The organism is Streptomyces sp. NPDC005648 (genome assembly GCF_040605395.1).
GTDB lineage: Bacteria > Actinomycetota > Actinomycetes > Streptomycetales > Streptomycetaceae > Streptomyces.
Genome location: NZ_JBEXCS010000059.1, coordinates 1 through 56236, shown reverse-complemented (window position 1 = coordinate 56236; position 56236 = coordinate 1). Strand labels below are relative to the sequence as shown.

48 protein-coding genes and 2 pseudogenes (1 of these 50 cut by a window edge) are annotated in these 56236 nt (G+C 71.6%); 24 read left to right on the top strand and 26 right to left on the bottom strand.

The features are described 5' to 3' along the window. Both ABZT17_RS29240 and ABZT17_RS29235 read right to left on the bottom strand, forming a co-directional pair. Nucleotides 1–2016, bottom strand: partial view of a M4 family metallopeptidase gene (locus tag ABZT17_RS29240; RefSeq protein WP_356352985.1) — the 5' portion only. 381 nt of this gene lie to the left of the window's left edge; the window shows 2016 of its 2397 coding nt (coding positions 1–2016); it begins with the start codon at nt 2014–2016; its stop codon lies beyond the left edge, outside the window. Between the two features lie 939 nt (nt 2017–2955). Further along, nucleotides 2956–4257 carry a hypothetical protein gene (locus ABZT17_RS29235; protein ID WP_356352983.1) on the bottom strand — a complete coding sequence of 434 codons (1302 nt, stop codon included), beginning with the start codon at nt 4255–4257 and terminating at the stop codon, nt 2956–2958. Nucleotides 4258–4599: 342 nt separating this feature from the next. Here ABZT17_RS29235 and ABZT17_RS29230 point away from each other — a divergent pair, with 342 nt between their 5' ends. Both ABZT17_RS29230 and ABZT17_RS29225 read left to right on the top strand, forming a co-directional pair. Further along, nucleotides 4600–5898 carry a cation:proton antiporter gene (locus ABZT17_RS29230; protein WP_356352981.1) on the top strand — a complete coding sequence of 433 codons (1299 nt, stop codon included), beginning with the start codon at nt 4600–4602 and terminating at the stop codon, nt 5896–5898. Nucleotides 5899–5923: 25 nt separating this feature from the next. Then, nucleotides 5924–7246: a diacylglycerol kinase family protein gene (locus ABZT17_RS29225; protein ID WP_356352979.1), complete on the top strand. Its 1323-nt coding sequence runs from the start codon at nt 5924–5926 to the stop codon at nt 7244–7246. 1 nt (nt 7247) lies between these two features. Here ABZT17_RS29225 and ABZT17_RS29220 read toward each other — a convergent pair whose 3' ends face one another. Then, complete coding sequence (locus ABZT17_RS29220) at nt 7248–8111, bottom strand: hypothetical protein (RefSeq protein WP_356352977.1); 864 nt, start codon at nt 8109–8111, stop codon at nt 7248–7250. Between the two features lie 262 nt (nt 8112–8373). On the opposite strand from ABZT17_RS29220, the gene ABZT17_RS29215 reads away from it, so the two are divergent. Next, complete coding sequence (locus tag ABZT17_RS29215; protein ID WP_356352975.1) at nt 8374–9171, top strand: YhjD/YihY/BrkB family envelope integrity protein; 798 nt, start codon at nt 8374–8376, stop codon at nt 9169–9171. A 5-nt stretch (nt 9172–9176) separates the two neighbouring features. Here ABZT17_RS29215 and ABZT17_RS29210 read toward each other — a convergent pair whose 3' ends face one another. Genes ABZT17_RS29210 through ABZT17_RS29200 form a run of 3 tightly spaced genes read right to left on the bottom strand, consistent with a single transcriptional unit; the run spans nt 9177 to nt 10359 of the window. After that, entirely contained in the window at nt 9177–9458 is a 282-nt protein-coding gene (locus tag ABZT17_RS29210) for an SHOCT domain-containing protein (RefSeq protein WP_356352973.1), read from the bottom strand. 59 nt (nt 9459–9517) lie between these two features. After that, nucleotides 9518–9934, bottom strand: coding sequence for a DUF6325 family protein (locus ABZT17_RS29205; RefSeq protein WP_356352971.1), 417 nt, complete (start codon nt 9932–9934; stop codon nt 9518–9520). 23 nt (nt 9935–9957) lie between these two features. Beyond that, nucleotides 9958–10359 carry an SHOCT domain-containing protein gene (locus tag ABZT17_RS29200; protein WP_356352969.1) on the bottom strand — a complete coding sequence of 134 codons (402 nt, stop codon included), beginning with the start codon at nt 10357–10359 and terminating at the stop codon, nt 9958–9960. 255 nt (nt 10360–10614) lie between these two features. Between ABZT17_RS29200 and ABZT17_RS29195 the strand changes: the two genes are divergently transcribed. Beyond that, nucleotides 10615–13314, top strand: coding sequence for a LuxR C-terminal-related transcriptional regulator (locus ABZT17_RS29195; RefSeq protein ID WP_356352967.1), 2700 nt, complete (start codon nt 10615–10617; stop codon nt 13312–13314). Nucleotides 13315–13360: 46 nt separating this feature from the next. Here the strand turns inward: ABZT17_RS29195 and ABZT17_RS29190 are convergent, their stop codons facing one another. Further along, complete coding sequence (locus tag ABZT17_RS29190; protein WP_356352965.1) at nt 13361–13774, bottom strand: SHOCT domain-containing protein; 414 nt, start codon at nt 13772–13774, stop codon at nt 13361–13363. 156 nt (nt 13775–13930) lie between these two features. Between ABZT17_RS29190 and ABZT17_RS29185 the strand changes: the two genes are divergently transcribed. Beyond that, complete coding sequence (locus ABZT17_RS29185) at nt 13931–15232, top strand: DUF2254 family protein (protein ID WP_356352963.1); 1302 nt, start codon at nt 13931–13933, stop codon at nt 15230–15232. Between the two features lie 27 nt (nt 15233–15259). Here ABZT17_RS29185 and ABZT17_RS29180 read toward each other — a convergent pair whose 3' ends face one another. The 3 genes from ABZT17_RS29180 to ABZT17_RS29170 all read right to left on the bottom strand — a co-directional run bounded on the left by ABZT17_RS29180 (nt 15260) and on the right by ABZT17_RS29170 (nt 17428). Further along, entirely contained in the window at nt 15260–15679 is a 420-nt protein-coding gene (locus tag ABZT17_RS29180; protein ID WP_356352961.1) for a hypothetical protein, read from the bottom strand. Nucleotides 15680–15800: 121 nt separating this feature from the next. Next, nucleotides 15801–17204 carry a DUF2252 domain-containing protein gene (locus tag ABZT17_RS29175; RefSeq protein WP_356352959.1) on the bottom strand — a complete coding sequence of 468 codons (1404 nt, stop codon included), beginning with the start codon at nt 17202–17204 and terminating at the stop codon, nt 15801–15803. Beyond that, nucleotides 17201–17428 (bottom strand): hypothetical protein, encoded by a 228-nt coding sequence (locus ABZT17_RS29170; protein WP_356352957.1) that lies wholly within the window; start codon nt 17426–17428, stop codon nt 17201–17203. The genes ABZT17_RS29175 and ABZT17_RS29170 overlap by 4 nt, the downstream gene beginning before the upstream one ends. Nucleotides 17429–17628: 200 nt before the next feature. On the opposite strand from ABZT17_RS29170, the gene ABZT17_RS29165 reads away from it, so the two are divergent. Continuing rightward, nucleotides 17629–19239: an MFS transporter gene (locus tag ABZT17_RS29165; RefSeq protein ID WP_356352956.1), complete on the top strand. Its 1611-nt coding sequence runs from the start codon at nt 17629–17631 to the stop codon at nt 19237–19239. Nucleotides 19240–19333: 94 nt separating this feature from the next. Then, nucleotides 19334–20170, top strand: coding sequence for a class II glutamine amidotransferase (locus ABZT17_RS29160; RefSeq protein WP_356352954.1), 837 nt, complete (start codon nt 19334–19336; stop codon nt 20168–20170). A gap of 15 nt (nt 20171–20185) precedes the next feature. Here ABZT17_RS29160 and ABZT17_RS29155 read toward each other — a convergent pair whose 3' ends face one another. Further along, the gene (locus ABZT17_RS29155) at nt 20186–20482 is read right to left on the bottom strand and encodes an amphi-Trp domain-containing protein (RefSeq protein ID WP_356352952.1); all 297 of its coding nucleotides are present in this window, start codon (nt 20480–20482) and stop codon (nt 20186–20188) included. A 174-nt stretch (nt 20483–20656) separates the two neighbouring features. Between ABZT17_RS29155 and ABZT17_RS29150 the strand changes: the two genes are divergently transcribed. Continuing rightward, complete coding sequence (locus ABZT17_RS29150) at nt 20657–20983, top strand: carboxymuconolactone decarboxylase family protein (protein WP_356352950.1); 327 nt, start codon at nt 20657–20659, stop codon at nt 20981–20983. 71 nt (nt 20984–21054) lie between these two features. Next, the gene (locus ABZT17_RS29145) at nt 21055–21597 is read left to right on the top strand and encodes an FABP family protein (protein ID WP_356352948.1); all 543 of its coding nucleotides are present in this window, start codon (nt 21055–21057) and stop codon (nt 21595–21597) included. A 16-nt stretch (nt 21598–21613) separates the two neighbouring features. Here the strand turns inward: ABZT17_RS29145 and ABZT17_RS29140 are convergent, their stop codons facing one another. Next, entirely contained in the window at nt 21614–22852 is a 1239-nt protein-coding gene (locus ABZT17_RS29140) for an ROK family transcriptional regulator (RefSeq protein WP_356352993.1), read from the bottom strand. Between the two features lie 282 nt (nt 22853–23134). Between ABZT17_RS29140 and ABZT17_RS29135 the strand changes: the two genes are divergently transcribed. The 4 genes from ABZT17_RS29135 to ABZT17_RS29120 all read left to right on the top strand — a co-directional run bounded on the left by ABZT17_RS29135 (nt 23135) and on the right by ABZT17_RS29120 (nt 29458). Beyond that, nucleotides 23135–24511, top strand: coding sequence for an extracellular solute-binding protein (locus ABZT17_RS29135; RefSeq protein ID WP_356352945.1), 1377 nt, complete (start codon nt 23135–23137; stop codon nt 24509–24511). A gap of 74 nt (nt 24512–24585) precedes the next feature. Next, entirely contained in the window at nt 24586–25434 is an 849-nt protein-coding gene (locus ABZT17_RS29130; RefSeq protein ID WP_356352991.1) for a sugar ABC transporter permease, read from the top strand. After that, a complete protein-coding gene (locus tag ABZT17_RS29125) occupies nt 25434–26333 on the top strand; it encodes a carbohydrate ABC transporter permease (RefSeq protein WP_356352943.1) in 900 nt (299 codons plus the stop codon). Before ABZT17_RS29130 ends, ABZT17_RS29125 begins: the two co-directional genes overlap by 1 nt. A gap of 38 nt (nt 26334–26371) precedes the next feature. Beyond that, nucleotides 26372–29458, top strand: a complete 3087-nt coding sequence (locus ABZT17_RS29120) for a glycoside hydrolase family 38 C-terminal domain-containing protein (RefSeq protein ID WP_356352942.1) — start codon at nt 26372–26374, stop codon at nt 29456–29458. 19 nt (nt 29459–29477) lie between these two features. Here the strand turns inward: ABZT17_RS29120 and ABZT17_RS29115 are convergent, their stop codons facing one another. After that, nucleotides 29478–30335, bottom strand: coding sequence for a helix-turn-helix transcriptional regulator (locus ABZT17_RS29115; RefSeq protein ID WP_356352940.1), 858 nt, complete (start codon nt 30333–30335; stop codon nt 29478–29480). Nucleotides 30336–30464: 129 nt separating this feature from the next. Here ABZT17_RS29115 and ABZT17_RS29110 point away from each other — a divergent pair, with 129 nt between their 5' ends. Beyond that, a complete protein-coding gene (locus ABZT17_RS29110) occupies nt 30465–31325 on the top strand; it encodes an SDR family oxidoreductase (RefSeq protein WP_356352938.1) in 861 nt (286 codons plus the stop codon). Between the two features lie 170 nt (nt 31326–31495). Beyond that, on the top strand, nt 31496–32434 hold the full coding sequence (locus ABZT17_RS29105) for an MHYT domain-containing protein (RefSeq protein ID WP_356352936.1): 939 nt from the start codon (nt 31496–31498) through the stop codon (nt 32432–32434). A gap of 69 nt (nt 32435–32503) precedes the next feature. Here the strand turns inward: ABZT17_RS29105 and ABZT17_RS29100 are convergent, their stop codons facing one another. Continuing rightward, nucleotides 32504–34780, bottom strand: a complete 2277-nt coding sequence (locus tag ABZT17_RS29100) for a zinc-dependent metalloprotease (protein WP_356352934.1) — start codon at nt 34778–34780, stop codon at nt 32504–32506. A 115-nt stretch (nt 34781–34895) separates the two neighbouring features. Here ABZT17_RS29100 and ABZT17_RS29095 point away from each other — a divergent pair, with 115 nt between their 5' ends. Together ABZT17_RS29095 and ABZT17_RS29090 are read left to right on the top strand one after the other, a co-directional pair. Further along, entirely contained in the window at nt 34896–36401 is a 1506-nt protein-coding gene (locus ABZT17_RS29095) for a metallophosphoesterase (RefSeq protein ID WP_356352933.1), read from the top strand. Between the two features lie 99 nt (nt 36402–36500). After that, entirely contained in the window at nt 36501–37532 is a 1032-nt protein-coding gene (locus ABZT17_RS29090) for an LLM class flavin-dependent oxidoreductase (RefSeq protein ID WP_356352931.1), read from the top strand. 3 nt (nt 37533–37535) lie between these two features. On the opposite strand, the gene ABZT17_RS29085 is transcribed toward ABZT17_RS29090, so the two are convergent. Further along, a complete protein-coding gene (locus ABZT17_RS29085; RefSeq protein WP_356352929.1) occupies nt 37536–38504 on the bottom strand; it encodes a TauD/TfdA family dioxygenase in 969 nt (322 codons plus the stop codon). Nucleotides 38505–38691: 187 nt separating this feature from the next. Between ABZT17_RS29085 and ABZT17_RS29080 the strand changes: the two genes are divergently transcribed. Further along, nucleotides 38692–39522, top strand: a complete 831-nt coding sequence (locus ABZT17_RS29080; protein ID WP_356352927.1) for an aldo/keto reductase — start codon at nt 38692–38694, stop codon at nt 39520–39522. A gap of 130 nt (nt 39523–39652) precedes the next feature. After that, nucleotides 39653–40087 carry a cupin domain-containing protein gene (locus ABZT17_RS29075; protein ID WP_356352925.1) on the top strand — a complete coding sequence of 145 codons (435 nt, stop codon included), beginning with the start codon at nt 39653–39655 and terminating at the stop codon, nt 40085–40087. Here the strand turns inward: ABZT17_RS29075 and ABZT17_RS29070 are convergent, their stop codons facing one another. The 7 genes and pseudogenes from ABZT17_RS29070 to ABZT17_RS29040 form a co-directional block, all read right to left on the bottom strand. Further along, nucleotides 40088–42445 carry a SpoIIE family protein phosphatase gene (locus tag ABZT17_RS29070; RefSeq protein WP_356352989.1) on the bottom strand — a complete coding sequence of 786 codons (2358 nt, stop codon included), beginning with the start codon at nt 42443–42445 and terminating at the stop codon, nt 40088–40090. A gap of 64 nt (nt 42446–42509) precedes the next feature. Continuing rightward, complete coding sequence (locus tag ABZT17_RS29065; protein ID WP_356352923.1) at nt 42510–42980, bottom strand: peroxiredoxin; 471 nt, start codon at nt 42978–42980, stop codon at nt 42510–42512. Then, complete coding sequence (locus ABZT17_RS29060; RefSeq protein WP_356352921.1) at nt 42977–43357, bottom strand: MauE/DoxX family redox-associated membrane protein; 381 nt, start codon at nt 43355–43357, stop codon at nt 42977–42979. The genes ABZT17_RS29065 and ABZT17_RS29060 overlap by 4 nt, the downstream gene beginning before the upstream one ends. A gap of 85 nt (nt 43358–43442) precedes the next feature. Beyond that, on the bottom strand, nt 43443–43976 hold the full coding sequence (locus ABZT17_RS29055) for a MarR family transcriptional regulator (RefSeq protein WP_356352919.1): 534 nt from the start codon (nt 43974–43976) through the stop codon (nt 43443–43445). 63 nt (nt 43977–44039) lie between these two features. After that, nucleotides 44040–45143 (bottom strand): annotated as a pseudogene (locus ABZT17_RS29050) (FAD-dependent oxidoreductase). Then, the gene (locus ABZT17_RS29045; RefSeq protein WP_356352917.1) at nt 45140–45334 is read right to left on the bottom strand and encodes a ferredoxin; all 195 of its coding nucleotides are present in this window, start codon (nt 45332–45334) and stop codon (nt 45140–45142) included. The pseudogene ABZT17_RS29050 and the gene ABZT17_RS29045 overlap by 4 nt, the downstream one beginning before the upstream one ends. Nucleotides 45335–45555: 221 nt before the next feature. Further along, nucleotides 45556–46296, bottom strand: a complete 741-nt coding sequence (locus tag ABZT17_RS29040; RefSeq protein WP_356352915.1) for a response regulator transcription factor — start codon at nt 46294–46296, stop codon at nt 45556–45558. Between the two features lie 367 nt (nt 46297–46663). On the opposite strand from ABZT17_RS29040, the gene ABZT17_RS29035 reads away from it, so the two are divergent. Further along, nucleotides 46664–47587: an SGNH/GDSL hydrolase family protein gene (locus ABZT17_RS29035; RefSeq protein ID WP_356352913.1), complete on the top strand. Its 924-nt coding sequence runs from the start codon at nt 46664–46666 to the stop codon at nt 47585–47587. Nucleotides 47588–47592: 5 nt separating this feature from the next. Here the strand turns inward: ABZT17_RS29035 and ABZT17_RS29030 are convergent, their stop codons facing one another. Further along, nucleotides 47593–48243, bottom strand: a complete 651-nt coding sequence (locus ABZT17_RS29030) for a TetR family transcriptional regulator (protein ID WP_356352911.1) — start codon at nt 48241–48243, stop codon at nt 47593–47595. A gap of 2 nt (nt 48244–48245) precedes the next feature. Next, complete coding sequence (locus ABZT17_RS29025; protein WP_356352909.1) at nt 48246–49463, bottom strand: cytochrome P450; 1218 nt, start codon at nt 49461–49463, stop codon at nt 48246–48248. A gap of 146 nt (nt 49464–49609) precedes the next feature. On the opposite strand from ABZT17_RS29025, the gene ABZT17_RS29020 reads away from it, so the two are divergent. Then, a complete protein-coding gene (locus ABZT17_RS29020) occupies nt 49610–51091 on the top strand; it encodes an MFS transporter (protein ID WP_356352907.1) in 1482 nt (493 codons plus the stop codon). Nucleotides 51092–51146: 55 nt separating this feature from the next. On the opposite strand, the gene ABZT17_RS29015 is transcribed toward ABZT17_RS29020, so the two are convergent. Next, entirely contained in the window at nt 51147–51329 is a 183-nt protein-coding gene (locus ABZT17_RS29015) for a hypothetical protein (RefSeq protein ID WP_356352905.1), read from the bottom strand. A gap of 292 nt (nt 51330–51621) precedes the next feature. Between ABZT17_RS29015 and ABZT17_RS29010 the strand changes: the two genes are divergently transcribed. The 3 genes from ABZT17_RS29010 to ABZT17_RS29000 all read left to right on the top strand — a co-directional run bounded on the left by ABZT17_RS29010 (nt 51622) and on the right by ABZT17_RS29000 (nt 55883). Continuing rightward, a complete protein-coding gene (locus ABZT17_RS29010; protein ID WP_356352904.1) occupies nt 51622–53823 on the top strand; it encodes an MMPL family transporter in 2202 nt (733 codons plus the stop codon). Between the two features lie 118 nt (nt 53824–53941). After that, nucleotides 53942–55129, top strand: a complete 1188-nt coding sequence (locus ABZT17_RS29005; RefSeq protein WP_356352902.1) for a sensor histidine kinase — start codon at nt 53942–53944, stop codon at nt 55127–55129. A gap of 40 nt (nt 55130–55169) precedes the next feature. Continuing rightward, nucleotides 55170–55883, top strand: a complete 714-nt coding sequence (locus tag ABZT17_RS29000) for a response regulator transcription factor (RefSeq protein WP_356352900.1) — start codon at nt 55170–55172, stop codon at nt 55881–55883. 39 nt (nt 55884–55922) lie between these two features. Here the strand turns inward: ABZT17_RS29000 and ABZT17_RS28995 are convergent. Beyond that, a pseudogene (locus tag ABZT17_RS28995) lies at nt 55923–56236 on the bottom strand (hypothetical protein); the annotation flags it as partial.

The window sequence follows — 56236 nt, the reverse complement described above, 5'->3', positions numbered from 1 at the left end:
TCCGCTGGTCGCGGTCCAGGTGGTGTTGCCCGACTCGAAGCCCTGGTTGCCGAGGAGTTGGGCCGAGGTGCAGGTGCCGCCGCCTCCGCTGGAGCTGACCGTCCAGGTGAAGGAGGCGGTGCCGGTGGCGCCGGTGGAGTCGGTGACCGTGACGGTGCTGCTGTAGGTGCCGGCCGTCGTCGGGGTGCCGGAGACGACTCCGGTGGAGCTGTTGATCGACAGGCCGGTGGGCAGTCCGGTCGCCCCGTAGCTCAGGGAGCCGCTGTTGGTGCTGCTCGCGGAGATCTGCAGGCTCACCGCGGTACCGACGGTGGAGGACTGGCTGCCCGGGTTGGTGACCGTGACACCGCTGGTCGGCACGGTGATGTGGCTGCCGACGTTGATACCGGCGAAGGCGTTGCCGACCCCGGCGTACTGGGTGGAGCTGGTGCCGTACAGGGCGGCGGCGGCGTTGAGGGCCGCGGTGCGGGCTCCGGCGTAGTTGGTGCTGGACGTCATGTACGTCGTCAGCGCCTTGTACCAGATCTGCAGGGCCGCGGCGCGGCCGATGCCGGCGACGGCGACACCGTCGGAGGTGGTGCTGTTGTAGGTGACGCCGTTGATGGTCTTGCTGCCGCTGCCCTCGGAGAGCAGATAGAACATGTGGTTCGCGGGGCCCGAGGAGTAGTGCACGTCGAGGTTGCCGACGCCCGAGTACCAACTGTCGGCCGACGAGCCGTCCTTGCTGGGCTTGTCCATGTAACGCAGCGGTGTGCCGTCGCCGTTGATGTCGATCTTCTCGCCGATGAGGTAGTCGCCGACGTCGCTGCTGTTGTTGGCGTAGAACTCCACGCCGGTGCCGAAGATGTCGGAGGTGGCCTCGTTCAGACCGCCGGACTCACCGGAGTAGTCCAGGCCCGCGGTGTTCGACGTGACGCCGTGGCTCATCTCGTGGCCCGCCACGTCCAGCGAGGTCAGGGCGTGGGTGCCGCCGGAGCCGTCGCCGTAGGTCATGCAGAAGCAGGAGTCGTCCCAGAAGGCGTTGACGTACGCCGAGCTGTAGTGGACGCGCGAGTAGGCCGCGACACCGTCGTTCTTGATGCCGCTGCGGCCGAAGGTGTTCTTGTAGAAGTCCCAGGTCTCCTGGGCTCCGTAGGCGGCGTCGGCGCCCGCCGTCTGGGTGTTGGAACCGGAACCGGTGCCCCACACGTCGTCGGAGTCCGTCATCAGGGTGCCGGTGCCCGAGGTGCCGTTGTTGAGGCTGTACGTCTTGTGGCCGCCGCGGGTGGTGTCGTACAGCTGGTACGTCGACCCCGACAGCGTGGTGCTGAGGCTGACCGAGCCGCTGTACTGGGTGTTGCCCGTGCCCGTCTCGACCGCCTGGTAGCGGTGGAGTTCCTTGCCGGTGGTGGCGTCGGTGATGACGTGCAGCTTGCTGGGCGTGCCGTCGTCCTGGAAGCCGCCTATGACGGTCTCCCAGGCGAGCTTCGGGGTGCCGGTGCCGGCCCAGATGACCTTGCGGACGCTGTCCGCCTTGGACTGCTTGGCGTCGAGGGCCTTCGCGGCCTTCAACGCCTTCGTCTCCGCGGCCGACTTGGTGAAGGCCGCGGTGGTGGAGGCGACCTCGACGGTGTGCTTGTTGTTGAAGGTCGTGCTCACCGTGCCGGCCGCGAGCGAGGCGGGCGGGGTGTGCACGACCAGGTCGCCGCCGAGGACGGGGAGGCCGGCGTAGGTGCGCTCGTAACGCGTGTGCACGGTGCCGTCGTTGTCCTTGACGACGTCCTTGACGACCAGCTTCTCCTTGGCACCGAGGCCGATCGCGCGGGCTGTCGCGGCGGTCTTCTGCCGCGCGCTCCTGAGGAGCGCGGAGTGCTGCGCCGGGCTCAGCTTCGCCTCGAGTCCCCCAGTGCGCAGGGGGCTCGGATGGGGAGCGGCGGATTGGGCGCTCGCCGGAACCGACTGGATGCCGACGGCGAGGAAGGCCGCGGTGGAGATCAGGGCTCCTACCGCGGTCCGCTTGCGGGGGATGCGTCTCACTCGTTCTCCTACTGCGTTGGCCGCGTGGGGCGGCCGGTGACAGCCGGACAGCCGGGTCTGCTGTCCGGGACGAGCCGAGCTGTGCGGGACCGACTGTGCTTGAGAACGTGGGGGGTGTGTGCGGCGGTTGGGGGGAGGATGGCAGGGTTGACCGGGCCATGTCAGCCATACGCGAGTCAATCGAGGGTTATCCCTCTGTACGACAGCCGACCGGTGTCACCGGCCGAACCCCCCCTCCCTCCAGCAGCCGCAGCACGTGAGTCCCGCGCGGGGATGACACGCAAGTGCTCGGCCCACGGAAGGGCACGCGCATGCTCGGGGTGAGCGGGAGGCATGACCGGGCCGGGGTCAGCGGGCGGGCACACGCGGGATCGGGGCAGGGGGGACATGCGCGGGATCGGGGCAGGGCGGGCAGGTCCGGGATCGGGGCAGCATGCGCGGGATCGGGCCAGCAGGCGGGCATGCGCGGCATCGGGCCAGCGAGAAGGCGCGGGCGAGCGGGGGCGACCGGGAGGGCACGAGCGGGCAGGGGCAACCGGGAGGGCACGAAGGGGCTCGATTCGGCGTGAGGGCATGAGCGAGCCCGCATCAGCGGGAGGACATGACCACGCTCGGGTCAGCAGGCAGGCGTGCACGGTCTCGCCTCGCGAAAGGGCGCGCGGCCTCAGCCCGCAGGAGGGTGTGCGCGGCGCCTCGGCGCGCAGGAGGGCGCACGCATCACCGGCTCACGCAACAGCGCGCGCAGCCCGCGCCCCCCGGAAAGGCGTGCGCGGCTCGGCCCAGCAGGACAGCGCACGCCGCCCCCGCTGACGCAACCCCGCGCGCATCCCCGGCTCACGCACGGCGCGCCGCAGGCCCCGGCCCCCGGGAGGGCGTCCGCCTCCCCGGCTCACGCAAGGGCGCACGCCGCCCCGGCCCGCGCCGTGGGCGTGTCCCTTCTCAGTTCGGCGGCGTGGGTCCGGCCGTGCGGGTCCTGCGGCCGGTTGCCGCCAGGAGGGCGATCAGGGCCAGCGCGGCCAGGAGGATCAGCACGAGCAGCAGCACCGTCAGGACCGTGGGGTGGTTCCACAGGGCGAACCACAGGGCCAGGAGCAGCAGCACGCCGATGGTGAGCAGGCGCCGGTGATCCGCCGTCCACGTCCCCGCGCGGCCCGTGTGGATCTCATGGGTGTCCGCCCAGCGCGCCACGCTGTCCGCGGCGCGTTCGGAGGTGGCCCGGGTGGCGCGGGCCAACCGGCCGGGACCGATGAGATAGGCACCGAGGGCGATGACCACCCCGAGCACGATCACGGTGCGCAGGGTGATGCGCAGGAAGTGCAGGAGCTGGTCGAAGATCGCCGCGGCGGCCGCCTCGGACTGGACCTGCGGGGGCAGGTGGTCCAGGTAGTAGTGGCGGGCGACGACGAGGGCGATGACGACGATCAGGGCCGCGAACGCGGCACCCAGCGCGGTCTTCACCAGGGCACGTCTGCGCCGGTGGGCGAGGAGCACGCCCGCCGCGCCGATGAGCACCGTCAGCACCGGCATCCAGGTGCCGACCACATCGAGGGCGTGCGCCGCTCCCTGCGCCCGCTTGAGCTGGTCGGACTTGAAGAGGACCATCTGCTTGTCGACGTCCGGGATGTGCGACGCCGGGCTCACGCCGGCGTCGACGAGCTCCTGTTTGACCCGTTCGACCGCGGTGCCGACATCCAGGGTCACGGTGCCTTCCTCGACCCCGATCGCCCCGCGCCCCTTGCCGGTCAGGGCGTGCACGACGGCCGCGTGGGCGGCCCGGTTGGCATTGATCCACACCTTCTCGAACCGGTCGCTCTGCACGAACCGCGTGGCCACCTTGTCCGCGGCGCCGGTCACCGCCGCGTTCAGCTGCGGGGCCAGCCCCTTCACCGCCTGGGCCGCCGTGGGAGGCAGCCCCTGCGACTGCAGCCAGTCCGCGAGCTCGGCGGTGACCCGCTTGCCGTCGACCCGTACGTCGACGGCCTCGACGATGCGATTGCGCGCGGCGTCCTCGATCGCGGGGTTGGAGGCGAGCGGCCCGACTGTGTCGACGTAACGGTCCGTGTCCAGGGCGATGTCGTGCACCCACACGGTCAGTACCGACACCGGGACCAGGATGCAGGCGAGGACGATCAGAACCGCCGAGGCCACCTTCCGCACGATCCGCCCGGCCAGGTGCGAGGCACCCCCGGACGGTGACCCCTGCCGGGCGGCATCCGGCGCCGGTTCCCTCGGGCTGGTCATCCGTCCTCCAGGATTCAGGCGCGGCCCGTCGTGGCTGCGGCTGCTTCCATTTCCCCCGACCGCACCGGATGCGGCATCCCGGGCTGCGCCATCCGGAGTGCGCCCCGGATGCCGTTCGGTGCCCGGTCCGTAAGTCGTGTCGATGCCGGACACGGACGGGACGGGGTCCGATCATGTCCGGGTCGACACATTCCACCCAGATTGGCCATGGATGCCGGATCTATGCTCCGCGTCGCACGCTCGGCGCCACCGCGTCATCGCCGGCTGCCCCGACACGCCCGTCAGCGGCACCGCCCGCCTGGGCGTCCCCCGCGCACGCTGCGGCACATCGGCGGGGTCGCGGTGAGTGGCGGCAACGCGTGGGCCGGGGCCGCCGTGGCCGCCGTCACGGCGGGATACGCGCTCTTCTCCCGACGCCTGGCCACGACCGCCGTGTCGGGGCCGATGGTGTTCGCCGCCTCCGGGGTGGCCATCGGCCCGGTCGGGCTCGGCCTCATCGACCTGGAGCACGACGCGGGAGGGGTGCTCACCCTGGTCGAGGCGGCCCTGACGCTCGTGCTGCTGACGGACGCGATGACCGTACGCCGCCGGGATCTGCGCGTCGGAGGCTTCCTTCCCGGCCGGCTCCTGGGAATCGGACTGCCCCTGACCATCGGGGCCGGCTGGCTGCTCGCGTGGCCCCTGCTGCCGGGGCTGACCGCGTGGGAGCTCGCGCTGCTCGGGACGATCCTGGCCCCGACCGACGCGGCCCTGGGCAAGACCGCCGTCTCCGACCCGCGTGTCCCCCCGCTCGTCCGCAGCGGTCTGAATGTCGAGAGCGGCCTCAACGACGGTATGGCCCTGCCCTTCTTCGTGGTGTTCCTCGCGGCCGTGCCGGGCACCCACGCCTCCCAGGAGGGGGTGGCCGGGGTCTTCTGGCGCTCCCTGGTGGTCAGCACCGCGCTGGGGCTGCTCGTCGGGGGACTCGGCGGGTGGCTGCTGTCCTGGGCGGGCGCGAGGGGCTGGGTCGGTGGCGTCTGGCGGCAGGTGTTCGTCCTGGCGGTGGCCGCGGGGTCGTACACCCTGGCCGTCGTCGTCGACGGCAGCGGGTTCATCGCGGCCTGGGTGGCGGGGTTCGCCCTCGGTGTCTCCCTGCGGCGGGGCGGGACGGAGGGGGCTGCGGGCGACGGCCGGCACGCCGCCGTCCTCGCCGAGCAGCTCGCGGAACTGCTGGCGTCCCTGAGCTTCCTGCTGTTCGGCGCCGTCCTGTTGGGTCCCGCCCTGGAGCACCTCGACTGGCGGATCGTCCTGTACGCGGTGCTCAGCCTGACCGTGGTCCGGATGGTGCCCGTCGTGCTCTCCCTGGCCGGCAGCGGGCTGGCGCTTCCCACGGTCGCCTACATCGGGTGGTTCGGGCCGCGCGGACTGGCCTCCGTCGTCTTCGGGCTGCTCGTGGTGGAGGACCAGGTGCCGGGCGTCCGGCTCCTGGGCCGGGTGGTCGCGATCACGGTCGCCCTGAGCATCGTGCTGCACGGCGCCTCGGCCGTCGTTCTCGCGCAGCGGTACGGCGCCTGGCACAGGAAGGCCGCCGCCGCGCGGCCGGGGCTGCGGGAAGGGGCACCCGGAGCACAGGGTGCCGGGCCCGCGGCGACGGAGCGGTAGTACCGGCGAGAGCTACGGAGGAACCATGGCCGACAACGACGTCACCGGACGACAGAGCGGGAGGACGCAGCGGTGGGCGGCCCGACTGGCGATCGTCGCGGCCGTGGCCGCGGTGGTCCTGCCGCTCGTGGTCGCCGGTCTGAAGAGCCTGCTGCTGGCCGCCCTCGCGCTGGCCGGGTTCGCCGTGAGCGCGGCCGGGCTGTGGTGGGCCCTCAGCCGCAGGGGCCCGGTCAGAGTGCTCGCGGTCGCGCTCGCGGTGGCGGCACAGGCGGCGGTGATCGGGCTCTTCGTCTCCGTCGGCCTGTTCTGGCTGGTGATCGTCGTTCTGCTGCTGTGGGCGGTGATGTGTTTCGAGGGCTGGGCGGCGCTCACCGAGGGCGGCGGCCGGACCGCTCCGGCGGAACACCGCAGCCCGCCGCCCGAACGTCCCTTCCTCATCATGAATCCACGCTCGGGTGGCGGGAAGGTCGGACGGTTCGCGCTGAAGGAGAAGGCCGAAGCCCTCGGCGCCCGGGTCGCGTTGCTCGACCCCGCGCACCCGCGGGATGTCGCCGCGCTGGCCCGCGACGCCCTGGCGGACGGCGCGGATCTGCTCGGAGTGGCCGGCGGTGACGGCACCCAGGCCCTCGTCGCCGCGGTGGCGGCGGACCACGGCGTCCCCTTCATGGTGATCTCGGCCGGGACACGCAACCACTTCGCCCTCGATCTCGGACTCGACCGCACCGATCCGGCCACCTGCCTCGACGCGCTCACCGACGGTGTGGAACTCCGCGTCGACCTCGGTCGCGTCGCGGGGCGGACCTTCGTCAACAACGTGTCGTTCGGCGCCTACGCGGAGGTGGTGCAGAGCCCCGCCTACCGTGACGACAAGCTGCACACCGTCCTGCGGATGCTCCCGGACGTCCTGACCCACCACCTCGGTTCCCGTCTGACGGTTCGGGGCGCGGGGGTCGGCATCGACGGACCGCAGGCCGTGCTCGTGAGCAACAACCCGTACAGCACGAACGACCCGGCGGGTCTCGGGCACCGGGAGCGGTTGGACACGGGACTGCTGGGAGTGCTGGGCATCAAGGTCGACAACGCGGTCCAGGCCGCCGAACTGCTGCGGGGCAGACGCTCCTCGGGACTCACCTTCGCGACCGCCCGCGAGATCGTCGTCGACGCCGACACGCCCGAGGTGGAGGTGGGCGTCGACGGCGAGGCGCTCCGCTTCCCGACACCCGTCCACTGCGTGATCCGCCCTCAGGCCCTGCGGGTGCGTGTCCCCCGGCACCGCCCCGGTGTACCGCGGGCCCACGCGCGGCTGGACTGGCGCCGACTGCGCGATCTGGCCCTGGGGCGCGGCTGAGTCAGGCCCGGCGCAGGTACCACACCAGCGCGGTGATCCCGGCGACCGTGAAGATCCCGAGCAGCATCGTGCTCCAGTGCTGGTCGGCGACGCGGAGGTCGGCCAGCAGCACCACGACCACGATCACGGCGGGCACCAGGCAGGCCAGCAGGGCCCGCACCGCCACCAGGACAAGGCCCGGCCGCACGACGGGCTGCCCCGCCGGACCACCCGCGGGCAGTACGCCCGCCCCGCCGGGCGGCGCGAAGTGCCGCGCCGCGACCCCGGCGAGCCGGCCGGTGGCACGCCGGTACGACTCCGCGCACACCGGGATCCAGACGAACGGCACCACGAAGCCGACGAGGACCAGCGCGAGCGTCCCGACCCACACCGCGGCCGTCCGTGCCTTCCCGCGCGGGCGGTCCTCGGGCGTGACCAGACCGAGGAGGTACGCCTGTCTCCGGACGGTGCTCCACCAGCCTGCCCTCCTTCCGCCGCCCTCGGCGGCGGTGCCCGCCTCCCGCAGCGCCGCCTGCGCCCGGGCGACGGTGGGGTGCACCCCCTGGATCACCAGCAGGTCGGCCGCGGCCCTCTCGTCCCGCGGGTCGCGGCCGGACAGGGCCGCGAGTTCCAGCACCATCCGGAACTGGGCGAGCAGTGCGGCGCAGAACGCGATCGGCAGCAGCGCCATGAACGGGCCGCCGAGGAAGGAGCCCTCCACGACGGACGAGCGGACTCCCCGGCGGACCGCCTGATGGGCCGCTTCATCCGTGTCCGGGGCGGTGTCCGGGGCGCGCTCCGGCTGCGCCGACCGCTGCCCGGCGGCCCACCGCTCGGCCGACGGGCCGAGGAACTCCACGGCGAACACGGCCATGCGCTCCGGCATGTGCCGGGGATCCGCGCGGACCGTACGCAGCAACCGTCTGACCGCGCCCGGAGTGCGACGCCCCGCTGACTCGCCGTGCTTCACCCGCCGCACGCTAGCCAACCGGCCCGCGCTTTCCGCCTCTTCGATCCGGTTCGGCCGCCGATTCACCCGGATGAGGCGCGCCGGACGCGAGCCACCGAAGGCGGTGACGGCTTCTGTGTGCGAGGAATGGACTGTGGATCGCAAGCAGCTCGGGAACTGGGCCAGATCGGCTCGTGACATGCCCCGGCGGACCCCGGTGATCGGGCGGATGCTCGGCAGGCTGATCAGTGTGAACTGGATGGACGCCAGCGCACGGCTGGCGGCCCAGACATTCCTGGCCGCGCTGCCCCTGCTGATCGTGCTGGCCGCGTTCGCGCCGAAGGCCATCAAGGACGCGCTGACCGAGTCCTTCCAGGCCATGGTCGGCAAGGACGCACCCGTCAACGACATCCAGGACACACTCGGCGCCCAAGGCGCGACCAAGGAGGCGTACGGCGGGGTCGGCATCCTCGTCACACTCGTCTCGGCGACCGCGCTGAGCCGGGCCCTGCAGAGTGTCTGTGAACGCTGCTGGGAGCTGCCGAAGTCCGGGGCGCGCGTGGCGGCCTGGCGGTGGCTCGCGTGGCTGCTGGGCTGGGTGGCCGCGCTGCTGCTCCAGGGGACCCTGCGTCACGGCTTCGGCGGTGGCCCGCTGCTGGGCGCTCTTCTCTCGCTGGTGACCGCGGTACTGCTGTGGTGGTGGACGCAGCACCTGCTGCTCGGAGGGCGCGTCGGCTGGCTTCCGCTGCTGCCCGGAGCGGTGCTCGCCGGCGTCGGCATGATGTCGTTCGCCTATCTGTCGGGCCTGTTCATGCCCGCGACCCTGAAGCGGAGCATCGCCCAGTTCGGGTCCCTCGGCTATGTCTTCACCATGCTGTCCTGGCTGCTCACGGGCTGCTGCGTGATCGTCGCCTCGGTCGCCCTCGGGCAGGTCGTCGCGGTCTCGGGACCCTTCCCACGGTTGCTGGGCATCCCGGGTACCGACGACGAGAAGTAGCTCCTTCAGCCCCTCAGCACGCGGTCCTTCTGGACGGCGAACTCCTCGTCCGAGAGCACGCCCTGCTCGTGGAGTTTCCCGAGCCGTTCCAGGTTGCTGATCTCCACGTCCGTCAGCCCCGACGAGGCCGACGCCTGGGAGGGCTCCTCCTGTGCGGCGGCCCGCTCGGCCCGGTGCCGGGCGACACGGCCGGAGACCGCGCTCGCGGTGCCGGCGGCGACCGCCGTGCGAGCGGCCACCCCGACGAGACCGGGGCGTTCGCGACGCGCCAGACGGCGACCCAACATGACCTCACCCGTTCCTTCCTACGGCATGACCGGCGCTGTGTCCGGTGGCATGCGCTGTCTCAGGCGTTCTCGTACGCGCGCTCCACCACATCCGCGGGGATGCGCTCATGGGCGACCAGCCGTCCACCGGCACGGCGGACGGCGCCCGAGATACCCGCCGCCCAGGTGTCCTCCCACAGCAGGACGGCCGCCGACGAGTCCGGCACGAGTTCCTCGGCGATCAGTTCCAGGTCCTCCTGGCTGAACAGTCCACCGACCTCGCCCTCGATGTCGTCGAACACCGATGACTCCATGGGGTCGAGTGCATCGAGTTCGACGTAGGAGACCGCCCCGTCCGCGTCCTTCTTGACGAAGGTCAGATCGAGGATCCGTACGGTGCCGCTCGCCACCAGTGACTTCAGCTCCGGAGCGATCTCGCCCCGGAAACGGTTGCCGGGGAAGGCGAGGACGACGTACTCGACAGGTCCCAGGTCCATGACAGCTCCCCTCTCGCACACCGTCAGCCGGCGAGTACCTTCTCCTTGGCGCGCTCGTACTCGGCGTCGGTGATGTCTCCGTGGTCATGCAGACCGGCGAGCCTCGACAGCTCGTCGACGTGACCGGTCGCCGTGTCCTGGCCCGTAGCGGCGGCGTCCCGCACATAGGCGCGGAATTCCTGTTCGTTCTTGCGGGCCCTGCGGGCCTCGCGCTCGCCCATGCCCTTTCCGCGGGCGATGAGGTACACGAAGCAGCCGAGGAAGGGCAGGACGACACAGAAGACCGACCAGCCGGCCTTGCCCCAGCCGCTCATCGAGTCGTCCCGGAAGATGTCTCCGAAGATGCGGAAGAGCAGCATGAACCACATGACCCAGAGGGCGACCCACATGATGGTCAGGAACGCGTTGAGCAGTGGGTAGTTCATGATCCTTCTCCTTGGTCGACGCCACGGACCGGTGAACCTGGCGCCCCATGGCGGTACGGATCCGGTCCCCGGGCCGGATGAAAGCGGCTGCTCCCGGAGCACCGCGCTTTCCCTGCCCCCACAGTGCGGGGCCGGGGGCCCGCGCACCTCACCCTCCCCGGGTGAACGGACCCAGCCGTTGCGGGGCTCGGCGCACGGCGGGACGATCAAACGGAAGGTAGTCCTTCCGGACTGCGAGCTGCGGTGGTGACTTCCATGCTCCATCCGACCTCCGGCGGGCACCGGGACACCGCCGCGGAACGCCTCACACCGAGCGGTGACCCGCTTCTGGCGGCACGGTTCCAGGTGCCGGACCCGCCTGACACGTTCGTGCGCAGACCACGGCTCGTCGAGCGCCTCGCTCTCGGCGCTCAGACGCCGTTGACGCTTGTCAACGGGCCCGCGGGAGCCGGGAAGACCCTGCTGGTGGCCGACTGGATCGCCCAGGAGGGAGCCCCGGGCCGGACGGCCTGGCTGACCGTGGAGGCCGAGGACAACCGCCCCGGCGTCTTCTGGACCTATGTGCTGGAGGCCATGCGGCGCCAGGGTCTCGGCCCGCCCGACGCCGTGGGCACCCCGGCCCGCCCCGGCGAGGTGGACCACTCCCTGCTCGCCCGGCTCGCGGCGCACCTCGGTGAGCGGCCGGAGCCCGTCGTCCTGGTGCTCGACGAGTTCGACCGCGTGGTCGGCTCGACGGAGATCGCCGACGAACTCCAGTTCGTGCTGAGCCATGTCGGCGACGGACTGCGCCTGGTCGTCATCAGCCGTACGGAGCCGCAGCTGCCGTTGCACCGCTACCGCGCCGCCGGCCAGGTCACCGACATCCGCGGCGCCGATCTGGCGTTCCGGCCCGAGGAGGCGGCCGAGCTGCTGAGCAGGCACGGCATGCGGCTGTCGGAGCAGGGCGTCGAGGCGCTGACCGAGCGGACGGGGGGCTGGGCCGCCGGGCTGCGGCTGTGCATCCTGGCGGCGCAGCGGGCCGACGACCCGGACGTCTTCCTCAAGGACTTCGAGGCGGGCCGGAGCACCCTCGCCGACTTCCTGCTGGCCGAGGTGCTGGACACACAGTCCGAGGAGACCCAGGACCTGATGCTGCGGTGCAGCATCCTGGAACAGATCCACCCCGACCTGGCCAACGCGCTCACCGACCGCGACGACGCGGAGCCGATCCTGGCCGGGCTGCAGCGCGCCAACGCCTTCGTCGAGTCCATCGGTCACGCGTGGTACCGGCTCCATCCGCTGTTCGCCGAGATCCTCCGGGTCCATCTGCGGGTCCGCTGCCCGGGGCTCGAGCCCGAGCTGCACCGCAGGGCGGCCCGGTGGCTGATCGAGGCGGGCCGGTTCGCCGAGGCGCTGCCGCACGCGGCGGACGCCGGGGACTGGGAGCACACCGCGAACCGGTTCGTGGAGGAGCTGGCCATCGGCCGGCTGCTGACCGGTCTGGACGCCGAGCGGCTAGACCGGCTGTTCGCCCAGATGCCCCCGGACACGCCCGGTCCCGCGGCGGATCTCGTGCGCACCGCCCGTCATCTGACCCGCCACGACGTCGACCGCGGGCTCGACCACCTTCGCCGTGCCCAGGACAACCTCCACGAAGGCGGTTCCCCGTCCGCGGCCAGGCGGCTCAGCTGTGCCGTGCTGCGGGTGCTGGCCGCCCGTATGGTCGGCTCGGCCGACCTGGCCGAGGCCGCCGCGCTCGACGTGGAGGCGGCGGAGCGGGCCCTCCCGGTGGAGCGGCTGGAGCCGCATCCCGAGCTGCACGCGCTGATGCTCACCGACCTGGGCTCGGCGCAGCTCTGGGCCGGGCGCTTCGACGCCGCCCGGTCGACGCTGTCGGCCACCGTGCAGCTGAGCGACGGTCCGGGCGTCACCTTCCCGCGGCACGAGTCGCTCGGCCGGTTGGCCCTGATCGACTTCCTCTGCGGCTGGCCCGACCGCGCGGAACGGCACGCCAGGGAAGCGGTCGCCGAGGCGGAGCGCGGTGGCCTGCCCCCGGCGGCCCGCACCGGGGTGGGCGAACTCGTACTGGCCGCCGTCGCCCTCGACCGTGACGAACTCGACGCGGCACACGCCCATCTCACCCAGGTGTTCGCGTCGTCCACGGCCTCGCACGACCCGATCGTGCGCGCCGAACTGACCCTCCTGCGTTCGCGTCTGCTGCTCGCCAGGGGCCATCCGCGAGCGGCGCTGCGTCTTCTCGACGAACAGGAGCGGCCTCCGGCGGCCGTCGAGCCCTCGCCGTGGGTGCGGGACCGGACCGCCCTGGCGAAGGCCAACGCCCACCTCGCCGACGGCCGCCCCGAAGCCGCGGTGGACGTCCTGGAGGAGGGCGGGGCGGCCGGGCCGGAGAGCGTGGTCGCCGCTGCCCGCGCCCGGCTCGCCCTGGGCAGCGAGCGGGAGGCGCAGGGGCTGCTCGACGCCCTCCCGACCGACCGGGGTGAGGGTCCCGCCGTCATGGCGAGGATGCTGCTGACGCGGGCGCAGGCCGCCCACGCGCTGGGTGACGGCACAGCCGCCCAGCGGCTGACCGCACGGGCCCTGTCCACGGCCCGCCCCGAAGAACTGAGGCGTCCGTTCCTGGAGGCCGGTCCGTGGCTACGGCATCTCATGCGCCGCCGGCCCGCACTGGCCCTGGGCCACGACTGGCTGCCGCCCTCGCTGCTGGAGCACGCCGGGGAGCACCCCCCGCACGAGTCCGGGCCCGACCACCGCGACCTCGTGACCGAACCGCTCAGCGAGCGGGAGCACGAGGTGCTGGAACGGCTGGCCCAGACGATGTCGACGGAGGAGATAGCGGCCGACCTCCACCTGTCGGTCAACACCGTCAAGACCCACCTCAAGAGCGTCTACCGCAAACTCGCGGCGACTCGACGGGGCGAAGCGGTACGTCACGCCCGGGAACTGCACCTGCTGTGACGGACAGGGCCACCGGCCGTGGAGGCCCTGCCGCCCGCGCGTGTCGTCAGCCGGCGAGCACCTTGGCCTTGGCCTTCTCGTACTCGGCGTCGCTGATGTCGCCGTGGTCGTGCAGACCGGCCAGCTTGGCCAGTTCGTCCGCCTTGTTCCTCCCGGTCGTGGAGCCCGCCGGGGTCTCGGTGGCCGCGTCCCGGACATACGCGCGGAAGGCCTTGTCACGGGCCTGCGCCTGCCGCATGGCCCGCTCGCCCATGCTCCGGCCCCGGGCGATCAGGTAGACGATGACGCCCAGATAGGGAAGGACGCAGACGAAGACCGTCCAGCCCGCCTTGCCCCAGCCGCTGAGGCCGTCGTCGCTGAAGATGTCGGCCACGACCCTGAACAGGAGCATGAACCACATGATCCACAGGAAGAACCACATCATCGTGAGGAACGCGTTGAGCAGGGGGTAGTCGGACATGGTGCCCTCCGGTTTCGGTTCCGCCGTCCTGTGACCACAGCGGCGCGATGCTGACGCCCTCACGGTCCCCCGGCGCCCGGGGGAGGCGGATCACCCGCTGCGGGTGGCCGGGTGACACGGCGCGCGGGAACGCCGCGGGGCTTCTACGGTGATCGCGTGGAGGCAGAGCCGTGGCACACACGAGGTCCCGTCGCCACGGCCCGCCTCAGACGCCTGATGGTGTTCCTGAGCCCGGCCGTGGCGGGAGCGACCATGATGGCGGCGGTCGGTCTCGGCCTGGGGCTGCCGCACTGGGAGGACTCCCTGCCGAAGGTCGGGCTGACCTACGACCCGACGACGGCCGCGACGACCCTCGCGGCCATCGCGGGCGGGATGATCACCCTGTCCGGATTCGTGATCACCGCGGTCACCCTGGTCATCCAGACCGTGCAGAGCATGTCCCCTCGCCTGATCGGCGTCATCGGTCACTTCCGCCGGTCCCTGACGGTCGTGGGGCTCGTGACGGGGACCGCGGTCTACGCGCTGGTCGTGCTCGCCCAGATCCGCCCCGACGAGACCCCGCGGCTCTCGGTGACCCTGGCCGTCGCCCTCGTGGTGATCGACACGGCCGTGCTGCTGCGCAGTCTCACCGGGCTGCGCCAGTTCGTGACGGGCGGCGGGCTCGCCCGGGCTGTGGGCGAGCTCATGTCGGCGTCGATCGACGCCACTCTCCCCCTGGGCGGCACCGCGCCGGGGTCCGACGCGCCTGCCAACTGGCCCGACGGGGGTGTTCCCCTGGTACGCACCGGGCGCCCCGGCATCGTCCAGGGCGTCGACGAGCGGCGGCTGGTGCGGATCGCGGCCGCCGAGGAGGCGCGTGTCACCCTCGTCGTCGGCCCCGGGGACTACGCGGGCGCGGGCTCGGTCCTCGGGTACGTCCACGGCCCCGCCGGTGCTCCCGTCCCCGAGGGCCGCCGGCTGCGCCGCATGGCGTCCTGCGTACGCGTGGACCCGGTCCGCTCCCTCGACCAGGATCCGTCGTACGGCCTGCGGCTCCTGGTGGACATCGCGATCCGGGCGCTCTCCCCGGCCGTCAACGACCCCACGACCGCCGTCCAGGCACTGGACCAGATCGAAGAGGCCCTGGTGCGGCTGGCCGCCCGCCCGCTCGGGGTGTCCCTGGTGACGGACGACGGGGGAACACCCCGGCTGCGCCGCTCCGCGCCCGTCTGGCCGGGGCTGGTGAGCCTCGCGCTGGACGAGATCCTGCACTACGGAGCGAGCTCCTTGCAGGTCGTACGGCGTCTGCGGGTACTGCTCGACGTCGTGGCCGAGGCGGCCCCGCCGCACCGGCGCACCCCGCTGGTGGAGCGCGTCGCGCTGGTGGACCGGTGCGCCCGCGCCTTCCGGGATCCGCTGCTCATCGCCGTGGCGGAGGGAACGGACCGGCAGGGACTCGGCGGGGCGCCGGCCTCATGACCCGGAGTACGGGCCTCGTACGCTCCTTCAGTAGTCCCGGGCGTCTTCCTTCTTGACGGTGCACAGCGCCCAGATGACGAACCCGTACAGGGCGATCAGCGTCAGCGACCAGACCGGGTAGTACGGGATGGACAGGAAGTTGGCGATGATGAGCAGGCCGGCGATGCCCACCCCGACGATCCGCGCCCACGTGGCCGCGGTGAACAGGCCGAAGCTCACCACCATGGCGATCACCCCGAGCGTCAGCTGGATCCAGCCCCAGCTCGTCAGGTCGAACTTGAAGACGTAGTTGGGGGTGTTGACGAAGACCTCGTCGTCGGCGATCGCCATGATGCCGCGGAAGAGATCGAGCGTACCGGCGATGAACAGCATCACGGCGGCGAAGAGCGTCAGCCCTGTGGCGGCCGCCTGAACGCCCGGCGAGCGGTGGTGGGTGGTGGTGGCCATTGCAGGACCTCCATGGTTCGTGCGGCTGCGGCTCGCAGCCCCTTGTGATCAGGCTTCCCCCTGGTCGGCCGCCCCGTCCTCACCCCTGGGGGGTGAGGACCGGTGGTGGCCGCAGGCGTGCTCAGACGACGACGGTGGCGGTGATGCGGTCGGTCTTCACGGCCTCGGCGAAGTCCTCGTAGTCCCGCTCGTTCTGGTCGGCGTACGCCTCGGCGAACTCCACCAGGGCCCGGTCGAAGGAGCCGCCGGTGCCGAGGTAGGAGGCGAGGGCGACCGGGTCGCCCGAGCGGGCGTGGGCGCGGGCCAGCGAGCCCCCGCACAGGCCGGCGTAGAGGCGCAGCATGTCGGGCCCCATGATCTCGGGCTGGGGCGTGCCCTTCCAGTCGCGCAACTGCCTGACGTAGAAGTCGCGCAGTCGGCCGTCCATCCCGATGACACGCTCCCAGCCGAGGAAGATGTCGCTGTTCGCCTGCATCAGCCGCTGCCCCGCGACGACCCGCTTGCCCTGGTTGTCGTACCTGCCGGGCGCGCAGTACGGGGCGAGCACCGACTCCCCGGCCTCCTTGGCCTGGAGCAGCAGGGGATCGGCGTCGTCCCGGCCTTCCATGAGGACGATCCAGCAACGGGTGCCGACGCTCCCGACCCCGACCACCTTGCGCGCCACGTCGATGAGGCGGAAGCGTTCCAGCAGGGTCCTGCGTTCGGTGGAGAGGCTGCGCGCGTAACCCCCGATGAGCCTTCTCACGGAGTGTTCCAGGTCCTCCCGCTCGGTACCCGGATCCAGGTCGTCGAGGGGCGTGATCAGGGGCGGGTCGGAGGTGATCCGGCGTTCGCCGTCGACCACGTGGGTGAGCTTGTCGAAGGCCTGGAGACTGTCCCGGGTACGGGCCTTGGCCAGGGCACGGGACGTCCGCCGGCGCATCTTCTTGTCCGGCAGCAGCGCGTTGAGCTGGTCGGCGTCGTCCTGGGCGTACCAGATGTCCAGGGTGCGCATGTCGGCGAAGAGCAGCATCCGCTCCCGGTACTGCTTGACCGCCTCCTTGACGACGGTGGCCCGCTGCGCCCCGTCGAACCCGTTCGCCCGGCCCGCGACGGCGAGACTGGCGGCCAGCCGCTTGACGTCCCATTCGAAGGGGCCCGGCAGGGTCTCGTCGAAGTCGTTGATGTCGAAGACGAGGTGCCGTTCGGGAGAGGCGAACAGACCGAAGTTCAGGAGGTGGGCGTCGCCGCACAGCTGGACCGTGAGGCCCGTGTCCGGCATCCGGCCGAGGTCGGCGGCCATGATCGCGGCGGCACCCCGGTAGAACCGGAACGGGGACTCCACCATCCTGCCGTAGCGGATGGGCACCAGTTCCGGCACCCGGGTGACGGCTTGCCGTTCGAGGACGTCGACGGGGTGCGGACGGTGCTCGGCCCGGACGAACCGCGCCTGTCCCGACCGGGGCACGACGGAACGGACCGCTCGGCCCTGCGCGGCTCGCTCGGCCACGGTGAGGTGGCCACCGGCCTGGTTCGTCGTAGTCATCGCGGCCTCCTCGTCGCCGGTTTCTCCGTATCGGGCAGGCGACGCATCTCGTCGACGCGCAGCCCCAGGTTCTGGAACCGCAGGAGCAGTCCGTACAGATGCGCCTCGTCCGTCACAGAGCCGAAGAACAGCGTCTGCTCGGCACCGGCCTCCGTCGCCAGTTCCGGGAACGCCTCGGCCATGGCCAGGGAGACGCGACCGTCGACACGGAACTCGTAACGCATGCCGACACCGCCCTCTCTTGCGCGCTGGGCCCCTGTTCCTCGCATGCTGCCCGCCGGCCCGTTCCCGCGGATCACCCGTACCAGGTGACTGGGGGTCTCGCGGCGTGGCCGGCCTCGTGGTGCGGCCGGCCGTCCGCCAACCGGTCGACCCGCCTGGCGGGTCGGGGGCCGCGCGCGGTGGCCGCTGAGACGATGCGCGCATGGCATCACGGGAAGGCAGTCCTGAGAATGCGGCGGGCGCTCGGATCGTCCTGCTGACCCTCGCGTCCGGCCAGTTCCTGATGGCCCTCGACAGCTCCGTCATGAACGTCTCGATCGCGACGGTGGCCGACGACGTGGGCACGACGGTCACCGGGGTCCAGGGCGCGATCACCGCCTACACCCTCGTGATGGCGATGTTCATGATCCCCGGCGGCAAGGTCGGCGCGCTGATCGGCCGCAAGGCCGCGTTCCTGATCGGCTGCGTGATCTACGGCTGTGGATCCCTGACGACCGCTCTCGCCCCGAACCTGCCGGTGCTCCTGCTGGGCTGGTCGTTCCTGGAGGGCATCGGGGCGGCGCTCATCATGCCCGCGATCGTGGCACTGGTCGCCGGCAACTTCGGGGTCGAACGCCGCCCCGCCGCCTATGGACTCGTCGCCGCCGCGGGAGCCGTGGCGATCGCCGTCGGACCGCTCATCGGAGGCATCGCGACCACGTACTTCTCCTGGCGCTGGGTGTTCGCCGGGGAAGTCGTGATCGTGCTCGCCATCCTGGTTCTCGGCCGCCGTATCGCCGACGCGCCGACCGAGAGCCGCCCCCGCCTCGATGCCGTGGGCACGGTGCTCTCCGCCGCCGGCCTCGGAATCTTCGTCTACGGCGTTCTCCGCTCCGACGAATGGGGCTGGTTCCGCCCGAAGCCCGACGCCCCGTCCTGGCTCGGGGTCTCCCTGGTCGTGTGGCTGATGCTGGCGGGGCTGCTGCTGGTCTGGCTGTTCCTGCGCTGGGAGGCGCGTCTGGTGGAGCGGCGCGGGGAGCCGCTGGTGGACCCGGCGCTGCTGCGCAACCGGCAGCTCACCGGCGGGCTGACGATGTTCTTCTTCCAGTACCTCGTGCAGATGGGCGTGTTCTTCGTCGTACCGCTCTACCTCTCGGTGGCCCTCGGCCTGTCCGCGCTCAAGACCGGCGCGCGCATCCTGCCGCTCTCGCTGACCCTGCTGGCCGCCGCGATCCTCATCCCGCGTTTCCTCCCGGACGTCTCGCCGCGGCGGGTGGTCCGGCTCGGGATCCTCGCCCTGTTCGCCGGCGCGGTGGTCCTGATGGCCGCGCTGGACGCGGACGCGGGCGCGGAGATCGTGACCCTCCCCCTGCTGCTGATCGGGCTCGGCATGGGGGCGCTGGCCTCCCAGCTCGGTTCGGTCACCGTGTCCGCGGTGCCGGACGAGCAGAGCGCGGAGGTGGGCGGCATCCAGAACGCGGTCACCAACCTCGGCGCCTCGATCGGTACGGCGCTCGCCGGGTCGATCCTGATCGGGGTGCTGACGAGTTCGTTCCTGGCCGCCGTCGAGCAGAGCCCGGACATTCCGGACCGCGTCAAGAGCACGGCGAGCGTCGAGCTCCAGAGCGGGGTGCCCTTCCTGTCGGACGCCCAGCTCAAGGACGCCCTCGACGAGGCGGGCGCGAGCACGAAGACGGCACAGGCCGCACTCGACGCGAACTCCGCGGCCCGCCTCGACGGCCTGCGCGCCGCACTCGCGATCCTCGCCCTGGCCTCGCTCGTCGCCCTGTTCTTCACCCAGCGCATCCCGACGACGCAGCCCCGCTCCACGTAGGCGCGGGCGGCCGTCCCCGTGGCGACGGGCGGCGAAGGGGACGAAAATGGGTGGTCCGGGGCGCGACAGGGGGACAGGAACAAGGTGATCGCTCATGTGCCGATGGCTCGCTTACACGGGGACTCCCCTGCTTCTCGACACCATCCTGTACCGACCGGAGCACTCGCTGATCGACCAGAGTCTGCGCTCCCGACTGGGTGTCGAGACGACGAACGGCGACGGTTTCGGGGTCGGATGGTATTCGGAGTCGGGCATCGAGACCCCGGCCCTGTTCAGGGACATCGGTCCCGCGTGGAACAACCGCAATCTGCGGGAGCTCGCGGATCATGTCCACTCCCCGTTGTTCTTCGCGCACATCCGGGCCTCGACGGGCACGGCGGTGCAGCAGACCAACTGCCATCCGTTCCGGCACGGTCGCTGGATGTGGATGCACAACGGTGCCATCGCGGATTTCCACCTCATGCGCCGTGACCTGTGCCTGCTCGTCGCTCCCGAGCTGTACTCCGACATGGAGGGATCGACGGACTCCGAGGTGATGTTCCATCTGGCGCTCACCTTCGGCCTGGACAAGGACCCGCCGTCCGCCGTGGCGCGCATGGCGGGGGTCGTGGAGCGCTGCGGCCACGAACACGGCGTGGAGTTCCCGCTGCAGATGACCATCGGTGTGACCGACGGCGCGCATGTATGGGCCTTCCGCTACTCCAGCCAGAGAGCTTCCCGGTCGCTGTTCTACAGCACCCGTGTGGACGCGCTGCGCACCCTGCACCCCGACGCGGAGTTCCTGCGCGAGGTGTCCGACGAGACCCGGCTCATCGTGTCCGAGCCCCTCGGCGACCTGCCGGGCGCCTGGAACGAGGTGCCGGAGGGCAGCTACGGCGTCGTGGGGCCGGGCGCCGACGAGTTGCACCCCTTCGCTCCGCAACCGGCGTGATACCGGGCCCCTGGCTCAGGACGTCTTCGCTGCGGCCCGCTTGGTGCTCCTGCTCCGGGCGGCGCGCGCCGGCGCCCTGTGGGCCGATGCGGTCGGCCACTTGAACTCGATCTCCAGCTCGATCTCCCCGTCCTCGACCTCGACCTCTATCTCGCTCCGAAGGTCCTCGGGGATCCGCAGGTTGAGGGTTCCGGAACCGAGTTCCAGCTCGGCCTCCCCGCCTTCCCGCAGCGCGTCGGCGAGTGCGGCGAGCCGGTCGGCCGCCTCCAACCGGGACAGTGACGCCTTCTGCTCGAACTTGAAGTCCTTCATGGGAGCCTCCGATCAGGGACGAGCAGGCCATGGCGTCAATTCTGAAGCCAACCGGGGGATCGGACATCTCGGGGCGGGAGGCGGCGCCGGCGGACGAGCGCCCTTCTGCGCGCGGCCCGGACCGGTTCTACGGTGGGAGGGAAAGTGCCCGCACTCAACGGGAGGACACACGACATGTCCACCGCATCACAGACCCCGGTCCTGGACACCCTCGCGGCCATGACGGTCGACTCGATCGAGCGCTGCGGACTGGCCCCCGACATGCTCATCCTCACCCGCATCGCCGCTCTCGCCGCCTCGGACGCCCCGCCCATCTCGTACGTGGCCCATATCGACCCCGCTCTCCAGACCGGCCTGACCGCGGAGCAGTTGCAGGACGTCCTGGTCGCCATCGCCCCCATCGTGGGCACCGCCCGCGTCATGACGGCGGCGGGCAACATCGCCCGGGCCCTCGGCATCGCCATCGCGGTCGCCGAAGCGGAGATCGAGACGGAGGCCTGAGAGCGGACACTCCTCGGGTGGTCCGTCGGCCCTAGGCTTGCAGCCGCCGGTACTACCCGAGGAGTTCAGCCGTGTTCGACCCCGCACTTCAGTGCCCGTACCCCGACGCCCGAGAGCCGGGCGAAGTCCCTGAGCCGCACGCGCTGCTCACACCCGTACTCGGGCTGCTGGGCACGTGGCGTGGCCGGGGGCGGGGTGAATATCCGACGCTGGACAGCGACTTCCGCTACGCCCAGGAGGTCGTCCTCAGCCATGACGGGCGGCCTTTTCTGCGGTACGAGGCTCGGGCGTGGCTGCTGGACGCGGACGGTTCGGCGGTGCGTGCGGCGGCACGGGAGAGCGGGTGGTGGCGGCTTCAGGCCGACGGGCGGGTGGAGGCGCTGATCACTCAGCCCACCGGTATCGCGGAGATCGCCGTGGGTCGCGTGCGCGACGACACGGTCGAACTCGCGACGCACCAGGTGGCGCTCACCCCGACCGCCAAGCGGGTAGACGCCACCCGTCGCCGTTACACCCTGACGGACGGCGGCACGCTCTCGTTCGTCCATGAACTCGCCGCGGTCGGGCAGCCGTTGCAGCACCACCTGTCGGCGAGCCTGCGCCGCGAAGGGTGAACCGGCCGTCGGTGGGTCAGGTGACGGGGTCGGTGAGCATGCGCCAGCCCGGGGCGTAGTTGCCGTGCAGGACCAGGGACGCCGCGCCGACCGCGCCGACCGTGTCGCCGATGACGCTCTGCTCGATGACGACCGGGCGGATGGAGCGGGCCACGGAGGTGCGGTTCACGGCGGCGTCGATCTCCTCGAGGAGGATCGGCTCGATACCGCGCAGCGCCTCCCCGCCGAGCACGACCCGCGGGACGTCGAGCAGGCTGGCGGCCCCGCGTGCGGCCTGGGCGATACGGCGGGCGGCGCGGCGTACGACGTCGCAGGCGTCCGGGTCACCGCCGCGGGCGGCGCGCCGCAGCGACTTCCAGTCGTTGTGGAGGGATTCGGGGGTCCCGGTCACACCGATACGGTCGGCGGCGCCGCGGCCATGGCGCCGCACCAGGTCGTCGATGATCGCGGACGGGGTGCAGTAGGGCCCGAGACAGTCGGTGGCCCCGCAGGCGCAGACCCGGTCGCCCGGTTCCACGGGCATGTGGCCGAACTCCCCGGCGTTTCCCGAATCGCCGTGCAGCACCGTGTTGTTGAGGACGATCCCAGCGCCGATGCCGGTGCCCAGGTAGATGAACAGGAAGCTGCCGGCCCGGGACTCGCCGCCGATCCAGCGTTCGCCGATCGCCGCGGCGGTCGCGTCGTTGTCGAGCGCGACGGGCAGACCGGTGGCCGACGCGAACATCTCCACCAGAGGCACTCGCCCCCAGCCCGGGAGGTTCGGCGGCGACACGACACAGCCGGACGAGCCGTCGATCGGCCCGGGCGCGGCGATGCCCAGACCGAGCAGCTTGGCCGGGTCGATCTCGGAGCGGCCGATGAGCCGCTGGGTCGCCCGGGCCACTCGGTCCACCATGTCCGCGGGATCGTCCGGTGTGGTGAGCCTGAGCCGCCGGCCGGTGATCACCTCGCCCGCCAGGTCGACCAGGACGATCACGGCTGAGTCGGGGTCGAGATGGACGCCGACGGCATAGGCGCCGTCGGGGCGCGGGGAGAGCAGGGTACGGCGCTTGCCGCCGCTGGAGGGGGCGTGGCCGGTCTCGGTGACCAGGCCGGCGTCGAGGAGCTTGCGGACGACGTTCGACACCGTCTGGTTGGTCAGCCCGGTGAGAGCGGCGAGCTCCACGCGGCTGACCGTGCCCCGGGTGCGGATGGCGTCGAGCACGACGGCCTGGTTGTATCCGCCGACCCGCGGCAGATTCGTGCCGCCGAGCATCGTCACTTGCCCCTCACCTGACCCCCACTGCTCGCCCACGCGGCGCGATCGTTTCCGTGCAACCGTGCGGCCGGGGCGCCCTCTCCACGCCGCATGGCCGGAAGTTTACATGTCGGAAGCGTTGACTTAATCCATCCATTGGATTTAGCTATCGCCCACCAAACCGGGTCAACCGGGCCGGTCGCGCGGGGCGGCGCCAGGGGGTCGCCGCCCTTCCGAGCGGTCGCGGACCGCACCCCCAGCGCGGTCTTCCCTCAGGTTTTCCGTTCCGGAGGAACCACAGTGCGTCTCAAAATCGTCACCGCCGCGGCCCTCACCGCCGCCACCGCCCTGGCCGTCACCGGCTGCGGATCGGGCTCCTCGGGGAGCTCCAGCAAGTCGATCAAAGTCGTCTACTGGCAGAACCTCGACAGCGCCAACAAGCTCCAGGCGAACTTCCTGGCCTCGATGGTGAAGGAGTTCACCCGGGCCAACCCGGGCACCAAGGTGAACCTCGTCCCGGTCACCGCCTCGGAGAACGACTACTACACCAAGATCCAGCTGATGATGCGGTCCCCCTCCACCGCGCCCGACCTCGTCTACGAGGACACCGCACTGATCAACTCCGACATCGCGGGCGGCTACCTCAAACCCCTCGACACCTACACCGCCAACTGGGCCGACTGGTCGCAGTACGCGAAGGCCGCCAAGGGCGCGGTCACCGGCGCCTCCGACAACAAGGTGTACGGCGTCCCGGACAACACCGACACCCGGGGCATCTGGTACAACAAGAAGCTCCTCGCCCAGGCCGGAATCTCCGTGCCCTGGCAGCCGAAGACCTGGGCCGATGTGCTCGCCGCCGCGAGAACGGTCAAGGCGAAACTGCCCGGTGTCACCCCGCTGAACATCTACACCGGCACCGCCGGCGGCGAGGCGTCCTCCATGCAGGGCTTCGAGATGCTGCTCTACGGCACCCCGGCCGGTGACAAGTCCCTCTACGACGCCGGCCAGAAGAAATGGGTCGTCGGCAGCCAGGGCTTCAAGGACTCGCTGTCGTTCGTCCACACCGTCTTCAGCGAGAAGCTCGGCCCGTCCGTGAGCCAGGCGCTCGGCGCCAACTTCGGCACCACCGTCGGCACCGAGCTCATCCCCGAGGGCAAGCTCGCCATCGACATCGACGGCTCCTGGATGCCCAACAACTGGGGCTCGTCCTCCGCCAAGCCGTGGAGCGCGTGGGAGAGCACGATGGGCACGGCCGCCATGCCCACCCAGAACGGCCAGGCGCCCGGAAAGACATCGATGTCAGGCGGCTGGGCCTGGTCGATCCCCGCCAAGGCCGGCAACCCCGACCTGGCGTGGAAGTTCCTGGAGTCGGTCCAGACGAAGGCCAATTCGGCCAAGTGGAACGCGACCAACGCCACCATCGCCACCCGCACCGACGTCGCCGGCGATCCGACGTATCTGAAGGCCGTTCCCACCAACGCGTTCTTCACCGGCCTGGTGGCCGACACCCACTACCGGCCGGGCCTGCCCGCCTACAACCAGGTCTCCACGGCGATCCAGAAGGCCATGGAGTCGGTGACCACCGGTCAGGCCTCGGTCGACAAGGCGGCGGCGACCTACGACAGCGACGTGGCGGCCGCCGTCGGTGACGACAAGACGGTCAAGGGCACCTCGTGACCGCACTCGCACCGGCTCCTCGCGGAACCGACGGCCACCGCCGGTTCCGCGGGCAGCCCACAGCCGTACGCGGCCTGCTCCGCGGCCTCCCCCTCCTGCCGGCGGTCGTCCTGCTGGTCGTCTTCCTCGCCGGCCCGATCGCGTACTGCGTCTACTACGCGTTCACCGACATGCAGCTCACCGGAGCGACCGGCACCCACTTCACCGGCCTCGACAACTTCACCCGGGCCTTCGGCGACACGGACTTCCTCAACGCCGTATGGCTCACGTTCGTCTTCGTGGTCGGCTCCGCGGTCGTCGGTCAGAACACCCTGGGGCTCGCCCTCGCCGTACTGATGGAGAAGGCGGCGAAACCCGTCCGGTCGCTGACCAACGGGGTCGTCATCGCCGCCTGGGTGCTGCCCGAGGTGGTCGCGGGCTACCTGATGTACGCCTTCTTCTACGACCAGGGCTCGCTCAACTCCATCCTCCAGGCCCTGCACCTGCCGCGGCAGAACTGGCTGTACACCCTGCCGATCCTGGCGGTCTGTCTGGCCAACGTCTGGCGCGGCACCGCCTTCTCGATGATGGTCTTCTCCGCCGCCCTCAACGATGTGCCGCAGGAGCTCGTGGAGGCCGCCGAGATGGACGGCGCGGGCCCCTGGCAGCGGCTCTGGCGGGTCACCCTGCCGGTCATCCGGCGGTCGATCCTGACCAACCTGATGCTGATCACGCTCCAGACGCTCTCGGTCTTCGGCCTGATCTACACCATGACCCGCGGCGGTCCCGGCAACAAGAGCGAGACCCTGCCCGTGTTCATGTACCAGCAGGCGTTCCAGAACAGCCTCATCGGCTACGGCACCGCGATCGCGCTGGTGCTGCTGGTGGTCGGCGCCCTGTTCTCCGCCGTGTACATCCGGCTGCTCGGACTGGAGGACGACTGATGGCCGTCGCCACCGCCCACTCCCGGGCCGGTTCCACCCGCCGCTCCCCCCTCAAAGTGGCCCTCCCGCCACGCCGGCGCCGCTCGCGTCTCGGCGCTCTCGCGGTCAACCTCGTCCTGCTGGCGGTGTCGGTGACATACGTCCTGCCGCTGCTGTGGATGCTGCTGGCCTCGGTCAGCGACCTCAACAGCTTCCGGCTGAAGCTGCCGTCGGCCCTCACCCTCGACAACTTCGACGCGGTGCTCAACGTCGACACCACCTACCGGCCGATGCTCAACAGCCTTCTGCTGTGCGGCTTCGCCACCCTGATCACGGTGGTGGTGTCGATCCTGGCGGCCTACCCGCTGTCCCGTTACCGCTCCCGGCTGCGCCGCCCGTTCCTCTACACGATCCTGTTCTCCACGGGCCTGCCCATCACCGCCGTGATGATTCCCGTCTACAGCATGTTCGTGCAGGTGAACCTGATCGACTCGATGCCCGGTACGACGCTGTTCCTGGCCGCCTCCGCGCTGCCGTTCGGGATCTGGCTGATGAAGAGCTTCATGGACGGAGTGCCGATCGTCCTGGAGGAGGCCGCCCGGATCGACGGCGCCAACGCGATGCAGGTGCTGTGGCGGGTCGTCCTGCCGTTGATGCGCCCCGGTGTCACCGTGGTCACCATCTTCACCTTCATCGGCATGTGGGGGAACTTCTTCGTCCCCTTCATCCTGCTGCTCTCGCCGGAGAAACTCCCCGCCTCCGTCAGTGTGTTCACCTTCCTCAGCGCCCACGACCAGACCCAGTACGGCCAGTTGTCGGCGTTCTCGATCATCTACTCGCTCCCCGTGGTGATGCTCTACCTGCTGCTGTCGCGCAAGCTCGGCGGCGGATTCGCCCTCGGCGGCGCGCTCAAGGGCTGAGCGGCCCCGTTCCCGTACCCCCCTCGGAGAAGAGATCCATGCACAACGACCGTGAAGCGACCGAGCAGCGACTGCGCCGGGTGCTCGACGAGCGGATACGGCCCGCTGTCCATGCCCGCGCGGTCCCCCTCCGGGTCGAGGTCTGGGACGTCCCCGGTGAGCCCGTCCCCGTCCGGGAAGGGATCGCGGCCCCCTACCGTCCGGCGCGGACCGGTGACTGGTGGGGGCCGGCCTGGAGCACGAGCTGGTTCAAGGTCAGCGGCACGATCCCCGCCGAGTGGGCCGGACTCCCCGTCGAGGCCGTCCTCGACCTCGGCTTCGCCACCCACTCGGCGGGTTTCTCCGCCGAAGGTCTCGTCCATCGCGCCGACGGCACCGCCGTGAAAGCCCTCAACCCCCGCAACACCTGGTTGCCGGTGACCGAGTCGGCCGTGGGCGGCGAGGAGTTCACCGTCCACATCGAGGCCGCGGCCAACCCGGTCGTGATGCACACCGCGCCGGGTGAGCTCACCTTCGGCCCGACCTCGGTCGGCGGACGCGCCCCCTGGCTCGGCGATCCGGCCGCCGATCCCGGCGAACCCCTCTACCGGCTGAGGCGGTTGGACCTCGCGGTGGTCGACCGGCCGGTGTACGAACTCGTCCAGGACCTCGACGTCCTCGACCAGCTCATGCACGAGCTCTCCCCCGACTCACCGCGCCGCTGGCAGCTGCTGCGCGCGGCCGAACGAGCCCTGGACGCGGTCGATCTGCAGGATGTCGCCGGCAGCGCGTCGGCCGCCCGCGCCGAGCTGGCCCCCGCTCTGTCCGCCCCGGCACACGCCAGCGCGCACCGCGTCTCCGCCGTCGGGCACGCGCACATCGACACGGCGTGGCTGTGGCCGCTGCGCGAGACGGTCCGCAAGGTGGCCCGTACGGTCTCCAACGTCACCCAGCTCATGGACGACCACCCGGAGTTCAAGTTCGTGATGTCCCAGGCGCAGCAGCTGGCCTGGCTCAAGGAGCACCGCCCCGAGGTGTACGCCCGCGCCCAGGAGAAGGCGAAGACCGGGCAGTTCCTGCCCACCGGCAGTCTGTGGGTCGAACCCGACACCAACATCAGCGGCGGCGAGGCGCTGGTCCGCCAGTTCGTCCATGGAAAGCGGTTCTATCTGGAGGAGTTCGGGGTCGAGACCGAGGAGATGTGGCTGCCGGACACCTTCGGCTACAACGCCGCCCTGCCGCAGCTGATGAAGCTGGCGGGCGTGCGCTGGTTCCTGACCCAGAAGATCTCCTGGAACACGACCAACAAGTTCCCGCACCACACCTTCTGGTGGGAGGGCATCGACGGCACCCGTGTCTTCAGCCACTTCCCGCCCGTCGACAGTTACAACGGGGAGCTCTCCGGCGCCGAAGTGGCCCACAGCGTGCGCAACTTCCAGGACAAGGCCGGCACCAACACCTCCCTCATCCCCTTCGGCTACGGCGACGGAGGCGGCGGCCCCACCCGCGAGATGCTCTCCCGGGCCGCCCGCATGGCCGACCTGGAGGGTTCCGCGCGCATCGCCATCGAGGGCCCGGCCGACTTCTTCACCCGGGCCCACGCCGAGTACGAGGCGGCGGGCGGCGCCCCCGTCTGGTCCGGCGAACTCTATCTGGAGTTCCACCGCGGCACCCTCACCAGCCAGCTCGCCACCAAGCAGGGCAACCGCCGCAGCGAACACCTCCTGCGCGAGGCCGAGTTGTGGGCCGCCACCGCCGCCGTACGGCAGGGGCGGCCGTATCCGTACGACGTCCTGGACCGGCTGTGGAAGACGGTACTGCTGCACCAGTTCCACGACATCCTGCCCGGCACGTCCATCGCGTGGGTGCACCGCGAGGCGGAGGAGACCTATGCCGCCGTGGCGTCGGAGCTCGAGCACCTGATCGACACCGCCCAGCAGGCCCTGGCGGGCGACGGAGACGGCACCGTCGTCTTCAACGCCGCCCCGCACGACCGAGCCGGGGTCCCGGCCTTCGGCGCCGAACTCCGCGACACCCGGCCCGACGCGCCCGTGTCCCCGGTCCCGCACGGCGACGGCTTCGTCCTCGACAACGGCCTGGTCCGGGTCGTCATCGACGCCGACGGGCTGATCGCCTCCGCCTACGACCTCACCGCCGGCCGGGAGGCCCTCGCACCCGGCGCGCGGGGCAATCTGCTCCAGCTCCACCAGGACTTCCCCAACCAGTGGGACGCCTGGGACATCGACGCCTTCTACCGCAACAGCGTCCGCGACCTCACCGCCGCCGCGTCGGTCACCGCGCTCGAAGGCGGCGCGGTGCACGTCGTACGGGAGTTCGGCGCGTCCCGGATCGAACAGACGCTGACCCTGCCGGCCGGCTCATGCCGGCTCGTCGTCGACACCGTCGTCGACTGGCACGAGCGGGAGAAGCTCCTCAAGGCGGCCTTCCCCCTCGACGTCCGGGCCGCCCACAGCACCGCCGAGATCCCCTTCGGCCACGTGGAGCGCCCCACCCATCACAACACCTCCTGGGACGCGGCCAAGTTCGAGATCTGCGCCCACCGCTTCCTGCACGTCGGAGAGCGCGACTGGGGCGCCGCCCTCGTCAACGACTCCACCTACGGCCACGACGTCACCCGGGACGTCCGCCCCGACGGGGGAACGACCACCACGGTCCGCCTCTCCCTGCTGCGGGCCGCGCGCTTCCCCGACCCCGACCAGGACCAGGGCACCCACCGGCTGAGCTACGCCCTTCTCATCGGCTCCGACGTCGCGGACGCGGTCCGCGAGGGGTACCGCCACAACCTGCCCGAGCGCGTCCGGACCGGTGGCGGGCCGACCGAGCCCCTGGTGGCGGTCGACCATGACGGGGTGGTGATCGAAGCCGTGAAACTCGCCGACGACCGCAGCGGGGACGTCGTCGTACGCCTCTACGAGGCGGGCGGCGTCCGCGCCCGGGCCACCCTCACCCCCGGCTTCCCGCTCGCCACCGCAACCGTCACCGACCTTCTGGAACGCCCGTCGGACGATCCCACGAGCCACGAGACAGTCGGCGGAGTCGTGCGTCTGACGCTGCGCCCCTTCCAGATCCTCACCCTGCGCCTGCGCCCGCGACCTGCGGCTTCCGGAACACGGGAGGGCGCGTGACCCGCCGGCCGGGCAGGCGTCAGAGGCTGCGGTCCGGCGCGTGCCGCGGGTCGACGGTGTCGGCGGTCAGGCTGCCGAGCAGGGCGAGGGCCTGTTCCGAGGTGCTGCCGGGGGGTGCCTGGTAGACGACCAGTTGCTGGCCAGGGGCGCTGTTGACGGTCAACGACTCGTAGTCCAGGGTCAGTTCGCCGACGTGGGGGTGCCGGAAGCGTTTGGTCTCGTGGGTCTTTTGACGGATGTCGTGGCGGGCCCACAGGCGGCGGAACTCGGGGCTTTTCAGGGACAGTTCACCCACGGTGCGGATCAGCTCGGGATCGTCGTGGCCGGTGCCCGCCGCCGAGCGCAGGCCGCCCACGGTGTTGACCGCCGCCTGTTCCCAGTCCGGGTAGAAGTCGCGGGCGTCCGGGTCCAGGAACACCAGCCGCATCAGATCGTCGCTGTAGGTGTGACCGGCGAACAGGGCACGCCCCAGGGCGTTGTGGGCCAGTACGGTCATACGGCGCCCCAGGACCACGGCCGGAGTGCGGTGCCAGTCCGCCATCATCCGCAGCAGGACCGGGCCGACCCGTTCGGTGCGCCCGGGCGCGGCCTCGCGTTCCGGGACCGGGCGGGCCAGCAGGTGCAGATGGCCCGCCCCTTCCGGGTCCAGGCGCAGCGCACGGGCGAGCGCGTCGACCACCTGGGCGGAGGGGTGCCGCTCACGGCCCTGCTCCAGCCTGACGTAGTAGTCGGCGCTGACCCCGGCCAGCATCGCGACCTCTTCCCGGCGCAGGCCCGCCACCCGGCGGCGGCCGGTCGAAGGCAGTCCCGAGTCCTCGGGGCTCACCAGGGAGCGACGCGCGCGCAGATAGTCGCCGAGCGGGTTCGTGCTGTCCATGGGCTCCACCCTAGGCAGGGGTGAGCCGCGGACGGGAGTGCGGAAGGTGGCCGTGGAACTCCTACGATCCGCTCTCCTCGGAGAGCGGCGGCCTGGTCCCCACGGTGTGATCACCGCAGGCTCGAAGCCATGACTTCCGAACTCGTCACCCCCAGCACCGCACTGCCCACCACCGGCACCGGCACCGGCACCGACGGCACCGCACTGCCCGCCCCCGAAACCGGGCGCTCCTCCCGGCCCCTGACCGGCCGGGTGGCCGTCGTCACCGGGGCCTCCAGCGGCATCGGCGCGGCCACCGCCCGCCGGCTCGCCGCGGAGGGGGCGGCCGTTGCGCTGCTCGGCCGCCGGGAGGACCGTCTGACGGAACTGGCCGAGCGGCTGCGTCCGCGGACCGGCGGGGGCGTGCTGCCTCTCGCCGTCGACCTGACCGACCCCGCCGCCCTCGAAGCCGCGGCCCGGGCCGTCACCTCCGCTCTCGGTCCCGTCGACCTGGTCGTCGCCAATGCCGGCGCCATGCTCGGCGCCCCCTTCGAGGCCGCCCGGGCCGACGAGTGGGACCGCATGATCGACGTCAATCTGCGCGGGCTGCTGCACACCGCCCGCGCCTTCACCGGCGACCTGCTCGCCGCCGCGGACCGGGGCCGTCCCGCCGACCTGGTCCATGTCGGCTCCGTGGCCGGCCACGCCCTGTACCCCAACTGGTCGGTGTACTGCGCCACCAAGGCCGCGGTCGCCCATCTGACCCGCAACCTGCGCGCCGAGCTCGGGCCGCGTGGCGTCCGGGTGAGGAACGTCGAACCGGGCGTCACGGTCACGGAGCTGGGCGCGGACATGCGGGACGACGACATGCGGACGGCCCTGGACGGGATGCGTGCCGGTCTGCGTCCGCTGGCCGCCGAGGACATCGCGGAAGCGATCGCCTTCTCCGTCTCCGCGCCGCCCCATGTGAACATCGCCGAACTGGTGGTCGTCCCGGTCCAGCAGGGCTGACGACTCCCCCTGACCGGCGGATCATGGCCGGAATTCGCCTCTATGTGACCGGAGTCAATCGTTGTTGACCTGGAGTTCAATACGTACCGGCGGTAATACCTTGCCTTGTGTGGTCTTCACCCCTTAGACCTTGCCTCATCAAATGCCAGGGCTCTGGGGGGAGTTGGCACATGCAAGGCACGGTTGACGGGTTCCGCTACGGCGCGGTGACCCCGGTGGTGGCCTATCTGATGGCCTGTCTGGGTGGGGCTCTGGGGCTGCGCTGCATCGTCCGGTCCCTGATCAACAAGGACTCCTGGAAACCCGGTTGGCTGGCGCTCGGCGCCGCGTCGATCGGCTGCGGCATCTGGACGATGCACTTCGTCGCCATGCTCGGCTTCCAGGTGAAACAGAGCGGGATCCGCTACAACACCCCTCTCACCCTGCTCAGTCTCGCCGTGGCGATCGTGGTCGTCGGCATCGGCGTGTTCATCGTCGGCTACCGAGGTGCCGGAACGTTTACGCTCGGCACCGCGGGCGTGATCACCGGTCTCGGGGTCGCCGCGATGCACTACCTGGGCATGGCGGCCATGAAGGTGAACGGGGACATCCGGTACGACACCGTCACCGTCCTGCTGTCGGTGGTGATCGCCATCGTCGCGGCCACGGCGGCCCTGTGGGCGGCGGTCACCGTCCGGGGCTTTCTGACGAGTCTCGGGGCCAGCCTGGTCATGGGCGTGGCGGTGTCCGGCATGCATTACACGGCGATGGCCGCGGTCAGCGTCCATGTGCACGGCTCGGGCGACGCGGCCTGGGCGGGCGACTCGCCCACCTCCCTGCTGCTGCCGATGCTCCTGGGACCCGCCGTCTTCCTGCTGCTGGCCGGCGTCGTGGTCATGTTCGACCCGCTGCTGGTGCTCGGCGACGGCGATTGGAACCAGGCGGCGGCGAAGCGGCGGGCGCGCCCGGCCCAGGAGACCGAGGAACCGGCGCCACAGTCCTCCGGCAACATCTTCAGCGGCCCGGTCCGCAACGCCCGCTCACGGCAGAACCCCCACCAGCAGGACGTGTACGGCACCGCCCAGCCCACCCCGCAGTGGTCGCCGCCGCCCGGCGCCCGGGAGTGGTGAAGCGGCACCTGGGGCCCCGTTGCCCGGAGCGCTCGGGGCGGGCCCGCGTCGGCCGGGCAGGCGCCGGACTCAGTTCGGCGCCCCCGGCGGCACCCTCGGCAGCGGGTCGAGCCGGACCGATCCGGGGTCGGCAAGGAAGCCGCTGATCAGGTCCGCCGCCTCCCGCTGTCCGTCGTGGTCGCCCTGCCTCAGTTCGCCGGCGAACCGGCGCAGGGCGCTGCGCAGGGCCGTACGGACGGCGGCGTGCAGGGTGTCGTCCGTCAAGACGGTCAGCAGATGGTTCAGCAGCGTCCAGGCGGCCGTGTACTGAACCGCCACACCGCCCGGCAGACCGGCCGGAACGGGGTCGGTGCGCCGCCAGGTCGTGGTCAGCAGGGTGTCGACGAGCTCGGTGACGCCGGGCGCGCCGGGGTCGACGGCGTGCTGCCAGGCCATGCGGTTGAGACGGGCCGGCTCCAGGAGCTGTTCGGTCACCAGCGTGACGGCGACCCGGACCGCGTCGAAGGGGTCGAAGAGCCGCCCGGCGCCCGTGTCGAGGTACTGGTCGGTGCGGGTGTACCGGATCGCGGGCGGGGTGAGCGCGCCCAGCACGGCTTCCGGAAGGGCGAGGTGCTCGGCGCGCAGGAGCTGGGCCAGTCGGCTCAGGGCGTCGCGCTGCGCGACCGGGTCGACGGGCTGGGCGCCTCGGCCCTCGTCGCCCGCGAGTCCGTAGGCGTAGCGGACCCCGCCGACCAGCCGGGCCACGGCGGTCACCTCGTGGCGGTGCAGGAGGTGCAGCAGCGCGAGCCGCTCCTCCAGTTCCCCGGTCTGCCGCTCGGGCGCGAGGACGGCGCGCGAGAACCCGGCAAGAGCGATGCGCCGGGCTTCCAGCATCGTCTCCAGCGCCTGCCGCGCGTCCCCGCCCGTCACCCAGGTCACGGCGTCCGCGTGGGCCGCGTGCGAACCCTGGGCGTCCTCGTCGGAGACGAAGTGCAGGCCCGCCCCGGCCGCCTCGGCCCGCAGCTGGGCGAGTGCGGCGTCCTCGTCGGCGAACCGCCCGTACGCGTGGGCGACGAGGAAGTGGTCCCAGGGGCCGAGGCCCGTGCTGTACGCGGCGGAGAGGTCGATGGCGCCCTCGTCGGTGATCCGGACGCGGGCGTGCGGGTAGTCCATGACGGACGGCTTGGCGTGGGTCGTACTGGCGAAGTTGTGCATGAAGCCGAGCGCGTGGCCGATCTCGTGGGCGGCCAGGTGGCGCAGCCGGGCGAGGACCAGCTCCTCGACGGCGGCGAGCCGTTCGGCCTCGTCGGGACGGCCGTAGGGGGCGAGCAGGGCCTCGCCGAGGGCGCGGACCTGCTCGACGCGCTGGGAGCCCAGGCGGACCCGGGCGTGCAGGATCTCGCCGGTGCGCGGGTCGCTCAGTCCCTGCCCGAGCGACCAGCCGCGGCCCGCGCGATGCACCCACACCACCCCGTTGACACCCACCTCGTACGGGTCGAAGGCGTCGCCCCCGGCCTCGACCCGGTAGGCGTCCGGCAACCCGATCAGCGCGAAGGCCTCCTGCCACCAGTTGCCGCCCTCGATCACCGCAGAGCGGAAGGGTTCCGGGATCGCCGGGTCGACCTGGAACACGATCGGCGTGCCGTCCGGGCCGACGCGGAAGCGGGGCTGCACCTTCACCTGCGTGTCACGCACGCCGACCTGGCCGTGGTCGGCGTAACCGACGCCGTATCCACCGGAGTTGGGGTGGAAACGGCGCGCGGGCATCGGGTCGGCGGGCAGCCGGACCAGGTTGAGCTGCTGGACGAGGGTGAGGGCGCGCGGGTCCGCGGCGACCGCGCGAACCGCCGCGCCCCGGCCGGGTCCGCCGAAGGTGAGCAGCGCGGGCAGCCGGGTGGCGGCGGGGCCGGTGCGGCTGTCGGCGACCAGCGGCAGACTGCGGGAGGCGTCGACCGCGTACTCCCCCTGCCCCTTCTCGTGCAGATGCTCGGCTACCCGGTCGTGGTCGGCCAGCACGAGCCCGGTGGCGTCCACGACCACGGCGCCGTTCTCCTCGCGCAGCACCGGCCCGCTCCACACCACGGAGAGCGGGAAGGACTCCGCACCCGCGCGTACGGCGGCCGGCTCGCCGGTGCTGCGGAAGTGCTTGTTCCGTACGACGAACAGGACCCGGTCGCCGACCCGCCGGAACTCCGCGAGCCGCGCCTTGCCCGCCCTGCCCCGGTCCAGCCACAGCTCGCTGGAACCCAGGCCCTGGGAGAGGGAGACGGTCAGCAGGAAGGGCTCGTCGAAGGACCGGATCCCCAACAGAAGCCGGTCGCCGGGGAGTTCCGGGTCGCTGACGAGGTCGATGAAGTCGGCGGGCATACAGGACCTTTCGGGAGAGCGTGCTCGGTCATGATCCTCTCGTGGGCGCGGTACGGCCACCACGCCGGACGCACCCCCTTCCCGGGCCCCGCTTGATCGTTGTTACGGTGCACCGGTGTCTGACTCCTCACGCGATACCGCCCAAGGCGCCGGCTGGGGCTCCGCGGAACCCGGCGAGTACGGGCGGCTGATGCCCGCCAAGGTCGAGAAGCTCTCCTGGCTGAATCCGAAGACCCTGTGGGCGGCCCGCAACGGCGTGCTCTCCTCCTGGTTCGGGGACCCGACCGGCCTGACCCGCGGCCGTTGGGTGGCCCAGCGGGAGGCGCTCGGAGCTCCGGCCGACAAAGTGATCCGGCGTGACGATCCGGACAGCTTCTCCTTCATGGTGATCGGCGACACGGGCGAGGGCGACGACTCCCAGTACGCCGTCGTACCAGGCTTTCTGAAGGTGGGTCAGGGAACCGACTTCGCCGTCGTGACCAGTGACGTCATCTATCCGGTGGGCAGCGCTGACGACTACGGCACGAAGTTCTTCCGGCCCTACCAGGACTACCCGGCGCCGATCTACGCGATACCGGGCAACCACGACTGGTACGAGGACCTCGGCGCGTTCATGCGCGTCTTCTGCGGGGACGCCCCGCCGCTGCCGCCCGAGCCGAGGCCGCGTCCGTTCACCCGGGCCTGGTGGAGGTCGCTCCTGTGGCACCGGCCTCGCCCGACGGATGGTCAGCACCTGGACGAGGTACGCGAGTTGAGGTCGGCACCGGGTCAACAGGCCGTCCAGCCGGGGCCGTACTGGGCGATCGACGCGGGACCGCTGCGTCTCATCGGCATCGACACCGGCCTCCTCGGCACCATCGACGCGCGGCAGGGCGCCTGGCTGCGCGAGGTGTCCAAGGGGCCCCGCCCGAAGATCCTGCTCACCGGCTCGCCCCTGTACGTGGACGGCGAACACCACCCCTGCACCATCGAAGGGGACGGCGGCACCGTCGACGAGATAGTCCGCGACCCCGAGCACCACTACGTCGCGTCGATAGGCGGCGACATCCACAACTACCAGCGGTATCCGGTCCAGGTGGACGGCCGTACGATCCAGTACGTCGTCTCGGGCGGCGGCGGGGCGTTCATGCACGCCACGCACACCATCCCGCGCGTCGGCATCGCGAACGTCACCGAGAAGGACTTCCGCTGCTATCCGCTGCGCGGTGACTCCCTCGCCTTCTACAGCCGCCTCTACGGCCGCAGGCTGCACCTGCCCCGCTTCTTCACCCTGACCGAGACCGAGGCCACGGCGGTCGTCGCCGAACGCCTGGGCATCCCGCCGACCCGCACCCCCGGCGGTCCGGTCCGTGTGAGCCGCCGGGTCCGGCTGGTCGCCAGTCTGCTCGGCGCCGGTGGGCGCCCCGACCGCACCTCCCGCTTCCGCCTCCCGGTCCGCAAGATCTACACGCAGCTGTTCTCGCCGGGCTCGGCCACCTACAGTCCGCCGTTCTTCAAGCAGTTCCTGCGTCTGGACGTCACCCCGGAGGCGGTCAGGCTGCGCTGTTTCGCGGCCACCGGCAACCGGGCCCAGGAGATCGAGCCGCCGGTCGAGGACGAGGTGACGATTCCGCTGGTCTGAGATGACCCGATCTTGACCTGCGCGAGGGGAACAGTTCCCCTGGCGGCCGGGTTGGCACTGCCGTACTACTTGATACGTCAAACAACCACGGAGGAGCCCGTGCCGCCCACCTCACGCCCCCTGCGCAAGCTCGGCTTCCTGACTATCGGCCTGTTCGACGAGTCGGACCCGCGGCGCGGCCACGAGTCCACGCTGGAGATCATCGAACTGGGTGAGCGGCTCGGCTTCGACAGCGCATGGCTGCGCCACCGGCATCTGCAGTACGGCATCTCGTCCCCGGTGGCGGTCATGGCGGCCGCCTCGCAGCGCACCAGCCGTATCGAGCTCGGTACGGCCGTCATCCCGCTGGGCTGGGAGAACCCGCTGCGGCTGGCCGAGGATCTGGCGACGGTCGACGTGCTGTCGGGGGGCCGGATCAATCCGGGGGTGAGTGTCGGCCCGCCGATGCACTTCGACCAGGTCAAGGAGGCGCTGTACCCGGACACGGCGGACGCGGAGGACTTCTCGTACGAGCGGGTGCGGCGGCTGCTGGACTTCGTGCGGGGCAAGAGCGCGACCGACTTCAGCGGCGTCGAGGGTTTCGAGGTGTTCTCGGACCGGGTGCAGCCGCATTCCCCCGGGTTGGGCCGGCGTATGTGGTACGGCGGCGGGAGCCTGAGCTCGGCCCGCTGGGCGGGCGAGCACGGGATGAACTTCCTGACCAGCAGCGTCGTCAAGGCGGAGGGCGCGGACGGGGCGGCGTCCGACTTCGCGCAGATCCAGCTCTCGCACATCCGCGCCTTCCGCGAGCGGCACCCCGACGGCGAGGGGGCCCGGGTCTCGCAGGGCCTGGTCGTCATCCCCACCGACTCGGCCTCGCCGGAGCAGCGCGCGCGGTACGAGGCGTTCGTGGCCAAGCGGACACCTCGTACGACGTCTCCCCAGGGCCCGGCGCGGCTGCTGTTCGCGCCGGACATCGTGGGCACCTCGGACGAGATCGCCGAACGGCTGCACGCGCACGCCGCGTTCCGTGAGGTGGACGAGGTGGCGTTCGCGCTGCCGTTCACCTTCGAGCACGAGGACTATGTGCAGATCCTGACGGACATGGCCACGAAGCTCGGCCCGGCGCTGGGCCGGCAGCCGTCCGTCTGAGGGTCACCAGCGCCCGGGGCCGGTCCCGGTGACCGGCTCCGACGGCTTGCCGTCCACCCCCACGGGCACGTCCCCCGCGAGCATGACCCGGTGCATGATCCGGGGGAAGCCCAGGTGGGCGTTGTCGCCGGGGGCGAGATGGATGGTGGCCCGGTTGTCCCAGAAGGCGACGCTGCCGGGCTCCCAGCGGAAGCGGACCGTGTACTCGGGCCGCACGGCCTGCTCCAGCAGCATGTCGATCAGGGCCCGGCTCTCCGGCCGGGACACGTCGACGATCTGCTCCAGGTAGTAGCCGTTGACGAACAGCACCCGCTCCCCCGTCTCGGGGTGCACCCGCACCAGGGGGTGCACGGAGGCGACCTGGCGGTCCAGCAGGTGCCGCAGGTACGCGTCGTCGCCCGGCCTCGGCTGGTAGCCCACGCCGAGCCGGTGCTCGGCGCGCAGTCCGTCGACGAACTCCCGCACCGGGGCGGAGAGTCCGGCGTACGCGGCGGCCAGGTTGGACCAGGTGGTGTCGCCGCCGTAGGGCGGTACGGTCTCGGCGCGCAGGATCGTCGCGGCCGGCGGGTCGACGCGGGCGCCGTGGTCGCAGTGCCAGCCGCGCAGCAGGGTGTGGCGGCGGCGCTGCAGCCACTCGTCGTGCTCCATGCCGAACCTCCCGCCCAGCTCCAGCCGGTCCGCGGTGGTCTCCACCTCGGGGAAGTCCGGCGGTGAGGCGCTTCCGCGCCCACGGGGCACGACGGGCTCCCCGAACCGGCGCGCGAACGCCACATGGCCGGTGTGGTCGAGCCGCTGCCCGCGGAAGAACACCACCTTCCAGCGCAGCAGCGCCGCCCGGATCACGGCGACCACGGTGTCGTCGAGGTCGCCGGCCAGATCGACACCGGTGATCTCGGCCCCGATGTGCCCGGCGACCGGCCGCACCGCGACGCCCGAGACCTCGTCGGCCGCCGTGTCCCACTCCGTCGTCATACACACTCCGTCACTCGCGCACACCGGCTCCGGCCTCCCCATGGGCCGTCGGGAGCCGCTTCCAGACAGATCGTGACAGTGTTCGCGGGACGTGGCGACAGGGCCTCGTCCCCGCCGGCCCGGTTGATCGGGTCCGCCTGTGTCGGTGACGCTGGAGGGGACGCACAACCGAGGGAAAGGTCCCACCGTGGTCAGCATCCCCACGCACACGCTCAACGACGGCACGCGGCTCCCCGCCATCGGTCTGGGCACCTGGCCGATGAGCGACGCGGAGGCGGAACGGGCCGTCGCCGAGGCCCTGGGCCAGGGCTACCGCCTGGTCGACACGGCCACCAACTACCGCAACGAGCACGGCGTCGGCCTCGGTGTCTCGCGCAGCGGAGTCCCCCGTGAGGAGGTCGTGGTCACGACGAAGCTCCCCGGCCGGCACCACGGCTACGAGGAGACCCTCGCCTCCTTCGAGGAGTCCCGGCGGCGGCTCGGTCTGGACTACGTCGACCTGTACCTCATCCACTGGCCGCTCCCCCGGGTCGACAAGTACGTCGACTCCTGGCGGGCCATGATCAAGCTCCGTGAGGACGGCCTGGTCCGCTCCATCGGCGTCTCCAACTTCACCCCCGGGCACATCGAGCGCCTGGAGAAGGAGACCGGTGTGCTGCCCTCCGTCAACCAGATCGAGCTGCACCCGCTGTTCCCGCAGGAGGAGCTGCGCGCCTTCCACAGCGCCAAGGGGATCGTCACCGAGAGCTGGAGCCCGCTCGGCCGCGGCACGGACCTGCTCAACGACCCGGTCCTCGTCCAGATCTCCGAGGCCTTCGGCGTCACACCCGGCCAGGTCGTCCTGCGCTGGCACACCCAGCTCGGCGCGGTCCCCGTCCCCAAGTCGTCCGACCCCGAGCGACAGCGCCACAACCTCGACGTGTACGGCTTCGAGCTGGGCCCCGAGCAGCTGCGCGCCGTCTCCGACCGAGCCCACCGGCGTCTCGGCGGCGACCCCGAGACCCACGAGGAGTTCTGAGCGGCCCGAGGACGCCAACTCGACGTCGTCCGGCGACGATTGGCGTGTTCCGGCCCCAACGAGCCTGCGGTGCGCTTATGTTCACGGCGGTACTCGATCTTCGTCCGTCGTCCCGGAAGGCCACTCACGCATGCGCCACACACTCCGTACCGCCGTCGTCGGCGCGATCGTCACCGGCACCGTCCTGACGTGCGGCACCGCCGGTGCCACGCCGCCGGGGCCGGGGGTGACCGGCAAGCTGATCAGCACGACCACCGTCGGGGACACCGACTACGTCCTGCGGCAGATCACCGTGCCGCCGGGCCAGAGCACCGGCTGGCACTACCACGACGGCCCGGTCTACGGCTTCGTCCAGCAGGGCACCCTGAGCCACTACCACTCCGACTGCGAGGAGGACGGCGTCTACCCGACGGGCACCACGGTCCACGAGCCGGGCGGCCCCGGCGACGTCCACCTCGGGCGCAACGAGGGCGACACCCCGCTGATCCTCGACGTGCTCTACGTCCTCCCGCACGGCAAGCCGTACTCGGAGGACGTGCCGAACCCCGGCTGCTCCTTCCAGTGATCACATCGGCGCCGGGGGCAGCGGCTGTTCGGCCCAGATCGTCTTGCCACGCGGCGTCTGGCGGCTGCCCCAGCGCTGGGTGAGCTGCGCGACCAGCAGCAGTCCGCGACCGCCCTCGTCGAAGGCGTGCGCCCGGCGCAGATGCGGTGAGGTGGAACTGCCGTCGGAGACCTCGCAGATGAGGGTGCGGTCGCGGATCAGCCGGAGCTGGACGGGCGGTGCGCCGTAGCGGATCGCGTTGGTGACCAGTTCGCTGACGACGAGTTCGGTGACGAACGCCGCCTCGTCCAGGCCCCAGGCCGTCAGCTGTTCGGTGGCGGCCTGGCGGGCGGCGGCGACCCGCTCGGGGTCCGGGGTGATGTCCCAGGTGGCGACCTGGTCCGCGCCGAGTGCCCGGGTACGGGCCAGCAGCAGGGCCACGTCGTCGCTGGGCTCCTCCGGCAGCACGGCCTTCAGGACCGCGTCGCAGAGGGTGTCGAGGGTCTCCGCGGGGGCGGCCAGACAGCGGCACAGCTCGCTGGTGGCGTGGTCGACGTCCCGGTCACGGTCCTCGATCAGCCCGTCGGTGTAGAGGGCGACGACCGCTCCCTCGGGCAGTTCCAGCTCGGTCGCCTCGAAGGGCAGGCCGCCGACGCCGAGCGGGGGTCCGGCCGCCATGGGGACGAGGTTCGCGCTGCCGTCGGGCAGCAGCAGGGCGGGCGCGGGATGGCCCGCGGCGGCCAGGGTGAGCCTGCGGGAGACGGGGTCGTAGACGGCGTAGAGGCAGGTGGCGCCGAGCTCGGCGACCTCGTCGTCGCGGTCGTCCGAGGCGAGGTGGGTGACCAGGTCGTCCAGGTGGGTGAGCAGCTCGTCCGGGGGCAGGTCCACGTCCGCCAGGGTCCGTACGGCCGTACAGAGGCGGCCCATGGTCGCGGACGAGGGGATGCCGTGGCCGACGACGTCGCCGACGACCAGGGCGACCCGGCTGCCGGAGAGCGGGATCACGTCGAACCAGTCGCCGCCGATGCCGGCCAGGGAGCCGGAGGGCAGATAGCGGTGGGCCACCTCGACCGCGGCCTGTCCGGGCAGGCCTCTGGGCAGCAGACTGTGCTGGAGCGCCAGGGCGGTGCTGCGTTCGCGGGCGAAGCGGCGGGCGTTGTCGATGCAGACGGCGGCCCGGCTGGCGAGTTCCTCTCCGAGGACGGCGTCGTCCTCGCCGTAGTCGTCCGGGTTGGCGATACGGACGCCGACGACGACGCCCAGTGTGGTGCCGCGGGCGCGCAGCGGTACGGCGAGCATCGAGTGGACGCCTCTGCGGTGCGGGCGGCCCGCCGGGGCCCGGGCGTTGCGTTCGGCGACCCAGCGCATGAAGTCCGGTTCGCCGGCCTGGCTGAGGACGGCACGCCCGCTGTGCAGGGCCTTCGCGGGTGGGGAGAACCCCGGATAGATGTCCACCCCGCCGATGTGCACGGCGGCCTCGGGCGTGCCCTCGGTGACGGATCCGTGGGCGACGCGGCGCAGGACGACGTCCTCCTCGGGCAGGCCGGGCTGTTCCTCCGCGCCGAGGACCCAGTCGAGGAGGTCGACGCTGGCGAAGTCTGCGTAGCGGGGCACCAGGAGTTCGACGAACTCCTCGGCGGTGCGGATCACGTCCAGGGTGGTGCCGATGGAGGCGGCGGCCTCGTTGAGCAGGGCCAGGCGTTCTCGGGCCCAGTACTGCTCGGTGCTGTCGAACGCGGCCAGGGCGACCGCGTTCACCTCGCCGGAGGAGTCCCGCAGGGGCCACATCTCGGTGGTCCAGGCCTGGTCGCGGTTCAGGGCGGGAGCGCCGGTGTAGCTCTCGTAGCGGGTCGGCCGGCCCGTTTCGATGACCTGCCGCAGATGGGCCAGGAAGCCTCGGCTGTGGACGGCGTCCTCCACGGTGTCCGAGAAGAAGCGCCCGAGGAGGGCCTCCTCCGGCACTCCCATCACCCGGCAGGCCATGTCGTTCAGGCGCAGATAGTGCTGACGGGTGTCGAAGACCGACATGGACATGGCCGCCTGCTGGAAGGCCCGTCCGGCGAGGTCCGACGCGGGATCGCCGGGCGGTTCGGCGGTGATCACATAGCCGCCGGGCGTGCCGTCCGCACCGGCCATGGCACATGCCGACAGCCGCAGCGAGACGGTCGAACCGTCACGATGACGCAGCGCGACGGTGCCGTGCAGCGCCGTCACGGCCTCCGGCGGCGGGTCCTCGGCCAGCAGCTCCCGCGCCGGCCGCCCCACCACATCCTCGGCCGAGTGGCCGGTCAGTTGCCGGGCACCCTCGCTCCAGCCCGTCACGATGCCCCGGGTGTCCACGATCGCCGCAGCGGAGGCCTGCTCCATATTCCACAGGATGGTGCTTTTGTCGTACTGGTTCAACCGAAACGGAGGACCGGTAGGGCCCTCCGTTTCGCGGTCGTCACTTCTGGCGGGCGGCGCGCAGGGCGTCCAGGGCCCGGTCGGCGTGGGTGTTCATGCGCAGTTCGCTGCGGACGATCTCCAGAATGGTGCGGTCCTGCGCTATCACGAAGGTGGCCCGCTTGGTCGGCGCCAGGTTGAAGCCGCGCTTCACACCGAACAGCTCGCGCACCGTGCCGTCGGCGTCGGACAGCAGGGGCATGCCGAGGCCGTGCTTGCCCGCGAACTCCTGCTGCCGCTCGACGCTGTCTCCGCTGACGCCCACGGGCCGCGCGCCGACGGCGGCGAACTCGGCGGCGAGGTCCCGGAAGTGACAGGCCTCCGCGGTGCAGCCGGCACTCAGGGCGGCCGGGTAGAAGAACAGCACGATCGGCCCGTCGGCCAGCAGCTCGGTCAGTGTGCGGGGCGTTCCGGTCTCGTCCCGCAGCTCGAAGTCGTCGACCTTGACCCCGACGTCCAGTCGTTCACTCATGCCCGTGCCTCCCCAGTCCTCGCCACACTGCGCGCCCACAGAACGAGCGGCAGTTGCAGCGGCAGTCGTCCGATGGCCACGGCCTTCTGCGGCACGGGCCTGTTCCGCCAGTCGACGGCCATCTTGACATTGGCGGGGAACACGCCGACGAAGAGGGCGGCCGCACCGAGCGCGGCGACCTTGCGGGTGCGTGGCACCGCGATCCCGGCCGCGAGCGCCAGCTCGACGACGCCGCTCGCGTACGTCCACGTCCTGGGGGCGCCCGGCAGGGCACGCGGGACGATCTCGTCGAACTGGCGAGGCGAGGCGAAATGGGCGACGCCCGCGGTGGCCAACAGGCCGGCGAGCAGCAGGGGCGAGCGGTCGGACCGCGACACGGTTCCTCCTCCGGTGACCTGCCGGGATGTTACCGGTAGGTAGAAGAAGGTCATCAGCCGGATGGCCCAGCGGCCCCCGGCCGGGTCAGGCGGTGCCCGCAGGCGCGACGGCCTGCTGCTCACCCTCCTCGTCGATGGAGTAGGTGAGGAAGTCGTCGACCATCCGGTGGAAGAGCGTGGCGAGCTGCCGCAGTTCCTGAGGCGTCCAGTCCGACAGGGCGAGCTGCATACCGCGGGCGCCCGCGTCCCGGACCCGGCGGATGGCCTGCCGGCCCGCCTCCGTCAGCTCGATGCGCTGGGCCCGGCGGTCGTCGGGGTCGGGGACCCGGGTGACGTAACCGGACTTCTGCAGCTGCTGCACGGTGCGGGTGACATGGGACGCCTCCACCCCCAGCCGGGCCGCCAGCTCCCCCGGTCGCAGCGGCTCCGAGTCGGCGACCTGCCGCAGCAACGCCACGGCGGCGCGGTCCAGCGGCACACCGGCCAGCGCCATCAGCCGGTCGTGCTGGCGGGCGCGGGTACTCAGATAGGTGATACGGGTGAGCGCGCGCTCGATCTCGATCACTTCGTCCGACGCGGGGATGTCGGGGAGTTCGGCGGGGAGCGGTGGTGTGGACATGCGTCCACTTTACCATATTGTTGCGTAACTCAAGTAATCTACTGCGGACGTTTCCTCCCCGTACTACGTTCGTACGACATCGCTCACCGCCTCCTCCCAGGCCGTGCCGGTCATGATCGCCTGACGCCACCGCCGGATCGCCCTGGGCGGCATCCCGATCGCCAGGGCACCCGACACCCGGTCACCGGTGCGGTAGGCGGCGACGAACCGCCGCTCGGCCAAGTCCCCCTCCACCACGGCGACTTCGTCGTGGCCGCGCAGATGACCGTAGGCCCGGATCCTCATGTCGTACTGGTCGGACCAGAAGTACGGCACCGGCGCGAACGGCGTGCGCGCCCCGGGGTCGATCAGGTTGCGGGCCGCGGCCATGCCCTGTTCGGCGGCGTTGGTGCGGTGCTCGATCCGCATCGAGGTGCCGAAGAGGGGGTTGTGCCAGCGGGCGACGTCACCGGCCGCGTAGACGTTCCGGGCGGCCTCGCAGTACTGGTCGCAGACGACCCCGTCGCCCAGCGTCAGCCCGCTTCCCTCCAGCCACTCGGTGTTCGGCAGCGAGCCGACGGCGACCAGGACCTCGTCGGCCTCGATCTCCCCGCCGTCCGTGAGCCGCACCCCGTCCTCGGCCACTCCGACGCCGCAGCGCAGGTCCACGTGGCACCGGAGCGGGTTCGAGGAGGGTGACCTGCGCGCCGAGCCGCCAGGCCACGGCGGCCGCCTCCGCGCCGAGGAACCCGGCGCCGACGACGACCAGCCGCAGCCCCGGCCCGAGCCGGTCCCGCAGCGTCAGCGCGTCGCCCAGGGTGCGCAGCACATGCGCACCCTCACCGGGCAGCCGACGCGGCCGTACCCCGGTGGCCACGATCAGTCCGTCGTACGGCACCTCGGAGCCGTCGGCCAACCGGACGGTGTGGTCGGCGAGTTGGAGGCCGGTCGCGGCGACACCGAGGCGCAGGTCGAGCCCGAGGGCCCCAGGTCGGCCGCCGGACGCAGGGCCAGCCGCTCGGGCTCCCACTCGCCGGACAGCAGCTGCTTGGAGAGCGGCGGGCGGTCGTAGGGGGCGAGCGGCTCGTCGCCCACGAGGGTGAGCGTGCCGGTGTGGCCCTCTCGGCGCAAGGTCTCGGCCGCCGCGAGTCCGGCGGCCGAGGCTCCGACGACGACGATCCGGTTCACCGCTCGACCAGTCGGATGGCGGCGGCCGGGCAGACCGCGACGGCTTCCCGGACGCCGTCGAGGAGTTCGGGCCCGGGCTCCTCCTCCAGCAGGATCGCGGTGCCGTCGTCGTCCTGGTCGAAGACGGCCATCGCGGCGAGTACGCACTGCCCCGAGGCGACGCACCTGTCGGCCTCCAGCTCCACCTTCATGTCGATCTCCTTCACACACGCGGTTGTTGTCGCCTCATGGGACGAGCACCTCACCGGGCGACGGGGAGTTCGTGCACTCCATAGATGAACGTGTCGCGCTTGAACCTCACTTCATCGAGGTCGCAGGCGGGCTTGAGGGGCGGGACGCGCCGGTGGAGGGTCCGACCTCTCGGCAGCCCGTAACTCCGCGACGCAGACGCACAGTTGGCGCTCTGCCCCCGTCACGTCCCGGCGTCCAGCCCTCCCAGCCAGTAGCCGAAGCCTCTGCGGGTGTGGATCAGCGCCGGCGCGTCGCGGTCCACCTTGCGGCGCAGCCGGGAGACGAGCTGCTCGATCGCGTTGTCACCGCGGAAGTCGCCCCAGACACAGCGGCCGATCTGCTCCTTGGAGAGCACGCGGGGGGCGTTGACGAGCAGGTGGCGCAGCAGCCGGTACTCGGCGGGCGTGAGGTCGAGCGTCCGGGCGTCGCGGCGCGCCTGGCAGCGGGCGTCGTCCAGCACCAGGTCACCGTAGGCGAGCGCGCCGTTCCGGCGGGCGCCGCCATGGGCTCCACGCAGCAACACCTGCATCCTGGCGAGGACTTCGGCCACCCGGAACGGCTTGGTGACGTAGTCCTTCCGCCCCAGGCCGAGTTCGGGCGGCAGCCGGTCCAGGGAATCGTAGACAGTGAGGAAGAGCACCGGGGGCCGATTCGCGGCCGGGGGGCGACACGCCCCGGCCAGGCTCACCAGGTCGGGCAGCGTGGCGTCCAGTACGACGAGGTCGTAGCGGTGCTCGTCGGCTCGCGCCAGGGCCTCGGCCCCGCTGCCGGCCAGGCTGATCCGATAGCCGGCCAACTCCAGGGTGGTGGAGAGCAGTTCGGCGAGTTCCGGCTCGCCCGCGACCACCAGGACATGCTGCCCGGCCCCCCGCGCGAGGACCGGCCTCGCGACGGTGGCGCCGTGCGGCGACGAGGGAGGCATGTCACTCACCCTACCGTTCTGCTTGCCTGACTCAAGTAAATTCATCTCTTGCTTGACTCAAGTAATCTAACTATGCTTGCCTGACGCAAGCAACCCCTTCGTCCGGACGGGAGCCACGAACCCGTCCGGGAACAGGGGCCGCCTTGAGCGGAGGCCGCCCCGACGCGCCGTGCCCCGCCCCGGAACGGGGTGCGACGCGGTCCGGGCGCGGCGCCGGCCATCCCCCGGCCGGCGCCGCGCCCGAGGACGCCCCTTTCTCCCGCTCCCTGCTCGGTTGTCCCGCCGCCCACTCCCCCGGCCGAGCGCCGTCCGGCACCGACCGTGTCCGGACGCGCCCGACCTCCGAGACGGAAGGCACGACACACCGATGAAGACCTCTGTACGCGCCGTTCTTGCCGGGGCGCTGGCCTTCGGGGCGCTGGGCGCCGCCGTCGGCATCGCCCACCACGACGGCTCCGACCAGGACCCGCCCAAGGGTCCGTACGTCGCCCTGGGCGACTCCTACACCGCGGGCCCGGAGATCCCGGACCAGAACGGCAGGCCGGCGGGGTGCGACCGCTCCGACCGCAACTACCCCTCACTGGTCGCCCGCGGCCTGAAGCTGAAGGCCGCCGACTTCCGTGACGTGAGCTGCAGCGGCGCCACCATCGGCGACCTGTTCTCCGCCCAGGGCACCGACGACGGAGCCAACGGGGCCCAGCTCTCGGCCCTGTCCGACAGGACCCGGCTGGTCACCCTGGGCATCGGCGGCAACGACATCGGCTTCGCCTCGACGGTGAAGCAGTGCGTGGGGCAGGGGGTCGTCCACTACGCGCTGGGCGGCGGCAAGTGGGCCGACGACGCCCCGTGCCGTGAGCGCTATGTCGCCGGGGGCACCGACGAGGTGCGGGAGAAGATCCGGGCGGCGGACGAGCGGCTCGCCCGGGCGCTGAACGAGGTCAGGCACAGGGCGCCCGAGGCGCGTGTGTACGTCGTCGGATACCCGGCGATCCTGCCCGCCGGCGGCTCCGGCTGCGGTCGGTCCATGGGCCTGGCGCCCGGCGACGTCGCCTATCTGCACGAGAAGGAGCAGCAGCTCAACACGATGCTGCGGACACGCGCCGAGGCCGCGGGGGCCGGCTATGTCGACACATACGCGCCTTCCGTGGGACGGGACGCCTGCTCCGCCCGGGACACCCGCTGGGTGGAACCGCTCGTACCCCTCGCCCCGGCCGCGTCGGTCCACCCCAACGAACGAGGCGAGCGGGGCATGGCCGAGGCGGTGCTGAAAACGATCGGAGCCGGAAACTGACCGCCTCAGGAGCGAGAGGCCAGCGGGGCCAGCCAGAGGCCGACGATCGCGTCGGCGAGGCCGGTTGCGGCGTCGTCCCAGTTGGGGCGGGGGGTGGGCCGGTTCTCGGCGAGGGCGCGTTCGCGTTCGGCGGGCATCTGCACGATCAGATGGCGCACCATCTCGCTGCGCTCGGCCCGGATCTCGGGAGGCAGATCGGGCAGGCAGGAGGTGAGCCCGTCGATGATCCGTCGCAGCGACGGGGAGGCGAGGGACTCCTCCACGAGGATCTCGTGGAGGACGGGGTCGGTCATGATCTGCGCGCAGAAGCGGGCGTACCAGGTGGGGCCGTCCAGTGTCCCCAGATGCTCCGGGACCGGCCGCACCAGGCAGTCCACCCAGTCCCGTACGTCCGTCGAGTCGCCGACCTCCGCCAGCAGCCGTGCGCGGATCCGCTCGATCGGCCCCGCGTGCTTGCGCACGATCGCCCGCACCAGGTCCGCCTTGGTGCCGAAGTGGTAGCCGACGGCGGTGTTGTTGCCCTGTCCGGCGGCCTCGCTGACCTGACGGTTGGAGACGGCGTTGACACCGCGCTCGGCGAACAGCCGCTCGGCCGCGGCCAGGATCAGCTCCCGGGTCGCGCTGACCTGCTCCGCCCGTACCGTCCTGCCGGTCATGCTCACCACCGCACCGGGACTTCACTCAGCCCTCCGACGGCCAGTCCCTCGAGCCGTCGCAGGTCCGCCGCCGGCGCGGCGAGTTCCAACGTCGGAAGCCTACGCAACAGCACGCGAAGGACGGTCTGCAGCTGGGCGCGGGCCAGCTCCTGGCCGAGACAGGAGCACTCTCCGGCGCCGAAGGCCAGATGCGGGTTGGGAGTGCGGTCCAGCCTCATCTCGTCGGGCGCGTCGAACACCCGCTCGTCCCGGTTGGCGGCAGCGGTGCTGCACAGCACGGTCGTGCCGGACGGCAGGACATGGCCGGCGAACCCGGTCTCCTCGTCCAGGTAGCGGGGCATGCCGATACCGGGGTCGGGGTCGAAGCGCAGGGCCTCCTCGATCGCGGGGCGCACCAGCGAGGGATCGGCGAGGAGCCGTTCCCAGCGGCGGCGGTCGGCGAGCAGCAGGGCCACGGTCTTGCCGATCACGTTCGTGGTGGTCTCGTGCCCGGCGACCAGCAGGGCCTGGCCGGTGAAGACCAGCTCGCGCTCGGACATGGGGTGGCCGTCGGGGTCCCACTCGACGACCAGGTCGCTGAGGAGGTCGGCGCTCGGGGTCTCGCGCTTGGCGTAGACATGGGCGGCCATGTAGTCGACGAAGTCGTCCTGGGCCTGCTCGATCTCGTCCTGCTGGTACCGGGTGAGGTTGAGCAGCACGTCGGACCAGTACCCGAACCGGTGATGGTCGGCGGCGGGCACACCGAGGAGGTCGCAGATCACCCACACGGGCAGCGGATGGGCCAGATGGGCCCGCAGGTCGGCGGGCTGCCCGTGGATCACCATGTCGTCGACGAGTTTCTCGGCCATGGCCTCGATGCCCGGCCGCAGGGTGGCCACCCGCTCGGCGGTGAACCACCTGCCCACCGCCCTCCGCCAGCGCCGGTGCGCCTCCCCGCGCGCGGGGAGGGCCTTCGCCATGTCGCTGCCGAACACCCCGCCCGAGTCGTCGTCCGCGATCCGGGCCGCGTCGGCGCGCAGCCGGTTGTTGAACCTGTTGTCGGAGAGAACCTGCCGGACGTCCTCGTGGCGGGTGAGCAGCGTGGCCTCGTCACCACTGGGCAGGGTCACGCGGGCGAACGGACAGCGGTCGCGCAGCTCCTCCCACTCGGCGGGCGGCTCCAGCGCCGTGGTGCCGTGCAACGGATACCTCAGGGGCTGTCGGTCCTCGCGCGGGTACATACGCCCTCCTCCGATCCGGGTGGTCGCTGCACGATCAGGCAAACCGAGCCCGTAAGGTAAGTCAAGCGCCTGACTTAACTCTGTTTCAGGTTTCGGTCCGCCCGCACCATCCGTCCGTCCCCACGATCCCCACGGAGGCTCCCTTCATGTCCGACGCTCTTCCGAGACCTGCCGACTCGGGCGATCCGGCCGCTTCGCGGTCCGGCGCCGTGGTGGCCGTGCTGGCCTTCGCCGGCATCGTCGTCTCCCTGATGCAGACGCTGGTCATCCCGATCGTCCCGGAGCTGCCCAAGCTGCTGGACGCTCCCGCGTCGGACACCGCCTGGGCCGTGACCGCCACACTGCTGGCGGCCGCGGTGGCGACCCCGGTGGTGGGGCGGCTCGGCGACATGTTCGGCAAGCGGCGCATGCTGCTGGTCAGTGTCGTGCTGCTGGTGACCGGCTCGGTCGTGTGCGCGCTGAGCGAGTCGCTGGTTCCGATGATCATCGGCCGTGCGGTGCAGGGCCTGGCGTCGGCGGTTGTGCCGCTGGGCATCAGCATCATGCGCGACGAGCTGCCGGTGGAGCGGCTGGCGGGGGCGACCGCGCTGATGAGCGCTTCGCTCGGGGTCGGCGGCGCGCTGGGGCTGCCGACGGCGGCGCTGATCGCGGACCACTTCGACTGGCATGTGCTGTTCTGGGCCTCCGCCGGCATGGGTGTGGTGGCGCTGGCGCTCGTCGTGCTGTTCGTGCCGGAGTCGAAGGTGCGGTCCGGTGGCCGCTTCGACCTGGTCGGCGGTGTCGGTATGGCCGTGGGCCTGGTCTCCCTGCTGCTCGCGGTCTCCAAGGGCGCGGACTGGGGCTGGACCAGCGGCACCACGCTGGGTCTGTTCGCCGCTGCGGTCGTGGTGCTCGTCGCCTGGGGCTTCTTCGAACTGCGCACCTCCGAGCCGCTGGTGGACCTGCGCACGACCGCCCGCCGTCAGGTGCTGGTGACCAACCTGGCCTCGATCGCGATCGGTTTCTCGATGTTCGCGATGTCCCTGGTCCTGCCCCAGCTGCTGCAGCTGCCCGCCCGGACCGGCTTCGGCCTGGGCAGGTCGCTGCTGACGGCCGGTCTGGTCATGGCGCCGTCCGGCCTGGTGATGATGGCGTTCGCGCCGGTGTCCGCCGCGGTCTCCAAGGCGAAGGGCCCGAAGGTCACGCTGATGATCGGCGCCCTGATCGTGGCCGGCGGTTACGGCATCAACATCGTGCTGATGTCCGAGGTCTGGCACCTTGTGCTGGTGTCCTGTGTGATCGGCGCCGGCATCGGCTTCACGTACGGCGCCATGCCGGCCCTCATCATGGGCGCGGTGGACCCCTCGGAGACCGCCGCCGCCAACAGCCTCAACACACTGATGCGTTCGATCGGTACATCGACGGCCAGCGCGATCGCCGGTGTGATCCTGTCGCAGATGACGATCAGCCTGGGCGGCGTCGCGCTGCCCTCGGAGAACGGTTTCAAGACCGTCATGGCCATCGGCGCGGGCGCCGCCCTGCTGGCCTTCGCCGTGGCGTCGTTCATCCCCCGCCGTCGGCCCGTCGTCACGGCCGCGCCGGCCACCGCGACCGCCGAACCGTCGGCCGACGCGTCCAAGGTGGGCTGAGCCTCCGGCCCTTGATGGCCATGGCCATGGTCGCCGGCCGACGATCCGGCGGCCATCAGGCCGGCTTCTTCCGGGTCCGCAGCAGACTCACACCCGCTCCGAGGGAGACGACCCCCATGCCGACGCAGGTGAGCACCCCCTGGGCGCCGTCCACGGTGAAGGGCGCCACCGCGGCGACGGCGAGGTTGAACAGGAACAGGAACCAGAGCACGGGCCGCGATGCCAGCAGGGTCCTCATCGGATTTTTCCTCTCGGGGTCAGGAGTTCGGGATCAGGCGTTCGGATCGGGAGTTCGTCCTGTGCCGACAACTCTTCCGATGTCGCTCCGCCCGTTCGATGGAGCGCGTGCCCGGATGCCTGGTGTAGCCCGCTCCACCACCGCCGAGGCCGTCGTGCTCCGGTATGACGCCGGGCCGGGTCCGTACTGCGTTCTCAGTAGCCCCGAATGTCGGCAGCCGCACGACGACGTGAGGGCCCTGCCCCGAGAGCCTGGGGAGGTACCCGAGTTCAGATGGGGAGACCTCCTTTTCATGGCCACTTTTCTGTGCCGGTTGGGTCAACTGGCCTTCCGTCGACGCCTGTTGAGCGTCCTGCTGTGGGTGGCGGTACTGGCCGGTGCCGGTGTCGCCGCGGCGCTGGCGCCGGCCGCCGACGACGGAGCCGAGTCCATGCCCGGCATCGAGTCGCAGAAGGCGTTCGACCTGCTGGAGCAGCGCTTCCCCGGGACCACCGCCAACGGCGCGAGCGCCCGTGTCGTGTTCGTCGCGCCGGACGGGCAGAAGGTGACCGCCGCCGCCCACCGGTCGGCGATCGAGAAGTTCGTGGGCGAGGCGGCCGACGGCTCGCAGGTGTCAAGCGCCGTCGACCCCTTCAAGGCCCGCGCGGTGAGCCGGGACGGATCCACCGCCTACTCGACGGTCTCCTTCGACCACAGGGCGGACGACCTCACCGACACCAGCAAGAGGCACCTCGAGAGGGCCATCGACGGGGCCCGGGACTCGGGCCTGACCGTGGAGGTCGGCGGTACGGCACTCGCCTCCAAGCCGGCGGCGGGCGGCACGGCCGAGGCGATCGGCATCGGGATCGCCGCCGTCGTCCTGCTGCTGACCTTCGGTTCGCTCGCCGCCGCCGGGCTGCCGCTGCTCACCGCGGTGGTGGGCGTCGGGATCGGCATGGCCTCGGTCCTCGCGCTGGCGAACACCTTCGGTCTGTCGTCCACGACCGGGACGCTGGCCACGATGCTGGGCCTCGCGGTGGGTATCGACTACGCGATGTTCGTCGTCTCCCGCTACCGCGAGGAGCGCGGCAAGGGGCACGCCCCGCAGGTCGCGGCGGGCCTCGCGGCGGGCACGGCGGGCTCAGCGGTCGTCTTCGCCGGGCTCACGGTGGTCATCGCGCTGGCCGGGCTGTCGGTGGTGGGCATCCCGATGCTGACCAAGATGGGCCTGGCCGCGGCGGGCGCGGTCGTGATCGCCGTACTGATCTCGCTGACCCTTGTCCCGGCGCTCCTCGGCTGGTGGCCGAACGCGGTCCTGGCACGCTCCGCCCGCCGCAAGGGCCGTATCGAGGAGGCGGGCGGGCGCAACGGGGGCAGCCGCTGGGCCGGCTTCGTGCTGCGCCGCCCGGCGGCCGTGCTGCTGCTGAGCGTGGTGGGACTGGGCACGCTCGCCGTGCCGGTGATGGATCTGCAGCTGGGCATGCCGGGCGACGAGGTGAAGTCGACGTCCACGACGGAGCGACGCGCCTACGACGCGCTCGCCAAGGGCTTCGGTCCCGGGTTCAACGGTCCGCTCACGATCGTCGTGGACGCCAAGGGGGCGAGTGACGCGAAGGGCGCGGTGACGGCGATCAGCGAGAAGATCGCCGCGGAGAAGGGCGTCGTCTCGGTCTCGCCGGCGCGTTTCAACCCGGCAGGGGACACGGCGGTGTTCGCCGCGACGCCGGCCACCGGGCCGAGCGACAGGAAGACCCAGGATCTCGTGGGCACCATCCGGGACCACCGGCCCGCCGTCGACGCGGGCACCGGGGCGACCTTCGAGGTCACGGGTACGACGGCGCTGAACATCGACATGTCCGAGAAGACACAGGCCGCCCTGATCCCGTACCTCGTCGTGGTGGTGGGTCTGGCGTTCGTCCTGCTGCTGGTCGTCTTCCGGTCCGTCCTGGTCCCGCTGAAGGCCGCCCTCGGCTTCCTCCTCTCCGTGCTCGCCGCGCTCGGCTCCGTCGTCGCGGTCTTCCAGTGGGGCTACGGCGCCGATCTGCTCGGAGTGGCGGAGACCGGTCCGATCATGAACCTGATGCCGATCTTCCTGGTGGGCATCGTGTTCGGCCTGGCCATGGACTACGAGGTGTTCCTCGTGGCCAGGATCCGGGAGGCCTACGTCCACGGAGACCCGCCCGGCCAGGCGGTCACCACCGGATTCCGGCACAGCGCCCGGGTGGTCGTGGCCGCGGCGCTGATCATGATCGCGGTGTTCGCGGGCTTCATAGGGGCCGGCGAGTCGATGATCAAGATGATCGGCTTCGGGCTGGCCGCGGCCGTGCTGCTGGACGCCTTCGTCGTCCGTATGGCGTTCGTGCCGGCGGTGCTCGCCCTTCTGGGCCGGGCCGCGTGGTGGTTGCCGGGGTGGCTGGACCGGCTGCTGCCGACGGTCGACGTGGAGGGCGAGGCACTGACCCGTGAGGCCCCGGGCGCGTCCGCGTCCGCCGTACGTGAGGCGGCCCGCCTCTGACCCCGTGCGCCGCCCCGGTGGGGGTCGCCCGTGTCGCATCGGACACGGGCGACCCTCACCCGTCGTTCCCGGGGGGCGTCGCGCACCATGACTCGAGAACCGGCACCGGAGAGGCGCGATGAGCATCCATCTGCAGCGGTACGCGGACGAACACATGCGCACCGTCGACATCATGACGGCCGCGGTCCTCTTCGCCGCCTTCCTCTTCGGCAGCGAGATCCAGGTGCCCGACGCACACCACTCGAACGCGGTGGGCCCCACCATCGCGCTGGCGGCCGTCTCCTGCGTGGCCCTGCTCTGGCAGCGCACCCACCCGCGCACGGTGACCGTGGTGACGACCCTGGGCGCCGCCGGTGCCGGAGCGCTCGGCCATCTGCTCACCCCGCTGATCCTGGCGCCGGTCATGCTGGCGCTGCTGCGGCTCGCGGTCGGCACCGACGCCATGACCACCAGGATCTTCTTCTTCGCCGCCCTCGCGCTGATCGTGACCACGACCTTCGCGATCGACCCCAATGACCACCCCTGGCCGCTGAAGACCCTCGGCCCCGCCTCCTGGCTGCTGCTGCCGGTCGCCACGGGCACCACCGTGCGGATGAAGGCCGCGTACCTGGAGGCCGTCCAGGCCCGCGCCGAGTACGCCGAGCACAGCCGTGAGGAGGAGGCCAGGCACCGGGTGGCCGAGGAGCGGATGCGGATCGCCCGCGAGCTGCACGACGTCGTCGCCCACCATCTGGCCCTGGCCAACGCCCAGGCGGGCACGGCCGCCCATCTGGCCCGCACCCATCCCGACCAGGTCCAGAAGATCCTCACCGAGCTGGCCGGTACGACGTCCTCGGCGCTGCGCGAGATGAAGGCCACCGTCGGTCTGCTGCGCCAGCCGGACACGCCCGAGGCACCTCTTGCCCCGAGCCCGGGTCTGGGGCAACTCGCCGAGCTGACGGACGCGTTCGGCTCCACGGGCCTGTGCGTGCGGGTCGTCACGGAGGGCACGCCCCGGTCGCTGTCGCCCGGGGTGGACCTGACGGCGTACCGCATCGTGCAGGAGGCGCTGACCAATGTCGCCAAGCACACCTCGGCCACAGCGGCGCATGTGCGGCTCGCCTACCGTGAGGACCAGCTGACGATCACCGTGACCGACTTCGGCACGTCCACCGGGCCGGCGGAGCCCGCTCCGGGCCACGGCTTCGGGCTGATCGGCATGCGCGAGCGGGCCCGGTCGGTCGGCGGGGCCCTCCAGGCCGGCCACCGGCTGGAGGGCGGCTTCGAAGTGACGACCCGGCTTCCCCTGTACCCCACCGCGCTGTGACGCGGGAGACGACCACCATGAGACGACGGGAACGGACCCCATGACCATCCGCGTGCTGCTCGCCGACGACCAGGCCCTGCTGCGGGCCACGTTCCGCATCCTGATCGACTCGTGCGACGACATGGAGGTGGTCGCCGAGGCGACCGACGGTGCCGAGGCGGTCGACCTGGCCCGTATCCACCGTCCCGATCTCGTCCTGATGGACATCCGGATGCCCGGCACCGACGGCCTCGCCGCCACGACGGTCATCTGCGCGGACCCGGCGCTGTCCGGCACACGTGTGCTGATCCTCACCACCTTCGAGATCGACGAGTACGTCGCCCAGGCGCTGCGGGCGGGCGCGAGCGGGTTCCTCGGCAAGGACGTGACCGCCGACGCCCTCCTGGACGGCATCCGGACGGTGGCGGCGGGCGACTCGCTGCTCTCCCCGCTCGCCACCCGGGTGCTCATCCAGCGGTTCCTGACCACTCCCGTACGCGGCACGCGGCTGCCGGGATCCGCCGACCTGTCCGGGCTGACCACCCGCGAGCGGGAGGTCATGTCCTGGGTCGCGGAGGGCCACTCCAACGAGGAGATCGCGGAGAAGCTCTACGTCAGCCCGCTGACCGTCCGTACGCATGTACACCGCGCCATGACCAAGCTGGGTGCCCGGGACCGCGCCCAACTCGTCGTCATCGCCTACCAGTCGGGCCTGGTGCAGGCTCCGCCGGCCGGGGAGGGCCAAGGGATGTCCGGCGACGCGGGCCGCCTGTGAGGCGCGGGACTCCCCGGCGGGCCGGGGGCGCGACGAGGCTCAGCCGGCGGACAGCTTGTCCAGCCACTGCTCCAGCAGGGCCGACTCGGCGGGGGTGAGGACCGGGGCCTGGGCGGCGCGCAGGCGGGCGGCGAGGGTGGCCGCCGCGACCGGGACGGCTGTGTCCTGACCGTCTCGGCCGTCCGGGCCGTCTCCGCCGTCCGAGCGGTCTCGGCCGCTACGGCTGTCCCGGTCGTCCGGTTCCTCGGCGGCGGGCCGGGTGAGGCTGGGGGAGATCGAAGGAGGGGCGCGGTGCGCGTACTCGGGGTGGACCCGGGACTGACCCGATGTGGTGTCGGCGTCGTCGAGGGCGT

Excerpts from the sequence above, each read along its gene's own strand:
- ABZT17_RS29235 (WP_356352983.1), bottom strand. The coding sequence starts at position 4,257 with ATGACCAGCCCGAGGGAACCGGCGCCGGATGCCGCCCGGCAGGGGTCA.
- ABZT17_RS29225 (WP_356352979.1), top strand. The coding sequence starts at position 5,924 with ATGGCCGACAACGACGTCACCGGACGACAGAGCGGGAGGACGCAGCGG.
- ABZT17_RS29220 (WP_356352977.1), bottom strand. The coding sequence starts at position 8,111 with ATGCCGGAGCGCATGGCCGTGTTCGCCGTGGAGTTCCTCGGCCCGTCG.
- ABZT17_RS29215 (WP_356352975.1), top strand. The coding sequence starts at position 8,374 with ATGCCCCGGCGGACCCCGGTGATCGGGCGGATGCTCGGCAGGCTGATC.
- ABZT17_RS29210 (WP_356352973.1), bottom strand. The coding sequence starts at position 9,458 with ATGTTGGGTCGCCGTCTGGCGCGTCGCGAACGCCCCGGTCTCGTCGGG.
- ABZT17_RS29205 (WP_356352971.1), bottom strand. The coding sequence starts at position 9,934 with ATGGACCTGGGACCTGTCGAGTACGTCGTCCTCGCCTTCCCCGGCAAC.
- ABZT17_RS29200 (WP_356352969.1), bottom strand. The coding sequence starts at position 10,359 with ATGAACTACCCACTGCTCAACGCGTTCCTGACCATCATGTGGGTCGCC.
- ABZT17_RS29195 (WP_356352967.1), top strand. The coding sequence starts at position 10,615 with ATGCTCCATCCGACCTCCGGCGGGCACCGGGACACCGCCGCGGAACGC.
- ABZT17_RS29190 (WP_356352965.1), bottom strand. The coding sequence starts at position 13,774 with ATGTCCGACTACCCCCTGCTCAACGCGTTCCTCACGATGATGTGGTTC.
- ABZT17_RS29180 (WP_356352961.1), bottom strand. The coding sequence starts at position 15,679 with ATGGCCACCACCACCCACCACCGCTCGCCGGGCGTTCAGGCGGCCGCC.
- ABZT17_RS29175 (WP_356352959.1), bottom strand. The coding sequence starts at position 17,204 with ATGACTACGACGAACCAGGCCGGTGGCCACCTCACCGTGGCCGAGCGA.
- ABZT17_RS29170 (WP_356352957.1), bottom strand. The coding sequence starts at position 17,428 with ATGCGTTACGAGTTCCGTGTCGACGGTCGCGTCTCCCTGGCCATGGCC.
- ABZT17_RS29165 (WP_356352956.1), top strand. The coding sequence starts at position 17,629 with ATGGCATCACGGGAAGGCAGTCCTGAGAATGCGGCGGGCGCTCGGATC.
- ABZT17_RS29160 (WP_356352954.1), top strand. The coding sequence starts at position 19,334 with ATGTGCCGATGGCTCGCTTACACGGGGACTCCCCTGCTTCTCGACACC.
- ABZT17_RS29155 (WP_356352952.1), bottom strand. The coding sequence starts at position 20,482 with ATGAAGGACTTCAAGTTCGAGCAGAAGGCGTCACTGTCCCGGTTGGAG.
- ABZT17_RS29150 (WP_356352950.1), top strand. The coding sequence starts at position 20,657 with ATGTCCACCGCATCACAGACCCCGGTCCTGGACACCCTCGCGGCCATG.
- ABZT17_RS29140 (WP_356352993.1), bottom strand. The coding sequence starts at position 22,852 with ATGCTCGGCGGCACGAATCTGCCGCGGGTCGGCGGATACAACCAGGCC.
- ABZT17_RS29125 (WP_356352943.1), top strand. The coding sequence starts at position 25,434 with ATGGCCGTCGCCACCGCCCACTCCCGGGCCGGTTCCACCCGCCGCTCC.
- ABZT17_RS29120 (WP_356352942.1), top strand. The coding sequence starts at position 26,372 with ATGCACAACGACCGTGAAGCGACCGAGCAGCGACTGCGCCGGGTGCTC.
- ABZT17_RS29115 (WP_356352940.1), bottom strand. The coding sequence starts at position 30,335 with ATGGACAGCACGAACCCGCTCGGCGACTATCTGCGCGCGCGTCGCTCC.
- ABZT17_RS29110 (WP_356352938.1), top strand. The coding sequence starts at position 30,465 with ATGACTTCCGAACTCGTCACCCCCAGCACCGCACTGCCCACCACCGGC.
- ABZT17_RS29105 (WP_356352936.1), top strand. The coding sequence starts at position 31,496 with ATGCAAGGCACGGTTGACGGGTTCCGCTACGGCGCGGTGACCCCGGTG.
- ABZT17_RS29100 (WP_356352934.1), bottom strand. The coding sequence starts at position 34,780 with ATGCCCGCCGACTTCATCGACCTCGTCAGCGACCCGGAACTCCCCGGC.
- ABZT17_RS29085 (WP_356352929.1), bottom strand. The coding sequence starts at position 38,504 with ATGACGACGGAGTGGGACACGGCGGCCGACGAGGTCTCGGGCGTCGCG.
- ABZT17_RS29075 (WP_356352925.1), top strand. The coding sequence starts at position 39,653 with ATGCGCCACACACTCCGTACCGCCGTCGTCGGCGCGATCGTCACCGGC.
- ABZT17_RS29065 (WP_356352923.1), bottom strand. The coding sequence starts at position 42,980 with ATGAGTGAACGACTGGACGTCGGGGTCAAGGTCGACGACTTCGAGCTG.
- ABZT17_RS29055 (WP_356352919.1), bottom strand. The coding sequence starts at position 43,976 with ATGTCCACACCACCGCTCCCCGCCGAACTCCCCGACATCCCCGCGTCG.
- ABZT17_RS29045 (WP_356352917.1), bottom strand. The coding sequence starts at position 45,334 with ATGAAGGTGGAGCTGGAGGCCGACAGGTGCGTCGCCTCGGGGCAGTGC.
- ABZT17_RS29040 (WP_356352915.1), bottom strand. The coding sequence starts at position 46,296 with ATGCCTCCCTCGTCGCCGCACGGCGCCACCGTCGCGAGGCCGGTCCTC.
- ABZT17_RS29035 (WP_356352913.1), top strand. The coding sequence starts at position 46,664 with ATGAAGACCTCTGTACGCGCCGTTCTTGCCGGGGCGCTGGCCTTCGGG.
- ABZT17_RS29030 (WP_356352911.1), bottom strand. The coding sequence starts at position 48,243 with ATGACCGGCAGGACGGTACGGGCGGAGCAGGTCAGCGCGACCCGGGAG.
- ABZT17_RS29025 (WP_356352909.1), bottom strand. The coding sequence starts at position 49,463 with ATGTACCCGCGCGAGGACCGACAGCCCCTGAGGTATCCGTTGCACGGC.
- ABZT17_RS29020 (WP_356352907.1), top strand. The coding sequence starts at position 49,610 with ATGTCCGACGCTCTTCCGAGACCTGCCGACTCGGGCGATCCGGCCGCT.
- ABZT17_RS29015 (WP_356352905.1), bottom strand. The coding sequence starts at position 51,329 with ATGAGGACCCTGCTGGCATCGCGGCCCGTGCTCTGGTTCCTGTTCCTG.
- ABZT17_RS29010 (WP_356352904.1), top strand. The coding sequence starts at position 51,622 with ATGGCCACTTTTCTGTGCCGGTTGGGTCAACTGGCCTTCCGTCGACGC.
- ABZT17_RS29005 (WP_356352902.1), top strand. The coding sequence starts at position 53,942 with ATGAGCATCCATCTGCAGCGGTACGCGGACGAACACATGCGCACCGTC.
- ABZT17_RS29000 (WP_356352900.1), top strand. The coding sequence starts at position 55,170 with ATGACCATCCGCGTGCTGCTCGCCGACGACCAGGCCCTGCTGCGGGCC.